Annotated in this window: 50 protein-coding genes and 1 tRNA gene (2 of these 51 running past the window's edge); 31 read left to right on the top strand and 20 right to left on the bottom strand. The window is 68.4% G+C overall.

Annotation, left to right across the window (positions count from 1 at the left end):
* The 3 genes in view from metH to ABEA30_RS10805 are tightly spaced (each overlapping or abutting the next) and all read left to right on the top strand, a layout consistent with a single transcriptional unit that may run on beyond the window.
* Positions 1-3,176, top strand: the 3' portion of a protein-coding gene (metH, locus tag ABEA30_RS10815; protein WP_345582801.1) for a methionine synthase. 289 nt of this gene lie to the left of the window's left edge; only the last 3,176 of its 3,465 coding nucleotides appear in the window; the start codon falls outside the window, past its left edge; it ends in the stop codon at positions 3,174-3,176.
* Entirely contained in the window at positions 3,166-3,831 is a 666-nt protein-coding gene (locus tag ABEA30_RS10810; protein ID WP_345582691.1) for an HAD family hydrolase, read from the top strand. Before metH ends, ABEA30_RS10810 begins: the two co-directional genes overlap by 11 nt.
* Positions 3,828-4,796, top strand: a complete 969-nt coding sequence (locus ABEA30_RS10805) for a tRNA (adenine-N1)-methyltransferase (RefSeq protein ID WP_345582689.1) — start codon at positions 3,828-3,830, stop codon at positions 4,794-4,796. Before ABEA30_RS10810 ends, ABEA30_RS10805 begins: the two co-directional genes overlap by 4 nt.
* Here ABEA30_RS10805 and ABEA30_RS10800 read toward each other — a convergent pair.
* Positions 4,719-5,078, bottom strand: coding sequence for a DUF3054 domain-containing protein (locus ABEA30_RS10800; RefSeq protein WP_345582687.1), 360 nt, complete (start codon positions 5,076-5,078; stop codon positions 4,719-4,721). The genes ABEA30_RS10805 and ABEA30_RS10800 overlap by 78 nt on opposite strands.
* A gap of 24 nt (positions 5,079-5,102) precedes the next feature.
* Between ABEA30_RS10800 and prcB the strand changes: the two genes are divergently transcribed.
* From prcB to ABEA30_RS10770, 6 genes are all read left to right on the top strand, one after another.
* The gene (prcB, locus tag ABEA30_RS10795) at positions 5,103-5,882 is read left to right on the top strand and encodes a proteasome subunit beta (protein ID WP_345582685.1); all 780 of its coding nucleotides are present in this window, start codon (positions 5,103-5,105) and stop codon (positions 5,880-5,882) included.
* The gene (prcA, locus tag ABEA30_RS10790; protein ID WP_345582683.1) at positions 5,879-6,535 is read left to right on the top strand and encodes a proteasome subunit alpha; all 657 of its coding nucleotides are present in this window, start codon (positions 5,879-5,881) and stop codon (positions 6,533-6,535) included. The genes prcB and prcA overlap by 4 nt, the downstream gene beginning before the upstream one ends.
* Positions 6,528-7,601, top strand: a complete 1,074-nt coding sequence (locus ABEA30_RS10785; protein ID WP_386084522.1) for a prephenate dehydrogenase — start codon at positions 6,528-6,530, stop codon at positions 7,599-7,601. The genes prcA and ABEA30_RS10785 overlap by 8 nt, the downstream gene beginning before the upstream one ends.
* Positions 7,601-8,257, top strand: a complete 657-nt coding sequence (gene cmk, locus ABEA30_RS10780) for a (d)CMP kinase (protein WP_345582680.1) — start codon at positions 7,601-7,603, stop codon at positions 8,255-8,257. Before ABEA30_RS10785 ends, cmk begins: the two co-directional genes overlap by 1 nt.
* A gap of 43 nt (positions 8,258-8,300) precedes the next feature.
* Positions 8,301-9,632 carry a ribosome biogenesis GTPase Der gene (gene der, locus ABEA30_RS10775; RefSeq protein WP_345582678.1) on the top strand — a complete coding sequence of 444 codons (1,332 nt, stop codon included), beginning with the start codon at positions 8,301-8,303 and terminating at the stop codon, positions 9,630-9,632.
* Between the two features lie 94 nt (positions 9,633-9,726).
* Complete coding sequence (locus ABEA30_RS10770; RefSeq protein WP_345582676.1) at positions 9,727-11,478, top strand: SulP family inorganic anion transporter; 1,752 nt, start codon at positions 9,727-9,729, stop codon at positions 11,476-11,478.
* Here ABEA30_RS10770 and ABEA30_RS10765 read toward each other — a convergent pair.
* From ABEA30_RS10765 to sqr, 3 genes are read right to left on the bottom strand one after another with little or no spacing between them, the layout of a single operon-like run.
* On the bottom strand, positions 11,460-12,089 hold the full coding sequence (locus ABEA30_RS10765) for a DsrE/DsrF/DrsH-like family protein (protein ID WP_345582674.1): 630 nt from the start codon (positions 12,087-12,089) through the stop codon (positions 11,460-11,462). The two genes, ABEA30_RS10770 and ABEA30_RS10765, sit on opposite strands and share 19 nt — an antisense overlap.
* Before the next feature lie 13 nt (positions 12,090-12,102).
* The gene (locus ABEA30_RS10760) at positions 12,103-12,423 is read right to left on the bottom strand and encodes a TusE/DsrC/DsvC family sulfur relay protein (RefSeq protein ID WP_345582672.1); all 321 of its coding nucleotides are present in this window, start codon (positions 12,421-12,423) and stop codon (positions 12,103-12,105) included.
* Between the two features lie 11 nt (positions 12,424-12,434).
* On the bottom strand, positions 12,435-13,721 hold the full coding sequence (gene sqr, locus ABEA30_RS10755; RefSeq protein WP_345582671.1) for a type III sulfide quinone reductase, selenoprotein subtype: 1,287 nt from the start codon (positions 13,719-13,721) through the stop codon (positions 12,435-12,437).
* A 161-nt stretch (positions 13,722-13,882) separates the two neighbouring features.
* Between sqr and ABEA30_RS10750 the strand changes: the two genes are divergently transcribed.
* Positions 13,883-13,956 (top strand) — tRNA-Pro (locus ABEA30_RS10750).
* Between the two features lie 95 nt (positions 13,957-14,051).
* Here ABEA30_RS10750 and ABEA30_RS10745 read toward each other — a convergent pair.
* Entirely contained in the window at positions 14,052-14,540 is a 489-nt protein-coding gene (locus ABEA30_RS10745; RefSeq protein ID WP_345582669.1) for a VOC family protein, read from the bottom strand.
* A 147-nt stretch (positions 14,541-14,687) separates the two neighbouring features.
* Here ABEA30_RS10745 and ABEA30_RS10740 point away from each other — a divergent pair, with 147 nt between their 5' ends.
* Positions 14,688-15,416 (top strand): AraC family transcriptional regulator, encoded by a 729-nt coding sequence (locus tag ABEA30_RS10740; protein ID WP_345582667.1) that lies wholly within the window; start codon positions 14,688-14,690, stop codon positions 15,414-15,416.
* A gap of 124 nt (positions 15,417-15,540) precedes the next feature.
* Positions 15,541-16,035, top strand: coding sequence for an ASCH domain-containing protein (locus tag ABEA30_RS10735; protein WP_345582665.1), 495 nt, complete (start codon positions 15,541-15,543; stop codon positions 16,033-16,035).
* 117 nt (positions 16,036-16,152) lie between these two features.
* Here the strand turns inward: ABEA30_RS10735 and ABEA30_RS10730 are convergent, their stop codons facing one another.
* The gene (locus ABEA30_RS10730) at positions 16,153-16,884 is read right to left on the bottom strand and encodes a hypothetical protein (RefSeq protein WP_345582663.1); all 732 of its coding nucleotides are present in this window, start codon (positions 16,882-16,884) and stop codon (positions 16,153-16,155) included.
* A 287-nt stretch (positions 16,885-17,171) separates the two neighbouring features.
* Between ABEA30_RS10730 and ABEA30_RS10725 the strand changes: the two genes are divergently transcribed.
* Complete coding sequence (locus ABEA30_RS10725; protein WP_345582661.1) at positions 17,172-17,900, top strand: hypothetical protein; 729 nt, start codon at positions 17,172-17,174, stop codon at positions 17,898-17,900.
* 27 nt (positions 17,901-17,927) lie between these two features.
* Here ABEA30_RS10725 and ABEA30_RS10720 read toward each other — a convergent pair whose 3' ends face one another.
* From ABEA30_RS10720 to ABEA30_RS10710, 3 genes are all read right to left on the bottom strand, one after another.
* Positions 17,928-19,379, bottom strand: a complete 1,452-nt coding sequence (locus tag ABEA30_RS10720; RefSeq protein ID WP_345582659.1) for an L-fucose/L-arabinose isomerase family protein — start codon at positions 19,377-19,379, stop codon at positions 17,928-17,930.
* An 85-nt stretch (positions 19,380-19,464) separates the two neighbouring features.
* A complete protein-coding gene (locus ABEA30_RS10715) occupies positions 19,465-21,909 on the bottom strand; it encodes a hypothetical protein (RefSeq protein ID WP_345582657.1) in 2,445 nt (814 codons plus the stop codon).
* Positions 21,906-24,386: a glycoside hydrolase family 2 protein gene (locus ABEA30_RS10710; protein WP_345582655.1), complete on the bottom strand. Its 2,481-nt coding sequence runs from the start codon at positions 24,384-24,386 to the stop codon at positions 21,906-21,908. Before ABEA30_RS10710 ends, ABEA30_RS10715 begins: the two co-directional genes overlap by 4 nt.
* A 206-nt stretch (positions 24,387-24,592) precedes the next feature.
* Between ABEA30_RS10710 and ABEA30_RS10705 the strand changes: the two genes are divergently transcribed.
* The 6 genes from ABEA30_RS10705 (at position 24,593) to ABEA30_RS10680 (ending at position 32,800) form a co-directional block, all read left to right on the top strand.
* Complete coding sequence (locus ABEA30_RS10705; protein WP_345582653.1) at positions 24,593-25,684, top strand: LacI family DNA-binding transcriptional regulator; 1,092 nt, start codon at positions 24,593-24,595, stop codon at positions 25,682-25,684.
* 97 nt (positions 25,685-25,781) lie between these two features.
* On the top strand, positions 25,782-27,098 hold the full coding sequence (locus ABEA30_RS10700; protein WP_345582651.1) for an ABC transporter substrate-binding protein: 1,317 nt from the start codon (positions 25,782-25,784) through the stop codon (positions 27,096-27,098).
* A complete protein-coding gene (locus ABEA30_RS10695) occupies positions 27,095-28,039 on the top strand; it encodes a carbohydrate ABC transporter permease (RefSeq protein WP_345582649.1) in 945 nt (314 codons plus the stop codon). Before ABEA30_RS10700 ends, ABEA30_RS10695 begins: the two co-directional genes overlap by 4 nt.
* A gap of 104 nt (positions 28,040-28,143) precedes the next feature.
* Positions 28,144-28,926: a carbohydrate ABC transporter permease gene (locus ABEA30_RS10690; protein ID WP_345582647.1), complete on the top strand. Its 783-nt coding sequence runs from the start codon at positions 28,144-28,146 to the stop codon at positions 28,924-28,926.
* The gene (locus ABEA30_RS10685; protein ID WP_345582645.1) at positions 28,910-30,064 is read left to right on the top strand and encodes an SGNH/GDSL hydrolase family protein; all 1,155 of its coding nucleotides are present in this window, start codon (positions 28,910-28,912) and stop codon (positions 30,062-30,064) included. Before ABEA30_RS10690 ends, ABEA30_RS10685 begins: the two co-directional genes overlap by 17 nt.
* A 156-nt stretch (positions 30,065-30,220) precedes the next feature.
* Positions 30,221-32,800, top strand: a complete 2,580-nt coding sequence (locus ABEA30_RS10680) for a glycoside hydrolase family 5 protein (protein WP_345582643.1) — start codon at positions 30,221-30,223, stop codon at positions 32,798-32,800.
* 227 nt (positions 32,801-33,027) lie between these two features.
* Here the strand turns inward: ABEA30_RS10680 and ABEA30_RS10675 are convergent, their stop codons facing one another.
* Positions 33,028-33,528 (bottom strand): YciE/YciF ferroxidase family protein, encoded by a 501-nt coding sequence (locus ABEA30_RS10675; protein ID WP_345582641.1) that lies wholly within the window; start codon positions 33,526-33,528, stop codon positions 33,028-33,030.
* Positions 33,529-33,734: 206 nt separating this feature from the next.
* Between ABEA30_RS10675 and ABEA30_RS10670 the strand changes: the two genes are divergently transcribed.
* The gene (locus ABEA30_RS10670) at positions 33,735-34,301 is read left to right on the top strand and encodes an HNH endonuclease (protein WP_345582639.1); all 567 of its coding nucleotides are present in this window, start codon (positions 33,735-33,737) and stop codon (positions 34,299-34,301) included.
* On the opposite strand, the gene ABEA30_RS10665 is transcribed toward ABEA30_RS10670, so the two are convergent.
* Positions 34,295-34,801: an O-acetyl-ADP-ribose deacetylase gene (locus ABEA30_RS10665; RefSeq protein ID WP_345582637.1), complete on the bottom strand. Its 507-nt coding sequence runs from the start codon at positions 34,799-34,801 to the stop codon at positions 34,295-34,297. The two genes, ABEA30_RS10670 and ABEA30_RS10665, sit on opposite strands and share 7 nt — an antisense overlap.
* A 66-nt stretch (positions 34,802-34,867) precedes the next feature.
* Between ABEA30_RS10665 and ABEA30_RS10660 the strand changes: the two genes are divergently transcribed.
* Entirely contained in the window at positions 34,868-35,569 is a 702-nt protein-coding gene (locus tag ABEA30_RS10660) for an alpha/beta fold hydrolase (RefSeq protein WP_345582635.1), read from the top strand.
* A gap of 61 nt (positions 35,570-35,630) precedes the next feature.
* Here the strand turns inward: ABEA30_RS10660 and ABEA30_RS10655 are convergent, their stop codons facing one another.
* Both ABEA30_RS10655 and ABEA30_RS10650 read right to left on the bottom strand, forming a co-directional pair.
* A complete protein-coding gene (locus tag ABEA30_RS10655; protein ID WP_345582633.1) occupies positions 35,631-39,173 on the bottom strand; it encodes a family 20 glycosylhydrolase in 3,543 nt (1,180 codons plus the stop codon).
* Positions 39,174-39,367: 194 nt separating this feature from the next.
* Positions 39,368-41,377: a putative Ig domain-containing protein gene (locus ABEA30_RS10650; protein WP_345582631.1), complete on the bottom strand. Its 2,010-nt coding sequence runs from the start codon at positions 41,375-41,377 to the stop codon at positions 39,368-39,370.
* A gap of 325 nt (positions 41,378-41,702) precedes the next feature.
* On the opposite strand from ABEA30_RS10650, the gene ABEA30_RS10645 reads away from it, so the two are divergent.
* A complete protein-coding gene (locus tag ABEA30_RS10645) occupies positions 41,703-42,983 on the top strand; it encodes an O-acetylhomoserine aminocarboxypropyltransferase/cysteine synthase family protein (protein WP_345582629.1) in 1,281 nt (426 codons plus the stop codon).
* Here ABEA30_RS10645 and ABEA30_RS10640 read toward each other — a convergent pair.
* Positions 42,980-43,171 (bottom strand): hypothetical protein, encoded by a 192-nt coding sequence (locus ABEA30_RS10640; protein WP_345582627.1) that lies wholly within the window; start codon positions 43,169-43,171, stop codon positions 42,980-42,982. The two genes, ABEA30_RS10645 and ABEA30_RS10640, sit on opposite strands and share 4 nt — an antisense overlap.
* Before the next feature lie 126 nt (positions 43,172-43,297).
* On the opposite strand from ABEA30_RS10640, the gene metX reads away from it, so the two are divergent.
* Both metX and metW read left to right on the top strand, forming a co-directional pair.
* The gene (metX, locus tag ABEA30_RS10635; RefSeq protein ID WP_386084536.1) at positions 43,298-44,428 is read left to right on the top strand and encodes a homoserine O-acetyltransferase MetX; all 1,131 of its coding nucleotides are present in this window, start codon (positions 43,298-43,300) and stop codon (positions 44,426-44,428) included.
* A complete protein-coding gene (gene metW / locus ABEA30_RS10630) occupies positions 44,425-45,030 on the top strand; it encodes a methionine biosynthesis protein MetW (protein ID WP_345582625.1) in 606 nt (201 codons plus the stop codon). Before metX ends, metW begins: the two co-directional genes overlap by 4 nt.
* 3 nt (positions 45,031-45,033) lie before the next feature.
* Here the strand turns inward: metW and ABEA30_RS10625 are convergent, their stop codons facing one another.
* The gene (locus ABEA30_RS10625) at positions 45,034-45,924 is read right to left on the bottom strand and encodes a 5'-3' exonuclease (protein ID WP_345582623.1); all 891 of its coding nucleotides are present in this window, start codon (positions 45,922-45,924) and stop codon (positions 45,034-45,036) included.
* Between the two features lie 52 nt (positions 45,925-45,976).
* Between ABEA30_RS10625 and lnt the strand changes: the two genes are divergently transcribed.
* The 3 genes from lnt to ABEA30_RS10610 are packed head-to-tail and all read left to right on the top strand — an operon-like array spanning position 45,977 to position 48,844.
* Entirely contained in the window at positions 45,977-47,542 is a 1,566-nt protein-coding gene (lnt, locus tag ABEA30_RS10620) for an apolipoprotein N-acyltransferase (RefSeq protein WP_345582621.1), read from the top strand.
* The gene (locus ABEA30_RS10615) at positions 47,529-48,314 is read left to right on the top strand and encodes a polyprenol monophosphomannose synthase (protein WP_345582619.1); all 786 of its coding nucleotides are present in this window, start codon (positions 47,529-47,531) and stop codon (positions 48,312-48,314) included. The genes lnt and ABEA30_RS10615 overlap by 14 nt, the downstream gene beginning before the upstream one ends.
* A complete protein-coding gene (locus tag ABEA30_RS10610) occupies positions 48,314-48,844 on the top strand; it encodes an FxsA family protein (protein ID WP_345582617.1) in 531 nt (176 codons plus the stop codon). Before ABEA30_RS10615 ends, ABEA30_RS10610 begins: the two co-directional genes overlap by 1 nt.
* Positions 48,845-48,857: 13 nt before the next feature.
* On the opposite strand, the gene ABEA30_RS10605 is transcribed toward ABEA30_RS10610, so the two are convergent.
* Positions 48,858-49,199, bottom strand: a complete 342-nt coding sequence (locus tag ABEA30_RS10605; RefSeq protein WP_345582615.1) for an RNA polymerase-binding protein RbpA — start codon at positions 49,197-49,199, stop codon at positions 48,858-48,860.
* 51 nt (positions 49,200-49,250) lie between these two features.
* A complete protein-coding gene (locus ABEA30_RS10600; RefSeq protein WP_345582613.1) occupies positions 49,251-49,976 on the bottom strand; it encodes a glycerophosphodiester phosphodiesterase in 726 nt (241 codons plus the stop codon).
* A 154-nt stretch (positions 49,977-50,130) separates the two neighbouring features.
* Here ABEA30_RS10600 and pdxY point away from each other — a divergent pair, with 154 nt between their 5' ends.
* Positions 50,131-50,982: a pyridoxal kinase PdxY gene (gene pdxY / locus ABEA30_RS10595; protein WP_345582611.1), complete on the top strand. Its 852-nt coding sequence runs from the start codon at positions 50,131-50,133 to the stop codon at positions 50,980-50,982.
* A 7-nt stretch (positions 50,983-50,989) separates the two neighbouring features.
* On the opposite strand, the gene ABEA30_RS10590 is transcribed toward pdxY, so the two are convergent.
* Positions 50,990-52,525: a helix-turn-helix domain-containing protein gene (locus ABEA30_RS10590; protein WP_345582609.1), complete on the bottom strand. Its 1,536-nt coding sequence runs from the start codon at positions 52,523-52,525 to the stop codon at positions 50,990-50,992.
* A gap of 92 nt (positions 52,526-52,617) precedes the next feature.
* On the opposite strand from ABEA30_RS10590, the gene lpdA reads away from it, so the two are divergent.
* Positions 52,618-54,018, top strand: a complete 1,401-nt coding sequence (lpdA, locus tag ABEA30_RS10585; protein ID WP_345582607.1) for a dihydrolipoyl dehydrogenase — start codon at positions 52,618-52,620, stop codon at positions 54,016-54,018.
* Here lpdA and ABEA30_RS10580 read toward each other — a convergent pair.
* Both ABEA30_RS10580 and ABEA30_RS10575 read right to left on the bottom strand, forming a co-directional pair.
* Positions 54,008-54,898, bottom strand: coding sequence for an acyltransferase family protein (locus ABEA30_RS10580; RefSeq protein ID WP_345582605.1), 891 nt, complete (start codon positions 54,896-54,898; stop codon positions 54,008-54,010). The genes lpdA and ABEA30_RS10580 overlap by 11 nt on opposite strands.
* Before the next feature lie 68 nt (positions 54,899-54,966).
* Positions 54,967-55,413: a PTS sugar transporter subunit IIA gene (locus tag ABEA30_RS10575; protein WP_345582603.1), complete on the bottom strand. Its 447-nt coding sequence runs from the start codon at positions 55,411-55,413 to the stop codon at positions 54,967-54,969.
* Positions 55,414-55,591: 178 nt separating this feature from the next.
* On the opposite strand from ABEA30_RS10575, the gene ABEA30_RS10570 reads away from it, so the two are divergent.
* Positions 55,592-56,260, top strand: a complete 669-nt coding sequence (locus ABEA30_RS10570) for a TnsA-like heteromeric transposase endonuclease subunit (protein WP_345582601.1) — start codon at positions 55,592-55,594, stop codon at positions 56,258-56,260.
* A protein-coding gene (locus ABEA30_RS10565; RefSeq protein WP_312721201.1) for a Mu transposase C-terminal domain-containing protein crosses the window boundary here: on the top strand, positions 56,257-57,671 show its 5' portion. 652 nt of this gene lie beyond the right edge of the window; only the first 1,415 of its 2,067 coding nucleotides appear in the window; it begins with the start codon at positions 56,257-56,259; its stop codon lies beyond the right edge, outside the window. The genes ABEA30_RS10570 and ABEA30_RS10565 overlap by 4 nt, the downstream gene beginning before the upstream one ends.

The raw sequence follows: 57,671 nt of genomic DNA, 5'->3' as shown, positions 1-57,671 counted from the left end.
GCATCGCACGCGGCGTGGCCGACGAGTTCACCGACAAACCGCGCTTCGTGCTCGGCTCCGTCGGCCCCGGCACCAAGCTGCCGACGCTGGGGCACGTCCAGTTCGCCGCCGTCCGGGACGCGTACCAACGTCAGGTGGCCGCGATGATCCGGGGCGGCATCGACGGGGTGCAGATCGAGACCTGCCAGGACCTCCTCCAGGCCAAGGCCGCCGTCATCGGCGCGCAGCGCGCCGCCGAGGAGGCGGGCGTCGACCTGCCCATCCTGGTCAACGTCACCGTCGAGACCACCGGCACGATGCTGCTGGGCTCCGAGATCGGTGCCGCGCTCACCTCGCTCGAGGCGCTCGGCGTCGACTGCATCGGCCTCAACTGCGCCACCGGCCCCGCCGAGATGAGCGAGCACCTGCGCCACCTGGCCCGCAACGCCACCATCGCCGTCGGCACCATGCCCAACGCCGGCCTGCCTGAACTGACCGCCGACGGTGCCCGCTACCCACTGGGCCCTGACGGGCTGGCCGACGCCCTGGGCTCGTACCTCGACGAGTTCGGCCTGGCCGTCATCGGCGGCTGCTGCGGCACCACCCCCGAACACATCCGCCTCCTGGCGGAGCGGTACAGCGGCCGCGAGGTCGCCCCGCGCCAGCCCGAGCCGGAGAACTCGTCCAGCTCGCTCTACATCCAGGTGCCGTTCGAGCAGGACGCGAGTTACCTCAACATTGGCGAGCGCACCAACGCCAACGGCTCCAAGGCCTTCCGCGAGGCGATGCTGGCGGAGAACTGGGACGAGTGCGTGGAGATCGCCAAGGCCCAGGCCCGTGACGGCGCACACGTCCTCGACCTCTGCGTCGACTACGTGGGCCGCGACGGCGTGGCCGACATGAAGGAACTGGCCTCGCGCCTGTCCACCGCGGTCACGCTGCCCATCGTCCTCGACTCGACGGAGCCCGAGGTGTTGCAGGCCGGCCTCGAGCACCTGGCCGGCCGCGCCATCATCAACTCGGTCAACTACGAGGACGGCGACGGCCCGACGTCGCGCTTCGGGCGCATCATGCCGCTGGTGCGCGAGCACGGCGCCGCCGTCGTCGCCCTGACCATCGACGAGGAGGGCCAGGCCCGCACCGCCGAGTGGAAGGTGCGCGTCGCCTCGCGCCTGATCGAGGACCTCACGCAGAACTGGGGCATGGACGTGGGCGACATCCTCGTCGACTGCCTCACGTTCCCCATCGCCACCGGCCAGGAGGAGACCCGCCGCGACGGCATCGAGACCATCGAGGCCATCAGGGAGCTGAAGAAGCGCTACCCGCGGGTGCGCACCACGCTGGGCGTGTCGAACATCTCGTTCGGCCTCAACCCCGCGGCCCGCATCGTGCTCAACTCGGTGTTCCTGCACGAGTGCGTGCAGGCTGGGCTGGACTCGGCCATCGTGCACAGCGCCAAGATCCTGCCCATGGACCGCATCCCCGAGGAGCAGCGGCAGGTGGCGCTCGACATGGTCCACGACCGTCGCTCCGAGGGCTACGACCCGCTGTCGAAGTTCCTCGAACTGTTCGAGGGCGTGACCGCCGCGTCGGCGCGGGCCTCCCGCGCCGCGGAGCTCGCCGCGCTCCCGCTGGGTGAGCGGCTGCAGCGCCGGATCATCGACGGCGAGGCCAAGGGGCTGACCGCAGACCTCGACGAGGCCCTCAGGGACAAGCCGGCCCTCGACATCATCAACCAGGACCTGCTGGCGGGCATGAAGACCGTGGGCGAGCTGTTCGGTTCCGGGCAGATGCAGCTGCCGTTCGTGCTGCAGTCGGCCGAGACCATGAAGCAGGCCGTCGCCTACCTCGAACCCCACATGGAGAAGAGCGACGCGGGCTCCGGCAAGGGCACGCTCGTGCTGGCCACCGTCCGCGGCGACGTGCACGACATCGGCAAGAACCTCGTCGACATCATCGTCAGCAACAACGGCTACACCGTCATCAACATCGGCATCAAGCAGCCCATCCAGGCCATCATCGACGCGGCGGAGCAGCACGACGCCGACGCGATCGGCATGTCTGGGCTGCTGGTGAAGTCGACGCTGGTGATGAAGGACAACCTCGCCGAGCTCAACCGCCTCGGCCTCGCCGAGAAGTACCCGGTGCTGCTCGGCGGTGCCGCGCTCACCCGGACGTTCGTCGAGCACGACCTGGGCGACATGTTCGAGGGGCAGGTGCGCTACGCCAAGGACGCCTTCGAGGGCCTCGCCCTGATGGATGCCGTCATGGCCGTGAAGCAGGGCGTGCCCGGCGCCAGGCTGCCGGAGCCGCGCAAGCGCCGCTACGCCAAGGTCGAGGTCGAGGAGGAGCCCATCGAGCCCGGCACGCGCTCCGACGTGGCCCGCGGCGTCGACGTACCCACCCCGCCGTTCTGGGGCACCCGCGTCGTCAAGGGCATCGCGCTGGCTGACGTCGCCGCCTGGCTCGACCACCGCGCCACGTTCATGGGCCAGTGGGGCCTCAAGGGCAGCCGCGGCGGCCCGTCGTTCGAGGAGATCGTCGAGACCGAGGCCATGCCACGCCTGCGGATGTGGATGGACCGGATCAAGACGGAGAACCTCGCCAACTTCGGTGTGGTCTACGGCTACTTCCCGGTGCATTCGGAGGCCGAGACGCTCATCGTCGGTGACCCGGAGGATCCCCAGCGGGAACTCACCCGGTTCACGTTCCCGCGCCAGCGCCGCGACCGTCGACTCTGCCTGGCAGACTTCTTCCGCGACGCCGACGAGGCCGCCGAGCACGGCCCCGACGTGCTGGCCATGCAACTGGTCACGATGGGATCCGCCGTGGCCCAGGGCACCCAGAGGCTGTTCGAGGCCAACTCCTACCGCGACTACATGGAGTTGCACGGCCTGTCGGTCCAGCTGACGGAGGCGCTCGCCGAACACTGGCACGACCGCATCCGCCAGGACCTCGGCTTCGGCGCCACCACCGACATCGACGAGGCCATCCGCAAGCAGGCCTACCGCGGCTCGCGCTATTCGTTCGGCTACCCGGCCTGCCCCGACCTGGAGGACCGCCGCAAGCTGGTCGAGCTCCTGGAGCCGGGCCGCATCGGCGTGGAGCTCAGCGAGGAACTGCAGCTGCACCCCGAACAGTCGACCGACGCCATCATCCTGCACCACCCGGAGGCGAAGTACTTCAATGCTGGCTGAGCCCAAGGCCGTCCTCTGGGACTTCGACGGCACCCTCGTCAACACCGAACCCGTGTGGCAGGAGGTCGAGCGGCGCATGCTCGCCGAGCACGGGGTGACGTTCACCACCGAGCAGTGGGAGTCGATGACCGGCCAGGACGCCCGGCTCTCGGCCGCCATGATCGCCGAGGCCATCGGCTCCGACGACGTGGACGGCCTGCTGGAGAGGCTCCACGAGGGCGTGGCAGAACACCTCCGCAGCCGCGACCTGCCCTACCTCCCGGGCTCCCGCGAACTACTGCTCGAACTGGAGTCGCGAGGCGTCCCGTGCGCCATCGTCACCGCCAGCAGCGGCTACATCCTCGACGCCGCCCGTGACCGGCTGCCACGGCACGTGTCGTTCATCGTGACCTCCGACGACGTGACGCGCACCAAGCCGCACCCCGAGGGCTACCTGCTGGCGATGGAGCGGCTCGGCGTCACGCCGGCCGACGTCGTGATCCTCGAGGATTCGGTGCCCGGCACCATGTCGGGGCTCGCCTCGGGCGCCGTCGTCTACGCTGTTCCCTCTGTGCCACTCGAGCCACACCGTCGCATGCACATCGGCGTGGGGCTCGACGGCATCGGTTGGGATGAGCTCGCCAAGGTCTGGCGGGAGCGGAAGGAAGCGGCATGAACCTGTCCGGAGTGCACACCGGGCCCCTGCGGGAGGGCGAGCGCGTCACGCTCACCGACAACAAGGGGCGGCGCAAGTCGATCCTGCTGGAGGCGGGCAAGTCGTGGCACACCACCAAGGGAGCGGTGCACCACGACGACCTCATCGGCGGGCCCGATGGCGTGGTCATCACCTCCGTGGGCGGCATGCAGTACCTGGCCCTGCGCCCGCTGCTGCACGACTACATGGTCGCGATGCCCCGCGACGCTGCGGTGATCTACCCCAAGGAAGCCGCCCAGATCGTGATGTGGGGCGACATCTTCCCCGGCGCGCGCGTGCTGGAGGCCGGCGTCGGTTCGGGCGCCCTGTCGCTGGCGCTGCTCCGGGCGATCGGCCCCGAGGGCAGGCTGCAGTCCTACGAGCGCCGCCAGCAGTTCGCCGACGTGGCCCAGCGCAACGTCCGCAACTTCATCGGCGGCGAACACCCCGGCTGGGAGGTCACCGTCGGCGACCTCGTCGAGGTGATCAAGGACGACCAGATCGACCGCGCCATCCTCGACATGCTCGCCCCGTGGGAGTGCATCGACGCCGTGGGGGAGCGGCTCATCCCGGGCGGCGTGCTCGTGTGCTACGTCGCCACCGCCACCCAGCTGGGCCGCGTCGCCGACACGCTGCGCGCGCACGGCGGCTTCACGGAGCCCCAGCTGACGGAGACCACGATGCGTGACTGGCACGCCGAGGGCCTGGCGATCCGTCCCGGCCATGGCACGTCGAGCCACACCGGCTTCCTGGCGATCTCCCGACGACTGGCCCCGGGCCAGCAGGCACCGATGCGCAGCCGTCGGCCCGCCCCCGGTGCCTACGGGCCCGACTACACGGGCCCGCGGCCGGCGAACATCCCTGCGGACCTAGGCGGCGCTGGCTCGGTGGTGCCGGGCAAGCCGGTAGACGAGCCGCCAGCCGAAGAAGGCGGCCCCGAGGAATAGGGCGGCCACGGCGACGAAGGCCGCCGCGGCCGTGTCGCCGGAGGTGACCCGAAGCACCATGCCACCCAGGAGCGTCATGAGCCACACGATGAGCCCCTCGCGCCACCCGCGGCAGGGGACCCCGCTGAGGATCACGGCCGCCCAGCCGACCAGGCAGGCCGTGAGGAACGGCCAGGCCGTGGACAGGACCCCCACCGGGTCCAGCCCGTGCGACGCGCGTCCGATGACGGCGAAGACCAGTACGCAGACCAGATCGACGGTGATTGGCACGACTCGCTTCATGCCCGCCACTATAGAAGGGTGATGATGGACAGTCCCTCCTTCATGGAGTACCTGAGGCAGGTGGCGCCGGAAACGCTTCCGGCGGCCCGCGACGGGTCGGTGCCGGCAGTGCACGGCACCACGATCGTGGCGGCCCGGTATCGCGACGGAGTGGTGATGGCCGGCGATCGGCGCGCCACGATGGGCACCGCCATCGCGATGCGTGACATCGAGAAGGTCTTCGGTGCCGACGACCGGTCCATCATCGGCGTCGCCGGGGTGGCCGGGATCGCCGTCGAGCTCGTGCGCCTGTTCCAGGTGGAGCTGGAGCACTTCGAGAAGGTTGAGGGGACCCCGTTGAGCTTCGACGGCAAGGCGAACCGGCTGAGCTCCATGTTGCGGGCCAACCTGCCGCAGGCGCTGCAGGGCATGGTGGTGCTGCCGCTGTTCGTCGGGTGGGACGAACGGGCACACCGGGGCCGGATGTTCTCCTACGACGCGACGGGCGGCCGCTACGAGGAGGCCGAGTACTGCTCCGTCGGCTCCGGCGCGGCGTTCGCGCGGGGCGCGCTGAAGAAGCTCCACGACCCCGAGGCAGACGAGCGTTCCGCGGTGGCGGCGCTGCTGCAGTCGCTGTACGACGCGGCCGACGACGACTCCGCCACCTCCGGCCTCGACCTGACGCGCGGCATCTTCCCGCTGGTCATGCGCGCCTCGGTCGAGGGCGTCGCACGGTGGTCCGAGGAGGGCGTGCGGGAACTGGCCCACACCATCGTGGCGGCGCGGGCCACCCGCCCCGACGGCCCGAGGGGGTACGCGCTGTGAGCCTGCCGTTCTACGTCAGCCCCGAGCAGCAGATGCTCGACCGCGCCGAGTTCGCGCGCAAGGGCATCGCGCGGGGCAGAGCCGTCGTCGTGCTCCGCTACGCCGACGGCATCGCGATGGTCGCCGAGAACCACTCGACGACGCTGAACAAGGTCGCCGAGATCTACGACCGGATCGGGTTCGCCGCCGTCGGCCGCTACAACGAGTTCGAGACGCTGCGCATCGCCGGCATCCGGCACGCAGACCTGCGCGGCTACTCCTACGACCGCCGCGACGTGACCGGCCGCAGCCTTGCCGGCGCCTACTCCCAACTGCTGGGCGGCGCGTTCGCCTCCGCCGGAGAGAAGCCCTATGAGGTGGAACTCATCGTCGCCGAGCTGGGGGAGGAGCCCTCCGGCGACGTGCTCTACCGGATCGGCTACGACGGCGTGATCACCGACGAGCAGCACCTCGCGGTCATCGGCGGCGACGCCGAGCGGATCGCCGACGTGGTGCGGGGCGGGTTCGACGCCGGGGCGTCGCTGCACGACGCCGTCGCGCTGGCCGGCAACGCGCTGCGCTCGGAGCAGTTGGAGGTCGCGGTGCTGGAGCGCGGCACGCAGCGGCGCCGCACGTTCCGCCGCGTCGGCACGGATGAGGTGTCGCGTGGGTGAGTCCGTCCTGATCCTGGGCGCCGGCCTGGTGGGTTCGTCGCTCGGGCTGGCCCTGACGCGCGCGGGCTACGACGTGATCCTGTGGGACATCGTCGCGGCGCATTCGCTGGTGGCCGCGGGCCTCGGCGCCGGGCGCATCTCCGACGAGGCCACCGACGACCCCGACATCGTCGTGGTCGCCACCCCGCCAGAGGTCATCCCGTCGCTGGTGGCCGAGACCCTCGAGAAGTTCCCCGACGCGGTGATCACCGACGTCGGCTCCGTCAAGGCGCCCATCCTCGAGGCCGTCGTGCAGCTGGCCCCCGAACACCGCCGCTACGTCGGGTCCCACCCCATGGCCGGATCGCAGTTCACCGGCCCGCTGACCGCCTCGGGCGACCTCTTCAAGGACCGCACCTGGGTCGTCACGCCTCAGGACGGCAACCGGCCCCAGGACGTGGCGCGCATCGAGCGGCTCGCTGCCGACGTCGGGGCGCGCGTGGTCACCATGCCGGTCGACCTGCACGACGAGGCAGTGGCACAGGTCAGCCACGTGCCGCACCTGATGAGCATCCTCACCGCCAGCCACCTGCGCCAGGTGCCCACCGACAACCTGCGGCTGGCAGGCCAGGGCATCCGCGACGTCACGCGCATCGCCGGCTCCGACCCGGCACTGTGGCGCCAGATCATCGTGTCCAACGCCGACGCCGTGCGTCACGAGCTGGAGGAGGTCGCCACGGACCTCGCGCACCTCATCAGCGTGCTGGACCGGCCCGAGGAACTCGAGCACTTCCTCGCCATCGGGCGCACCGGTGCCCACTCCCTGCTGGGCAAGCACGGCCAGGACCCGCTGGACCTGCTGAAGGTCACCGTCGAGATCCCCGACGAGCCGCGGGCGTTGGGCCGCCTGTTCACCGACATCGGCGAGGTCGGCCTCAACGTGGAAGACTTCGAGATCACCCACGACCCGGTGCGCGAGGTCGGCTACCTGCAGGTCTCCGTGGAGAGCGAGGTGGCCGAGCAACTGCGCGCCACGCTGGTGGAACGCGGCTGGGGTGCGTGGTCGTCCAACCGAGGGAGCGCCTGATGTCTCTGCTGATCGCCATCGACGGGCCGAGCGGGTCCGGCAAGTCCACGACCGCGAAGCTGCTCGCCCGGCGGCTGGGGCTGGGCTACCTCGACACCGGAGCGATGTACCGCGCCGCCACCACCGAGTACCTGCGCCGCTACCCGGAGGGTGCCGGGGCCGACGCCGTGGCGCGGCTGGTGGAGGAGGCCGCGCTGGTGTGCGACACCACCCCGGAGTCGCCCGCATTCAGCATCAACGGCCACGACGTCACCGAGGAGATCCGTGAGCCGCGCATCTCGGCGGCGGTCTCGACGGTGGCCACCAACCTCGAGGTCCGGCGCCTGCTCACCGCGTTGATGCGCGGCATCATCGCCGACCACGGCAGGCGCATCGTCGTCGAGGGCCGCGACATCACCACCGTCGTGGCGCCCGATGCCGACGTGCGGGTGCTGCTGGTGGCGGATCCCTCCGCCCGGGTGGCCCGCCGGGCGGCCGAGGTCGAGGGCAGGGCCACCGCCGCGGAGGTCACCGACCAGGTGCTGCGCCGCGACCGCGACGACTCCACCGTGTCGAACTTCACCGAGGCCGCGGAGGGCGTCACCGTGATCGATTCGACGTTCCTGACCCCCGATGAGGTGGTCGACGCCATCATCGCGCTCGCACCCCGCGCCTGATTCGGTAGGCTGGGGCGCTGCCCACTCTTCTCAGGAGGCTCCCGTGACCGAGACCATCAAGCCCATCGTGGCCGTCGTCGGCCGACCCAACGTCGGCAAGTCGACCCTGGTCAACCGTATCCTCGGTCGACGCGAAGCCGTCGTGCAGGACCAGCCGGGCGTGACCAGGGACCGCGTCTCGTACGACGCGAACTGGAACGGGCGCGAGTTCGTGCTCGTCGACACCGGTGGCTGGATGTCGGATGCGCAGGGCATGGCGGCCGCCATCGCGGAGCAGGCGGAGCTCGCCATCTCGCTGGCCGATGCCGTCCTGTTCGTCGTGGACGCCACCGTCGGCACCACCGACGAGGACGAGGCGGTGGTGCGCGTGCTGCGCCGCTCGCAGAAGCCGGTGGTGCTGGCGGCCAACAAGGTCGACGACCAGCGCCACGAGATGATGGCCGCCACCATGTGGAACCTGGGCCTGGGGGAGCCGTTCCCCGTCTCGGCCCTCCACGGGCGTGGCTCGGGCGACCTCCTCGACGCCGTCCTGAACTCCATCCCGGAGGCGCCGAAGGAGACCTACGAGGAGGTCGGCGGGCCGCGCCGCGTCGCCATCGTGGGCAAGCCCAACGTCGGCAAGTCCTCACTGCTGAACAAGATGGCGGGCGAGACGCGCGTGGTGGTCTCCGACGTGTCCGGCACCACCGTCGACCCGGTCGACGAACTGGTGGAGATCGGCGGGCAGGTCTACCGCCTCATCGACACCGCCGGCATCCGCAAGCGCGTCAAGGAGGCCTCCGGCCACGAGTACTACGCCTCGCTGCGCACCCAGGCCGCGATCGAACGCGCCGAGGTGTGCATCATGGTCGTCGACGCCTCGGAGCCCGTCTCCGACCAGGACCTGCGGATCCTCAGCAACATCGAGGAGTCCGGGCGCGCGCTGGTCATCGCCTTCAACAAGTGGGACCTCACGGACGAGGAGCGCCGCTACTACCTGGATCGCGAGATCGACCGCGACCTGCAGGCCTGGAAGTGGGCACCCACCGTCAACATCTCCGCACTGACCGGCCGCAACGTCGACAAGCTCGGCAAGGCCATCGAGACCGCGGCGGCCGGCTGGGAGACCCGCATCTCGACGGGCAAGCTCAACGCTTTCCTCGGCAGGCTGAGCGCCGCCCACCCGCACCCGGTGCGCAGCGGCAAGCAGCCCCGCATCCTGTTCGGCACCCAGGCGCAGAACTGCCCGCCCACGTTCGCGCTGTTCACCAGCGGCAAGATGGACGACACCTACGTCCGCTACATCGAGCGCCGCCTGCGCGAGGACTTCGGTTTCGAGGGGTCGCCGGTGCACGTCCAGATCCGGGCCCGCGAGAAGCGCAAGGACCGCGCCTGAGCGTCGACCCGGCGCGCCGGCGGCCCGCAGTCGGACCTGCGGGCCGTGGGTCCCGGCCCTAGGAGTACGCTTCGCCGTTGGAGGCGATTACCACATGGGAAACCGGGACTTCCGGATCGAACCTCAGCGCCTGACGCCGAGGGAACAGATACGCCGCTACCGAGCGTTGGCGGGCGAACACATCATCAGCCTGAGGAACCTCTGGCCGGGGCCGGCGGACTACGGCGGGCTGAGGCAGTCCTGGCTGAAGGACCTCCTCGCCGGGATCACCGTCGGCGTCGTCGCACTGCCACTCGCCCTCGGCTTCGGCGTCGCGTCCGGTGCCGGGGCCGCGGCCGGCCTGGTCACCGCGATCGTGGCGGGCATCGTCGCTGCCATCTTCGGCGGCTCCCACCTGCAGGTCTCGGGCCCCACCGGGGCCATGACCGTGGTGTTGTTGCCCGTCATCGCCAAGCACGGCCTGGGCGTGATCCCGCTGCTGGCGATCATGGCCGGCATCATCGTCGTGGCGATGGCCGTCACCGCCGTCGGCAGGTCGGTCGAGCTGATCCCCTTCCCCGTCGTGGAGGGATTCACGATGGGCATCGGCGTGATCATCGCGCTGCAGCAGTTGCCATTGATCCTCGACGCCCCGCGGGGTGAGTCGGAATCGACGCTGATGGCCGGCTGGCAGACGATCCAGCAGGCCGACTGGGGGCATGCCTGGCAGCCGTTGGCGGTCGCCGCGGCCGTCGTCGCAATGCACGTCATCGGCCTGAGGCTGGTACCCCGCTGGCCGCTGGCACTGATCTCCATCGTCGTCGCGACCGTCGCGGTGGTACTGCTGCCCATCACCGTGGAGACCATCGGCGCTCTGCCGACGGGTCTACCCTCACCGCAGGTCCCGGACTTCACCATCGGCATGCTCCAGGACCTCGCCGGCCCGGCGCTGGCGATCGCGGCGCTGGCGGCGCTCGAGTCGCTGCTGTCGGCGCGGGTGGCAGACGGGATGCGGCCTGACCTGACCCCCTCGAACCCAGACCGCGAACTGATGGGGCAGGGCCTGGCCAACGTCGCGTCGGGACTCTTCGGCGGCCTCCCCGCCACGGGCGCCATCGCGCGCACCGCCGTCAACGTCCGCTCCGGGGCCCGGACCCGGCTGTCGTCGGTCACGCACTCGGTGGTGCTGTTGGCGGTGATGCTCCTGCTCGCCCCCATCGTCGGCACGGTCCCGATGGCCGCGTTGGGTGGCGTGCTGCTCGTGACCGCCGGCCGCATGATCAACCTGCGCCTCGGACGCACGATGCTCACCGTGACGAGGGCCGACCGCAACACGTTCCTGTTGACGTTCGGCGCCACCGTCCTGCTGGACCTCGTGGCGGCCGTGCTGCTCGGCCTCCTCATGGCGGGCGTGATGAGCCTGCGGCACATGGCCACCTACTCCGTCGTGGCACGGCAGAACCTGCCCACGGCCACCGTCGAGGGCGTCGTCGACTGGAGCCCGGAGCAGCGGCATCTGCGTGACGCCGTCGCCGTCTTCCGGGTCGACGGTGCGCTGTTCTACGGCAACGCCCAGCGGTTCATCGACGAGGTCAACGACATCGGCGGCGACGTGGCCGCGGTCATCATCCGCTGCCACCAGATGCGCATCCTCGACGCCTCGGGTGCCGTGGCGCTGGACACTGCGCTCAAGCGCCTGCGCCGCCGTCGCATCATCTACGTGATCCAGGGGATGAACAACAGCCAGCGGCGCACGTCGGTACTGATGGGGGCCACCGAGGAGCGGCACCACGTCAAGGAACTGTCAGAGGCCCTGACGTGGATCGACGACGAGCTGCGCACGGGCGTTCACACGAAGATGACCTGACCCCCTTCGCTCAGCTCGATGAAGTCGGCTGCGGAGATGACGTCCTCCACCCCCTCGTACAGGTCCGACATGGCCAGGCCGTTCATGTCGAAGCTGAGCTTGCAGCCCCAGAGGTGACCGCCTGCGGCCACGATGATGTCGAGGAACTCACGCACGCCCGGGATCTCCAGGTCGTCGAGTTGCCTGTTCATCATCCTGGTCGACAGGCGCGTCATGCCGGGGATGGCGCCCATGCCGGCCCACAGGGGCAGCGAGCGCGCCATGGGGAGGTGCATCGCGGTGTTGCCGAGCATGGTGAACTTGAGGTCGTCCATCGTGGCTTCGGTGACCAGGTCGAAGCCCCAGAAGGTGAAGAAGATGTGCGTCTCGATGCCTTCGCCCAGGGCGGCGTTGGCCATGATGAGGGCCGGGTAGGCCATGTCGAGGTTGCCCTTGGAGGCGATGAAGCACATCTTCCTGGGCCGGTTCGGGGCGTCCGTTCCGACGGCGGGTGCAGCGAAGTCTGCGGGCTTCGGACGTGCCCTACCCTCCGTCGCCACGGCGCCGTTGGTTGGGCGGGCCCTGGCGGGCCCGAAGTCGGGGATGATCGGGTGGTCGAGGATCTCGGTCATGTCCATGCCTTCCCTAGACGCAGCCCTTGGGCTTGGGCAGCCCGGCGATGTAGGACATCTTCTTGGCGGGTTTGCCGGGGAAGAGCCGGAACAGCTCCTTCATGTCGAAGCCGCCGACCACCGCGGTGCGGCGCAGGGTGGCGGTCTCCTGCCGCGCCGGGTAGTCGTCGCGGAGGAAGCGCAGCACCTTCCAGTGCTCGTCGGTGAGCTCGTCGAGGCCGGCGTACCCGGCGAGGGTGCGGGCGAGGTCGTCGTCCCATTGCTGGTAGTCGGTGAGGAAGCCTTCGTCGTTGACGTCGATGACGCGGCCTCCGTCGATGCGCGTGCGTGGCATGGGTGTCTCCTTCACTTCGAGGTGACCAGGGGCAGCCTGCGGCGTGCCCATTGTGTGAGGGTGAGCCCGGCGGAGTCGCCTTCGACGTTCTTGCCGAGCAGCATCATGTCGGTGGTGAACGGCAGGGGCCGTCCCTTGAGCAGCATCGTCCAGTAGACCCAGCGGAACGCGAGCTTGGCGAGGTGGTTGGCGCGCGACTCGCCGAGCAGCCGCATTGGCCCCACGACTGGGAGGGGGAACGTGCCGGTGTAGGGCTGGGTGCCGTAGTTGAAGTCGAGCAGCATGCCCTTGCGCCGTCCGGTCTCGATGAAGCAGTTCGCGTGCCCGTCGAATGAGTGGGGGAGCGGTTCCCCGCGCAGGTAGTGGGGCCAGTTCGCCATGAAGACGTCCAGGGAGAAGTGCGCCACCGAGCCGGCCTTCGACGTGGGCAGCGTGCCGCCGTCGCCGAGGACGAAGATGTCCGGGTGCGCGTCGGCGCGCATGGTGTGCTGGTCACACGGCACCAGGTTGAGTTCGTCGCCGAGGCCCGACCTGGCGATGTACTGCGGCCCGAGATTGAGCGGGATCGAGACCAGGAGGTCGTAGGGGATGCGGCGGTCGTCGTAGGAGACGAGTTCCTTCGCCTCCGGGTCGATGCGCTCGACGGCGAAGTCTGCCTCGAGGGTGATGTCACGGTCACGGAACATGGAGCCGAGTTCCCGTGAGGCGACGGGTTTGGTGAATGCGCCGTCGAGGGGCGTGACGTAGGTGAAGTCCACCTTGTGCCGCGTCCGGCGGTCTCTGAAGTAGCCGTCGGCGAGGAAGAGGAACTCCAGCGGCGCCACCGGGCACTTGATCGGCATGTCGGTGAGGTGGACCACCAGCCTGCCGCCCCGGAAGGCCCTGATCGCGTCGCGGAGCGCCACGGCGGACGGAAGGTCGTAGAAGTGGTGCACGTCAGGGCTGTCGGCACCGGGGGTGAGGTCGGGTCGCGGTTCGACGCCGGTGGCGATGATCAGCGCGTCCCAGGCGATGTCGCGGCCGTCGGTGAGCAGGACCTTCTGGTCCTCGACGGTGACCCTGTCGATCTCGCCGAGCACGAGGTCCACGTCGTGAGGCAGGTACCGGCGGCGCGGCTGAACGATCTTGTCGCGGGTGTAGCTGCCGAAGGGCAGGAACAGGTACCCGGGTTGGTAGTGGTGATCGTCGTCGCGGTCGATCACCGTGATGGCGAGTTCCTCGCGAGGGTGTGCGGCGCGCAGCTTGTTGGCGGCCATGGTGCCCGCGGTGCCCCCACCGAGGATGAGCAGTCTCTTCATTGAGACCTCCATGAGTAGGAATGACTCGATTCTATACCCCCGCCCGTATATCACGCAGGGGAATCGTGCGACGGCTGCGATGAGGTTCGTGGCCACGAGGCCTCGATGTGCGCACTTCGCGAAGAGGCGCTAAGCTATCCGAGTTGCCACACGGCAGCGGGCGGGCTGTAGCGCAGCTTGGTAGCGCACTTGACTGGGGGTCAAGGGGTCGCAGGTTCAAATCCTGTCAGCCCGACGTAAAAGCCCTGGTGAGAACAGGTTTCTCACCAGGGCTTCGTCTTACCCGAGATCCTTGTCCGTGGCCGCCCTGGGCCACAGCGGCGATTGTCCCTACGCCTCCTGGGAGGCGGCCCATTCAGCCACCCGGCGGGCGCTCTCCTCCTGAGAGATGTCTTCGACCCGGGTCATGATGGACCAGCGGACGCCGAAGGGGTCTCTGACGCTGGCGAAACGGTCACCTGAGACGAAGTCGGCGATCGGCTCGCGGATCGTCGCCCCGGCGGCCACTGCTGCGGCGACGACCGCATCGACATCGGGCACGTACAGGCCCAGTGAGTAACAGTCTTCCTCTCCGGGCGGTGGGGCGACCAGATCGAAGTCGGGCATCGGCTCACCGATCTGGAGCTGGCCGTGCCCGAAGTCCAGCCCCGCGTGCACCACCATCCCGCTCATCTCCGTGACGTCGGTGACGCGAGCACCGAACGTGTCCCGATAGAAGTCGACGGCCTTACGTGCGTTCGGGATCGCAAGGAACGGTGTGATGCTGGTCGCGCCCTTGGGCGTGCCGTGGTCTGTGTGTGTGCCATGTGCTGCTGCCATGCCCTTGACCGTACGAGCCTCGACACGACTGACGCTTGAAGATTTGCGCCAGGTCGCCTCGGTAGGGTTGGCGGGGTCATGGCAGATCCGGCAACGTCACGTGGGGTGCTGTACCCAGCAAGCCTGCCCACTCTTCATCGCGAGACCGTGACCGGCGATCTCGCGGTCTTCGTGCGCTGGTTCTGGGTTCCCGAGTGGAACATCGAGCCCGGACGGACCTCGCGCCAGCACGTGATCGGGTTCCCCGCGTGCAACCTCGTCGTCCAGGACGGCATGAGCGGAATCTCAGGGCCGACGACGCGTGCGTCGTACCGCGACCTGACCGGGAGCGGTTGGGCAGTGGGGGCACTGCTTCGCCCCGCTGCGGTACTCCCACTCGTGGAGGACGTCTCGTCGCTGCGCAATGCCCACCGGCCGATCGAGGCTCCCGAGCTCACGGCTGCCGTCTCCTCGGCGATGGACGCCCCTGGCGCAGGGCATGACCGTCGACGCGCAGCCATTGCCGTCTGCGCCCAATGGCTGAGGTCCAGATTGGGCAGCCCGAATGAAGAAGGCCTCCTCGCCAACAACATGGTCGAGGCTGCCGAGTCCAACCCCGAGGTGCGCAGCGTCACTGATCTTGCAGCGCACCTGAACATCTCGGTACGTAGTGCTCAGCGGCTCGCTTCAAGGTACGTCGGCGTGTCACCGGCGGTCCTGATCCGCCGGCGCAGGCTCCAAGAGGCGGCCGAGAAGCTCCGCCATGATCGCGGATTCGACCTGACCGAACTGGCGCACGAGTCGGGCTACGCCGACCACGCCCACCTGACGAGGGACTTCCGCGCCACTCTCGGCTTCACCCCCAGCAAGTACAGGAACTCCCTCTCCGCCGAGTGAAGCCCGCGACGTCCAGGTTGTGAGAGCCCGGCAGCAGCGCGGAGACGAGTCGTGCACCGGACGGGAGCTTGGCCCCATCTGTTGCTGGCAGCTTGCCCGGGACCGCCCCGTGAGAGGATGTGGAATGGACGTCAACCAGTTCTGGGAGCATGCGCGTGTGGGCGCCAACCTCAACCCGTTCCAGGAGTGGATGGGCCCTCAGGTCTGGGGCACCGTCACCCCACCGGCGTGGTCGTTCGGCGAGACGCCGGAGGAAGCAGACCAGCTGGCCGAGGACATCGTGACCGGCCGGAAGACCGGAACCAGCAGCCTGTTGTGGCAGTACGAACGCGACGACATCCCGCTGCCCGAGCCAAGCACCCTGGCCATCGTCCTCGACGGCTCTGACGAGCCGCGCGCGCTGATCCTGACGACGAAGGTGCGCGTGGTGCCGTTCAGCGCCGTCGACGAGCAGCACGCCTTGGCGGAGTCCGGATCGCTGGGGGAGTGGCTGCGCCGCCACGAGGCCCTCGCACGTGCGGTGGACGACGGGGCGCACCCCTTCGACCCATCGATGCCCTTCGTGCTCGAGACCTTGGAACTGCTGTACCCGCACCCTGCGCAGCGCCGCGCAGGCTAGCGGGTTCAGCGGCGTGAGACGTACTCGAAGTCGACGTCGAGGTCAGGGTCGATCGCATGGATGATGCCCTCGTAAACGGCTCGGCTTGGTCCCGCAGACGCCAGGTTCCCGAAGCGCTCAGGCCGTCGCCGCCCTCGTCCTCTCGTACTCCGCAGGGTCGAGGATGCGCCACATGCCTCCGCCGATGGCCAACACGCCGCGCGCCGGCAGCGGCACGTCACCGATGCGGGGAGGGTCGTTCAAGACGACGGGGTTGCCGAGGTCCAGTCCATCCAGCCGAGCCCGAGCCGAGTCGATGAGGAACATCCGCTGGGGCATCAGGGTCCCCGTGTGCCCGCTCGGCATGCGACCCCGCAGCTTCAGGTCGCCCATCCCCAACCTCTTCGCCAGCAGTTCCCGTGCCCTGATCAGCAAGCGCGGCCGCCACGACGACAGGGGGAGCTTGGCGCTCAGTGGATTCAGCAACCGAAGAGCCAGGGGTTCGTGCGCGGTCATCGTCCACTGGAGGGCGGGCTGATCCATGGTGGCGCTCAGGCTCCGCGGCCCGGTCCAGGTGACGTCGATGTGGGAGAAGCCAGTGAAGGTGCAGGCCGCTCCGTAGTACCTGGGACAGGCGGTATCGAGGCGGGGGCCGTCGACATGGATCGACCAGCGACCTTCGGGGTCGCGGTGCCAGATGGTGCGGTAGGAGCCGAAGTCGTTCTCAGGGAACACGCGGAGTGCGAGCACATGGCCGCTGTCGAACGGGAGCCCGAACACGCCCCAGCCCTTCACGTACTCGTGGCCCGCCCAGGGCGCTTGGCCCCGCACCTGCGGCAGGCCGGAGAGCTGCCGCGCCAGGTTCAGCATGGGGTCGCCTCCCTCCTGGAGATTCGAGTATGGCACCGGCGGTGGGGGAGCGATACATCAGGCCGAGACCAAGCGGGTGATCGTGGACGTGAGCGGCGTATTTACCAGTGCCTTCACCCGCATCGTCGGGCGACGGGTGCGCACGAATTTCGGTGCCGCCGAGGCAGGGCACCCCGTTGCGCTGGATCGTAGAATGAGCCATGAGGGCAACGTCGCCCCACCACAGGAGGCCCACGATGGCCAGGACTACACGTTCACCGGGTACGGAACCCGGGCACACCGAATCGGTGTCGACCACGCATGACGGCAACCGCACCGCCCCCTTGATGATCCCCATCCACAATCTGTCGTGGGGGCCCTTGTACAGGATCGGCGGCTATTCGGCGTTCGTCTTCGTCGCCCTCGTCCTGATCCCCGTCGTCCTCGTCTTCGCGGCGCCACTGCCCCCGACGGAGGGCCGCGAACTCCTCGAGTACATCGCCACCCACAAGGTGGTCTACCTCGTCGAGTTGGTCTCGTTCGTCGGATTGGCCGTGCCTGCGCTGCTGATGTTCGCAGCACTGTCCATGGCGCTGTCCACCATCAACAGGTCGCTGGCACTGGTGGGCGGCCTGCTCGGCGTCGCGTCGGAGACCATCGCGCTGGCCCTGGGCAGCAGCCCACAGTCGCTGCACGGCGGATTGGTGGTGCTCAGTGACGCCTACGCAACGGCCGGCACGGAGCAACAGGCCAGCCTCGTCGCAGCGGCGGAGGCGTTGATCGCAGCCACGAACGCCGTGTCCTGGGCTGGCATCCTGACGGCGGGGGCCATCCTCGTGCTCTCGTGCGTGATGTGGCAGGGGCGGTGGGGCAGGGCCCTGGCGGTGGTGGGGATCGCCACCGGCGCCATCGGCATCGTCAGCGAGGCCCTGCGCCCGGTCATCGGCTCCGGCTACCTGCTCTACGGCCTGTTGCTTCCGGTCTGGGTCGCCTGGGCGGGCTCGAGGCTCCTGCACCACCGCCGCCCAGCGGAGTGAAGCTCCCTCGAAGTGCGAGGGAGCACCTCACTCCGAGACGATCACGGCCTCGATGCCGAGCACGTCAGCCACCTTCGCGATGGTGCTGGCGTGATGCCCGATCCCCAACGCGTAGTGGTGGGTGGGGGCCTCCCGAACCCACCGCTTGAGGAAGGTGCGCACGTCGGGTTCGAACCTGCCCAGCGTGTTGGTGTTGCCCGTGGGTGGCACCGGCAGCCGCAGCGATTCACCCTCAGCGATCACGAACTTGAACCTGCCCTCCGAGGTGATCGTGTTGCCGAGCATCGTGATGGGCCCCTCCTTGATGTTGAACTCCACCGACGCGCCGGCGCCCGGCTTGCCGTGATACTTCTTCAACGATCGGATGGCGGGCCGGCCTTCCGCGATGTTGATGTGGTGGGGGCCGTCATGCCCGACCAGCACCGCGTCGCGTTCGAAGTCGATGGGATGGAACTCCGCGAAGCTGCCGCCGATGTCGAGGCGGTCCATGACCATCATGGCGACGCACGTCTTGACGTCGAACTCACCACACATCGGGAAGCCCTCCGCCTGCAGCAACGAGTTGCCGACGATGAGGTTCGTCATGACGGCGCGCGTCTCGGACCCCGGCAGGCCCTCGTAGTAGTACGCCAGTCCGTCCAGGTTCTTCTCGGCCACGAAGCCGTCGAGCGCGACGGCGGCCCGGGCCGCGGTGTGCAGATCCGTCGGGGTCAGCTTCATCGTGATCGGGTCCGAGACCGGGTCCGGCGTGTCGAAGAACGCCAGGATCTGCTCCTTCTTCGCCTCGACGAGCGTAGGATCCGGATCGGCCCAGTGCCGCATGATGTCCTCGGGCTCGCACAGGACGACGTGCGAGCCGAAGGCCGCCGTCAGCGCCGTCGGGTCGGTGTGCATGTCCAGCATCGCCTCGAGCACGTGGCCCATGAGCCCGATCCGGGCCGTCCTGAGCGAGTGGTACACCTTGGCGATCTGGCACCATTCGGCAATCTCGGCGTCGGCGACCGGGTCACCCTCCAGGGTCCCCAGAACCACCTCCGGGACTTTCCTGCCCATGCGCACCGCCACGGCCGCGAACTCGGGCACGGAGCAGAAGTCATCGTTGGCCAGCTGCATCCAGGTGGTGGCGTTGGCGTAGTCGAGGGCCGAGCGCGGCTGGAGGGCGACCATCACCACGGGAATGTCCAGCGCACGGATCAGCACGCCGAAGGTCGACGACGTGGCGTAGGTGACCATGTCCACCATGAGGAGGTCCAGGTCGGCGGCACGTACCCGGGGAAGGACGGCGTAGGCACCTTCCGCCTCATCCACCAGACCGAAGTCGACGACCTCCACGCCGTTTCGCTTCACCTTCTCGGCGAGCACGCCCGACTTGCGCACCATCTCGTCCCTGAGGCCATCGAACTGGTCCCAATAGACGTGGTGCCCCACGGAGAGGATTCCTACTCTTGCCTGCAGTGGTTTTCGACGCTCGATCAACATTCTTGTTCTCCTTTGAGTGTGGTGTGGGTTGTGGGTGGGCGGGCTGGCGCCCGCCTCGTGACGAGGCGTCACGGTGGTGACAGGGTCAGATCTCCTGCCACATGGCGGTGAGGGTGCCGGTGATGTGCTCGAGGACGACTTCGCGGTGGGGGACAGGATCCGTCCCACCGTGGAACGACTCCGGGCGGTGCGCCCCGTCGACGTCGATGCGCACGTCGCCCACCCGTGCGGGCAGCAGCAGGCGAACCGTCGCGTCGACCAGGCCGGTCACCCGGGTGCCCCGGCTCATGTGGGCCGGGAACGGAGCCACCTCCCGGCACCGGACGACGCCGGGGACGTGCTGAGTGATGAAGACCCTGCATTCCTTGTGGAATGACTTCGACAACTGGTGCACGCTGGAGCCGTCGGGGGCGATCCAGCACTCGGTGTGCTGCAGTAGGGGTGCGCCGAGTGGCGACTTGAGGCGCAGCCGGGTCGTGGTGTCGGGCAGGTATCCGCTGAACCAGAAGGCGCCGTCGTGGCGGTGGATGGTGTTGACCGCCCTGCCGGACGCGGGGGTGCGCAACTCGTGCGAGACCTCCCACCCGGCCAGCCCCAGCAGGCCGCGGGCCATCGAACCGGCGTCGGCGAACGTGGACCGGTCGTGGGGGACATGCGTGCGCACGCCCCTGTCATCGGCCGGGGAGTATTCGAAGGGCGCGGAGCCACGCACCCAGAGCACCCTGCCGCCTCCGACCGCGCGGTTGCTGGCGTAGCACCGAGAGGTGCCGTTGCGCGACACCGTCACCACCGAGTGGGCCGGACCGTTCGTAGGGGACACCTCGGTCACCGGGCCGCCGGAGAGGTGGGCCACGTGCCGGAGCACCTGCGGCATGGTGCCCACAGTGGGCGAATCCTCGGCGAGGTGGGATTCCACCGTGAGGTCACCGTCGAGGCCTTCGTCGGCTGTCTCCAGCCCCACGAGGAGACGACAATCCTCGCTGGCGGCGGCCAACGACCCGTACACCAGGACGGTCCCGCCGCCCTCGGCGTGCTGCTCGAGTGTGGCTGCGAGGGTGCTGCCCACTCCTGCCGCGGGAACCACGAGCACGCGTCCGGCGAGCGACCCCGCCCGCACGGCGGCAGGGGCATCGTCGGTGGAGATCACCGTGTTCAGCGGAAGCCCTGCGTTGATGGCGGAGGTGAGGTACCAATCCTCGAAGTGGGGCGTCGCGATGGTGTGGGGATCTTCGTTCATCGCCTCGTGGTACTCCCTGAACGGATAGACCCACACCAGTGGGCCCGGTGCGTCGGGCAGCGACTCGAGCGATTGGACGATGTGGGTGCCCACCTCGCGCGCGCACCGCTCGTCGAGCACGCCATGCGCGGTGTCGATGGTGAGGATGTTGACCTCCGACGGAGGCTGGACGCCGCCGTCGGCCCCCAGCCGCGACACCGCCAGGGGGAGGTGGATGTCGAAGGGTTCGCGACAGTAGAAGTCCCACCACGGCTGTTGCCAGAACCAGGGGTCGTTGGCGTAGAAGCGCATGCGATAGGTGTCACACCCGCGCGGCAACATCGCGATCCGCGACATGAAGCCCGACAGTTCGATGCCGAAGTCCTCGTTGAGGGGGCCCCACGGAGAGTTCGGCGGGGGAGAGTCGATGTAGCCGCCCTCGTACACCTCCAACGCGGGCACGGAGTCGGCACCGATGTCGATGCCGGCGGTGTGGTTGGTGCCGCGCACCTGGACCGGGAAGGAGAGACGGGCAGACAGGTCGCGCCAGAAGTCCAGCGCACGCCGCCGCAGTTCGCCTGTTCGTTCGGGGCGGAACCGCACTCCGTCGAAGGATTCGCCCAGCTCGGACCATGCATAGGAACTGAATCCGAAGCCGTTGGACAGCCAGAGGTAGTCGAAGCCGAGGCGACTGAGGTAGTCCTGGGCCTGGCGACCGAGGAACTCGCCGAAGCTGGTCGCCGGAGGGATGCCGTGGGGGTAAGCCGCGTACGCACGGTCATCGGCCTGCAACGTGGAGAAGTGGCGCACCATGGCGATGATCGGCCCGATGCCGACGTCCTCGCCGCGGGCCACCACCTCCGGATGGCGCTCGTACTTGAACGACGACGGGGCGAACTCCGGCCCCGGGTCGAAGGTGGCGCCCACCTGGGTCGGGATGCCCCGCGCGGCCCCCGCAGCGCGGATGGCGGAGACCACGCGTCCGAGGTCCCGGTAGCTCACCGGTTGCGTGGCGGCGCGGAAAGGTGCCGCCACCCGCTCGGGCTCCTTGTCCTCGCCATAGGGCTCAGCTGCCACGTTGTTGAAGCCGATGAAGCGCGCCCACTCGAACGTGTCGTCGAGTTGGCCGCGCCAGTCGAGGATCTCGCTGCCGTCGGAAGCCCACAGGAGCACCGAACAGCGCTCGGCCGCCGACAGGAGCGTGCGCCACTGGTCGAAGACGGTCTCGACGGTGGCGCGCACATCCGCGTCGGTGAAGGAGGGAAATGCCTTGAGGGACACTTCCAGGTTGGCACAGCGCAGCTTCGCGGTCACAGTCCCAGTCTCCCGGATGCAGTGGCCCGCGGCGCGACAAGGTCATTGGCGGTGCGGAGAACGGGCTGGGACGTCAGCGACGATGGCTCGATGCGGTGCGGGGAACTCACCCGGAACGACGCGGATTCCCCGGGCAGCAGCGTGAGCAGCGCACGGTCCACGGTGGCAGCGGGGTGCGCCTGATCCACCAGGAGGGTCAGGTCCTTGACCAACGACCGTGCCGTGACGGTGACGAGTTGCGAGCCGTCGTCATCGCGGACCGTCGCGTCCCAGGCGTCACCGGCCAACGCCAGGCCCGGGTCCTCGACGAAGTACCAGACCGCGCGCTCGCCCGTGGCCACGTCGGCCACTACCAGCTCCCGCGTCGGGTCATCAGGCGTGACGAGGGCCTCGGGCAAGGCGGTGACGCTCGCGGCGCGGGGCGCCACCACGACGTCCAACGAGACGCAATCCAGCTGCCGCCCGTCCGTGGTGAGTCGCCGGACCAGGATGTTGCAGCTCCAGTCGTCGTCGGTCTCGTTGTGCAGCACGAGGGCCGGCGCGTCACCGCGCGGCTGGAGAGTGGCCAGCCTGTCACTGAACGCGTCACGCAGCGCGAACCACAGTGGCTTGCGCACCCCCGCACCGTCGACGGCCGACCACGACACCACCGGCCAGCAGTCGTTGAGCTGCCAGACGATGGAGCCGGTGTTGAACGGGCTGAGCGACCTGAAGTGCTCGATGCCGAACCGGATGGCACGGGCCTGATTCAGCTGGGTGGCCCAGTGCCAGTCCTCGTAGCGTTCCGGGAGCGGAAGGTGTTCGCCCAGGCCGCGTTCCAACTTGAGGTTGCCTTCATCAGCCTTCTGGTGCGTGAGCATCTGGGGGCCGTGGGGGGAGCGCGGTTCGTCCCGCACCACAGACTCCAATGTGGACATGGCAGGGGGCCCCTGGAAGCCGAACTCCGACACGAACCTGGGCCGATGGTCGCGATAGGTGCTGTAGTCACGGCTGTTCCAGACATCCCAGATGTGCATGGTGCCGTTGATGTCGCTGTTGGGATGGAGGTATCGGTCGAACGAGAAGGGGCTGCCCTCCACGTAGGGCGTGCCCGGGGCCAGGTCCGCGACGAGTCGTGGGAACAACTCGGTGTAGTACCCCTCACCCCACGACGCGCCGTCGAGCGCGGCACGCCAGCCCCAGTCTGCCCAACCCCAGATGTTCTCGTTGCCCCCGTTCCACAGGGCGAGTGACGGATGCGGCGAGAGCCGTGAGATCGCTTCCGTGGCCTCGGCGCTGATCTCGTCCCACAGCTCGGGGTCCTCCGAATAGGCCGCACACGCAAGGGTGAAGTCCTGCCACACGAGGAGGCCGAGCTCGTCGCAGAGGTCGTAGAAGTCGTGGCTTTCGTAGATCCCTCCGCCCCAGACCCTGATGAGGTTCATGTTCGCATCGACGGCGTCGGTCAGCGCCGACCGGAGTGCGGCCCTGTCCACCTGGGGCAGGTAGCTGCTCGCCGGGATCCAGTTGGCCCCGCGGACGTGGATGGGCCGGCCGTTGACCGAGATCTCGAAGCGGTTTCCCACCTCGTCCGGCGAGGTGTCGACCGAGACGCTGCGGAAGCCGACGCGCCCCTTCCAGGTGTCGACCTCGTCTCCCTGGGGGCTGATCAGGCTCACGGTCGTTTCGTACAGGCGCTGGCCACCATGGGTGCGTGGCCACCAGGGCTCGGCCCCCTTCACCGGAAGGCTCAGCCGAGCGTCGGACGCCGCCGTGACCGATGCGGAGGCCAGGTCCTCCACCTCGACCCGGACGGTGTGCGGCTCGGTCGCGTCGGCGACCTCGACGTGCAAGTCCAGGAGTGCACCCTCGTCGGGGCTCCACGAGGTCAGGGGCCTGACCCCGCTCAGCCGGGCCGTCGACCTCGACTCGATCCTGATGGGCTGCCAGATCCCGGCAGTGACGATCTCCGGGCCCCAGTCCCAACCGAAGGAGTAGGCCGGCTTCCGGATGGAGTTGAAGGGATGCGGATTGGAGTGGGGCCGGACGCCGAGCACCGCCTCTCGCTCCTCGGCGTGCTGGAGCGCGGAGCGGAACCGGATGCTGAGCTCGTTCTCGCCCTCGCGCAGGAGGTGTGTGACATCGAAGCGGTAGGTGCGGTGATGGTTCGCAGTGGAACCCAGCTCGTGACCGTTGAGACGAAGGGTGGCGACGGTGTCCAGCCCCTCCGCCACCAGTTCGTGGATCTCGTGGTGGGGGAGCGCGTGCCAATGGAACGTCCGCGCGTACTCCCAGTCCGTGCGCCCGATCCACGTCAGCAGCCCCTCGTTCGACCCCTCGAAGGGATCGACGATGAGGCCCTGCGCCAGCAGGTCGAGGTGGACGACGCCAGGGACGACCGCGTCCAGGCCCTCTTGCAGGGCCGGTGTCAGTTCTTCGGGTACAGGGCCCGCGACGGCCCTGCAGGTCCAACGCCCATTGAGGTCCAACCGCCTCATGCGGGGGGCCGGGACACCGCGAGGTGTGGTGTGCACGTGAATAACTCCGTTGTCTGTGTGGTGTTCCTGAGGCCGGCCAGGCCCACGGGAGACGTCACGTGTCACACCGTAGCGCGAACTCATCGCTATGTAAAGCGCTTTAGTTGCCTCGCCACGATCCACGTCAAAGACGCGGTCAGTGCGCCGCGAACGGTAGCCTGAGCCCCATGTCACGCCCGCCCCAGGAACAGCCGTCGCGTCGGTTGACCATCGCCGAGATCGCCGCACGCGCCAAGGTCTCACCGTCCGCAGTCTCCTTCGCCCTGAACGGTCGCCCGGGCGTGTCGCCCGAGACGCGCGAGCGGATCCTGGCGGTCGTGCGTGAGGCCAACTGGCATCCGAACTACGCCGCCCAGGCCTTGTCGCGGGCGCGCGCGGGTGTGATCGGCGTGGTGACGCAGCGGGAGCCAGGGCAGCCGCTCTGGTCGGCCACCTTCGGCGGGTACTTCCTGGCCGGGGTGCAGGCAGAGATCGCGCAGCGTGGGGTGCTGCTCATCCTGCACACCGTCGAGAGCCTGGAGGACGAGGCAGCCCTCTACGAGCAGTGGCTGGGGGAGCGCCGGGTCGACGGCGTACTCGTCATCAACCCCCACGCCGACGACCCACGCCTCCCCGAACTGGAGCGTCTCGGGCTGCCCGCGGTCGTCGTCGGCGACACCCGGGAGTCCTCGGCGCTCAGCTGCGCATGGACCGACGACGAGGAGGCGGCCGGGTTGGCCGTGCAGCACCTCGCCGAGCTTGGCCACCAGCACGTGGCGCGGGTGAGCGGGAACCCTGAGCTGCTGCACTACGCCATTCGCGAGCGCGCCTTCATGGCAGCGGCACGGACGGCCCGCGTCCGCATGCACGCCGAGACGCTGTACGCCGGGCCGGACACCGTGAGCAGGGTGCGGGCACTGGTCGACGGGCCGAACCCGCTGACCGCCGTCATCGTGGAAGACCTGGACTTCGCCGTCCACCTCACGGGAGCGCTGGCTGGCGCCGGCATTTCGGTCCCCGAGGACGTGTCCGTCCTCGCTTGGGACGACGGCCCGAGCGCCACCCTCCTGACGCCCGCCCTGACCGTGCTCAGCCGAGACCTCACCAGGTACGGGCAGGTCGCCGCCCAGGAGTTGCTCCAGGTCATCGACACCGGCTCCCCACGCAGCATCCAGGGAACCTCGACGCGGCTGGTGGTACGGGAGAGCACCGGGCCGGCACCCGCGGACCGGGCGGCGCGAAACGGTAACGATTCGGTCACGAACTACGACGCTCGTTGACAACTAAAGCCCTTTAGTTGTCTACTTGCGATACCGGCCAGGTCCCAGGGAAGTCACTCTTCCATCACTCAATGTCGAGAAATCGAGAGGATCAATGATGCTCGCATCACTCCGCCGCCACGCCACGGCATTCGCCAGCGCGGGGCTGGCCGCCGCCCTCCTTGCCGGGTGCTCAGCCTCCGGCGCCCAGGAGCCAACCGCAGCACCCTCCGCAGAGGGAGAGACCACCTCCGCCCCCCAGCTGGGCGGTGACCTGACACTGGCCACGAGCAGCGACCTGGGCCCCAAGCTGTTCATCGATGACTTCACCGCAGAGACCGGTGTCAACGTCAAGGGCACCTACGCCGAGGCAGGCGCGCTGGGTGAGCAGATCCGGATCCAGGTCACCTCGGGTACCGCTCCAGACCTGTTCCGCTCAGCTCCGGGCTATGCAGCCCCGTCGTCCGTGCTCAACCTCGCCTCCGAGGGCGCCCTGCGCGACCTGTCCGACCAGCCCTGGGCCGAGCACGTCCCCGAGTCCTTCTCGCGGCTCCAGTCCGCCGACGGGAAGACGTACGCATTCCCCACCTACGGCCAGGCCATGCTGGCCTTCTACAACAAGGACGTGTTCGAGGAGGTGGGCGTCGAGCCGCCGACGACGTGGCCCGAGTTCATCGAAGTGCTGGACGAGTTGAAGGCCGCAGGCAAGGTGCCGATCGCGCTGGGCCTCGCGGACAACTACATCATGCAGTTCCTGCCGTTCGCCTTGGCGGGCACCCTCGTCGACGGCCTGGAACCGGACTTCTACGAGAAGATCGACGCCGGCGAGACGTCGTTCGTCGAGTCCGAGGGCTGGCGCAAGACCTTCGAACTGTTCTTCGGCCTCATCGAGGACGGCTACACCACTCCCAACCCGCTGGGCATGCCCGGTGATCCCGCCATGCAGTCCGTCGGTAACGGCGAGGCCGCCATCGTCGTGATGCCTTCCGCGGCCTCACCCGTTCTCGCAGGCCTCATGGCCGGGGGCGAGGAGCGGATGGGTTCCTTCGCAGTGCCGGCCACCGACGACGCGTCGGAAACCGTCGTGCCGTTCACGCCGGACTATCTGGTGGTCAACGCCGACGCGAAGAACCCCGACGCCGCCCTGGCCTTCCTGGAGTACATTTCCGAGCCGGAGCGCACCGCCCAGTGGGCAGAAGAGGTGGGTGCCATCCCGGCGCTCAGCAACGCGGAACCGGTCGACAACGAGCTCAACGAGACGATGCAGCCCTTCCTGGCCGACGGCCGGGTGGCGCCGTTCTCCAACCACGGCTGGCCCGGTGGACAGGTCTCCGGCGCCCTCATGGAAGTCGGGCAGCAGGTGGCCGAAGGATCCAAGTCCATCGACGACCTCCTCACCGCCATGGACGCGGCCTACCAGGAGGCCATGCGGTGAGCACCGCACTCGCCACGAGGGGGCCTGCGGCCACACCGCAGGCCCCCTCCGGGGCGAGCCGCCCACGGGCACGCCGCCGGCATCGGCTGGTGCCCCAGTGGTTCCTCATCCCCGCGCTCGTCCTCTACGTCATCGTGGTGGTCTATCCCTCGATCGCAGGAGGCCTCTACGCCTTCACCGATTGGCGCGGCGGCAACGCCGCGACATTCACCGGGATGGACAACTTCCGCAAGCTGCTGGCAGACCAGGCCGCCGTCGCATCGCTGCGCAACACACTGGTCATCGCAGTCACGCTGACCATCGTCCAGTCGGGCCTCGGCCTACTGCTGGCCCTGGCGCTGAACTCCGCCATCCGCGCCCGCAACCTGCTCCGCACCCTCTTCTTCGCGCCCATGATGATGCCCCCGGTGATCGTCGGACTGCTCTGGCAGTACGTCTACACGCCGGACGGACCGCTCGACACCGCCATGAACGCGTTGGGGCTGAGCGGCCTGGTCCAGAGCTGGCTGGGCAACTCGTCGGTGGCGTTGTGGTCGGTCATCGCGAGCGTCATCTGGCACCATGTGGGCATGTCGATGGTGATCTTCCTCGCCGGCCTGCAGGGAATCCCCGACGAACTCTACGAGGCGGCCTCCATCGACGGGGCCACGAAGCTTCGCCAGTTCTTCGCCATCACGTGGCCCCTGCTGGGTCAGGCCATCACCATCGCCACCGCACTCACGATGACGTCGTCCCTGAAGCTCTTCGACCAGGTCTTCATCATGACCGGCGGTGGGCCGGGCGTCTCCACGCAGACGCTCTCGCTGATCATGTACCGGGAAGCCTTCGTTTACGGCGAGTACGGCTACGGCTCCGCCATCGCGCTCGTCCTCACGATGATCGTCGCGTTCATCGTCTTCATCCAGATGTCCATCACCCGCCGAGGGGAGGTCGACGCATGAGTGTCCCCACGCTTGCTGCGCACGACGAGGCACCGTCGGCCCGACCGCCGCGCCGGCGCCGAAGGCTTCGCCGCGGTTTCGGTGGGCCAGTTCTCGAGATCGCGATGATTCCCATCACGATCGCCTACCTGTTCCCGCTGTACATCATGATCTCCATGTCGTTCAAGACGAGCAGCGAGATCGCCGGCTCCACGGTGGCGCCGCCGTCGTCGTTGTATCTCGGCAACTATGAGACCGCGTGGGTGACGGCGGACCTGGGGCGCGCGATGCTCAACAGCCTCCTCGTCACGGCCGTCAGCATCACCGCGGCGGTGCTCATCGGGGCCATGGCCGCGTACGCGATCGTGCGCGGCAACCGGCGGACCAGCACCGTCAAACTCATGGCCTTCCTCCTGGGGCTGATGGTCCCCGGCCAGCTGGGCATGGTGCCGCTCTACCTGCTGATGCGTGACGCCGGGCTCCTGCAGACCCACGCGTCGCTCATCATCTACTACGTCGGCAGCCTCATGCCCATGACGGTGTTCCTCTACACGGGCTTCCTGAAGACCCAGTCACCCACCTTCGAGGAGGCCGCCAAGATCGACGGCGCCGGATGGTGGAAGTCGTTCATCCACGTGGTGTTCCCGCTGCTGCGCCCGGTGACCGGGACGGTGATCATCATCAACACCATCAACACCTGGAATGACTTCCTGACTCCGCTGCTCTACCTGGCCGGCACGCCCAACCGCACGCTACCGGTGGCCGTGTTCTCGTTCCAGGGGGAGTTCGCCAGTGAATGGGGCCTCATCTTCGCAGGCATGATGATCGCGGCGCTTCCGGTGCTCATCGTCTACTTCTTCCTGCAGAGGCACGTCATCCAGGGGTTCGCAGGTGGACTCAAGGGGTGAGCCAACCCGGCTGGCACTGCAGCCAGTGGTGCCGACCCCGCACCTGCCGGTCAGGGTCGCGGCGCCGGACAACCTGAGCCCCGCAGGATCGATCAGCACCCGGTTGCGTCACGTCCTCCAGCGTGGCGTCTCCGGGGTCCGGCTCGTCTACGCCAACTGGTCCAACCAGGGTGGGCGCGACGTCCCGGGGCCCGATGCGATCACCATCAGCGCAAGGCTCGAGGCGGCCTCGACACATGTCGTGACCTTCGGAGGCTCCGCGCGGGTGAGGCTCAGGCCGGGGGAGACCTGCATCTCGGACAGGGTGGAGTTCTCCGCCGGCCGAGGCTCCTCCTTCCACAGCGTCACCTCCGTGGTGGCCGAGCCCGGCGGGCTGATCCCGCTGGGCCCGCAACCGAACGCCGTCGACGGCGAGGTCGTCGAGTCACCCACCCAGACCGATTCGGGGCACGGGTACGGCCCGTGGCAGATCCTGGCCGAGGCGGACACTGGCGCTCCGATGGTTCCGACGCTGCTGGTGACCGGCGACTCGAACGCGGTCGGCTTCGGCGACACCCGGGGCACGGCCTGCCACTACGGATGGGTTCGACGCGCCCTTGAGAGCCGGTTCCCGACCGTGAACCTCGCCGTGAGCGGGGCCACGGCACGGGGGGCCCTCGACAGTTCCTCGCGCATCCGACGCGACGCCCTCCTGCGCTGGGTGAGCCCCACGTGGGCCATCGCCGCGCTGGGCACCAACGACCTGCAGCAGGGTGGGCCCACACTGGTCGAGATGCAGGAGGTCCTGCAGCGGCACTGGAGCGACCTGGGCGGCCTCGGTGTCCAAGTCGTCGGCTGCACCATTCCGCCGGTCACGGTCTCCGTGGACGGGTGGCGGACAGCCAACGGTCAGCAGCCAACCCCCGGCGCCGCAGAACGCGACGCCCTCAACGCATGGATCCGCTCGCGCCCGGCCCCACTGGCCGCGACCCTGGACCTGGCCGCTGCCCTCTGTGACCCGGCGTCGCCCCAGCGGTGGCGTCCGGGGCTCACCGACGACGGCCTCCACCCCAACCGGCGGGGGCACGCGACGGTGGCACGGGCGGTGCTCAGCAGCCAGGCGATGGCGGATCTCGGCCGCCGGGCCGCCGGGATTTAACGTTTCAAAATTCCGGGGCGGATCCGTTGACTCTGATCCGACGGAGTGCCTATTCTCACCTAAAGCGCTTTAGCAACGTCGCGGCGCACGAAAAGGAGCAGCACAGTGGATACCCAACCAGTCACGAGACGCAGCCTTCTCCTGGGCACAGGGGCCGTGGTCGCAACCTCGGTCGCCACCTCCATGGTGGCGGGCGGGATGTTCCCGTCCGAGGCCGCCGCCAGCCCCACCACCTGGGTGGACGTGATCGGCCACTTCGAGTCCAGGCACGAACCGTGGGCCATGCACCTCGGCAACGAGTACGGCGCCGCGGTGGGGGAGTTCGCCCTCGACTCCAGCCGCGCGGCAGTGGGGGAGCAGTCGGGCCGTCTGACGGGCGACTTCTCGTCGGCGGGGCGCTACGTCGCGCTCCGCAAGAACCTCGACCGGCTGGCGGTCACCCGAGTGACGTTCAAGGTGAGGGCGGAGGGGGTCTCACGCGTCCAGGTGCGTCTCGTGAGCGCCACGCAGGGCCAGCGCAACGCCCAGGTCAACGTCCTGCCGGCGGCCCCGGGCTGGCAGAGCGTTGAGCTGACGCAGTTCAACAACATCGGGGGAATGCAGGATGTCATCAGGCTCGAGCTGCAGGTGTGGAAGGACCACATGGTCCTCGGCGCGGCCAAGGCCACGGCGTGGTTCGACGACGTGCGCGTGGAGCACACCGTCGACCCGGTGGTCCCGTCGTCGTTGGAGACCACGGGCCTCCCGCTGGTGCTCATCGGCGAGCCGGACCTGGTGCCGCTGGTCGTGCGCGCGCGGTACTCGGACAACTCCGTCAAGGACGTCACGCAGCACTCGACCCTGTCGTCGGGCAATGAGTCCGTCCTGCGGATCAATGAATACGGCTACCTCACTCCCGTTGCTCCGGGGTCGACCTCCATCACCGTCGACCACATGGGCGTCAGCCACGAGTTCGAGATCGAGGTCCGGGCACCGCAGGAACTGGTACCGCTGCGTCTGGCCGACGGAAGGCTCTGGGAGGGGGACAAGCAGTTCGGCTTCACCGGTTTCAACTACGACCTCGTGATGCTCCGCTTCCCCCGGACCGCAGACTGGACGGGGCTCGACGCTGACATCGCGCTGATGGCCCACTGGGGCCTGCGCGCCGTCCGCGTGCCGATCAACCTCGGCATGGTGCAGCCGGCCCGCGGCGTTTTCCCGGACGACGAGGCGTGGACGGGCGAAATCACGTCCCGAGCCATGAATCCCCAGTGGCTCGCCATGCTCGACCACTTCGTGGCCCAGGCCGGCAAGCACGGCATCCGCCTGGTGTTGGACTGGCACCGGTTCCCCGTCGATCCCTACGACTACTGGTCCGGCGGCAACAACCACGACGCGGGGACGGGCAGGCCCGGCACTGCCTTCAGCTACCTCGCTCCCTCGCCCACCGAGCGGGGGACCCTGAACCTGTCCGACCCGGAGCACCTGGCCACGCTGCTCGACACCCACCGCTGGATCGCCTCCCACTACAAGGGCAACCCCAACATCATGGGCATCGAGATCCCGCACAACGAGCCACACGACGCCTACATGTCAGTGCAGGCGAACTGGCGGCGGATCGCGGAACTCTGCGCGCTCACCATCAAGCAGGCCGACCCGAGCCGGCTCGTGTTCGCGATGGTGGGCGCCTACGGTCATGACGTGTCCACGTCCGTGGCCACCTGGCAACTGCCCAATCTCATCGACGGCAACGCGCCGCACCACTACATGCCCAACGCACCGCTGCCGTTGAGGCCGGACGCGCAGAGCCGCCAGTCACCGTGGCTCGCCCGCGACGTCGACGACGTGTTCTCCCATGCGATCGCTTCGCTGTTCGCCCCCTACTCGACCTCCCGGGTCCCGGTGTACAGCGGGGAGGGCGGCAGCTACGGCTGGGACTCCTTCCTCCCCGACATGGAGCAGGCTGCCGCCGGGGACCTGATGATCGAGGCGGCGCTGGTGCAGTACTACGCGGCAGGTGCCATCGGGAAGATGCACTGGGCCCTCTGGCACAACGCGCGCGACTTCGTCCCATTCCGGGAGTCCTTCGACAAGCACTTCCGCAGGTTCTCACCCGTGTATGCCGCCGGTCCCGTGGACTGGGGGGCAGCAACGCTGGCGCTGGTCCAGAATCCGGCGGCAGTGCCCATCGCCAACGGGCACAACTTCTCCGTAGTGCCGTTCGTGAAGATGGCGCTCGACCTCAACGTCGGCCCCTTCCACCTGTTGACCGACGACGAGGTCATCGACCGCTTCCTGACCATGGTGCCCACGGGGCTCGAACAGGTGGAGGGCCTCACCGCGGCCTTCGACTACGACGCCGTCGTGGTCGACCGCCGCAATCTCGACGAGCGGGTCAGGGCGGTGCTGGCGGGCAGCAACTTCCCGATCCCGGTGCTGTGGGTCGACGACATGGCGAAGCTCGACCGCGGCCAGTTGGCGGACTTCCTCTCCCAGGCGGGCGTGCCCCTCGACAGGCGGACATCTCCCGACCATCAACTGGTCGTCGGGCCGGAACACCTCATCGTGTACCGGCGTGCGTCCCAGAACCCCGGTCGCCACAAGGTGCATCCCCGCATCGACCGCCCGGCGGCGTTCCGCCTCGTCGCGGAGGACGGTCGCCAGGTCTTCTCTGGGACCTCCGCCCAACTCCTTTCGCAGGGCATCGAGGTTCCCCTCGAGAAGTGGCGCAGCGCGATCTTCCGCATCGACGGATAGGCCCCGCCAGTACGCACTGCATTCACCATCCGTTCATTTCGGGACTGCATGCTGACCGCAGGACAGGGGCTGTGGCTGGCGGCGACGCAGAACGGCCTCTTCCTCGCCGATGGTGACCGGGTGAGGGTCAGCTGGGCCTCCGGCGGCCCCGAGACGTGTGACGTGCACGGGCCTGCCTGGCATGAGGGACGGCCCCGGGTTCCACAACCCGGGGCCGTCGCTCGGCGTCAGTTGCTGCCGCTCTTGGCGCGGGCGTTCGCCTCGGCCTCTGCAAGCTTGGTGAGCAGTTCGTCGGTCCGCGACTCCTCCTCGAGGGTTTCGCCCAAGAGGTTGGCGCCGTCGTTCAGGCCGAGCATCTTCGCCCAGATCCGTAGGGTGCCGTAGCGGGCGATCTCGTAGTGCTCCACCGCCTGCGCCGACGCGATCAGGCCTGCGTCCAGGGCGGGGCTGCCCTTGAAGCCCTCGACCACTTCATCGCCCTCGGCGAGCAGCCCATCGATGGCCTCGCACCGCTTCGACGTGGGCTGGCGGTCGATCATCGAGAACACCTTCTCGAGGCGGACGATCTGCTGCTCGGTCTCCTTCTGGTGCTGCAGGAACGCCTCGACCAGCTTGTCCGAGACGGCCTCGTCCGCCAGCTTGGGCAGGGTCTTTGCGATGTGGCGCTCCGCGTAGTACATGTCGCGCAGCGTGTCGAAGAACAGGTTGTCCAGGGTCTTTTCAGCCATTGCGGGAACCTTTCACTCGGGAGGACTTCTCCTTCCCACCGACGCTAATGGCGTGCGGCGGTTCGTACCTCACCCCGATGGGCGCACCGTCGCAGGTGACCGGCGGGTGAACTTCAGGCGACACGACGGGTGATCGCGCGCCACGATACGGCGAGGCGGGCCACCGGCTGCTACCTTGAACCAGGAACTCGCTGGAGAGGCCGTCCATGGGACTTCGACTCAGGCACCAACCGCACCGACACATCGCCGCCGACGAACTGGACGAACACTTCCGCACCGCATTCGTGGTGGGGCTCGACTACGACGTCAAGGGCGAGGTCGAATGGACCTCGGCCGTCATCGGCATCCTCGAGGACACCTACTCACCGTTCAAGGTGCACCCCACCAAACGCGTCCGCTCGGCCGGCGGCACCGTCGACATGTCGTGGCCGATCATCGTGCGGCTCAACTACTGGATCGACATCCCGTGGCGCAAGAAGCCAGAGCTGCACCAGCGGGCGACACGGCTGGAGATCCTGCGCCGCGATGGCTGGACCTGCGCCTACTGCGGCGGGCCGGCGCTGACGGTCGACCACGTGCAGCCCGTCTCCAGGGGCGGCGGCTGGACCTGGGGGAACCTCGTGGCGGCCTGTGCGCGCTGCAACGGCGCCAAGGGCAACCGCACCCCTGACGAGGCTCAGATGCGGCTGCTCTGGGACCCGAGCGCCTCGATGCTGGAGTACTCCGGCGTGCAGGCCGAGGTCTGGCGGATCCTCGAGTCGGGCAACTACTGAGCCTGTCCCACTGCGCTTCTGATCAGCTCGAAGGTGGCCTGGTCGAACGCCACCAGCCGGGCCTCCTGGACGGTGGTGTCCGCTGCGGCGATCGTCTCGACCGCCGCAGCGATCGCGTCCTCCTTGGGCCATCCGTAGATCCCCGCGCTGATCAGCGGGAAGGCCACCGTGCGGGCGCCCAATTCGTCGGCCACTTCGAGCGAGCGCCGGTAGCACGACGTCAGCAGGCTGCGGTCACGCTCACCTGCCGAGTAGTTGGGGCCGACTGTGTGGATCACCCACCGGGCGGGCATGCTCCCGGCCGTCGTCCAGCCGGCGTCGCCGGTGGCGAGCCCGTCGGGAAAGCGCCGGATGCAGTCCGCGAGTACCTCGGGCCCACCGGCCCGGTGGATCGCGCCGTCGACCCCGCCGCCCCCACGCATGCGGTTGTTCGCGGCATTGACCACCGCGTCGACGTCCTGCCGGGTGATGTCGCCCCGGACGACCTTGAGCTCAACCATGTGCCCCATGCTGCCAGCCCCCTAGGCTGAGCGGTGCAGGTCCCCGAACTCTGGTTGGAGCGCAGCATGGACATCATCCTCATCCCCGGACTCTGGCTCGACGGCGGCTCATGGGAGCGCGTCACCCCCCACCTACTCAAGGCCGGCCACCGTGTGACCGCGCTCACCCCACCCGGCCACGACGGTGGGGACCCCCGGCACGTCACGTACGGCGACCTGGTGGCCGCCATCGTCACCGAGATCGACAACGCCGGCGGCCCTGCGCTGATGGTGGGGCATTCCGCAGCGTGCGCTGCGGCCTGGGCCGCCACCGACCGCAGACCGGGCCGGGTGTGCAGCGTGATGCTGGTGGGAGGGTTCCCCATCCCCGACGGCATGGCCCTGCTCGACGGCTTCGAGGCCACCGACGACGGCGTCCTCCCGTTCCCGGGCTGGCAACCCTTCGACGGGCCGGACGTCGCCGACCTCTCCGACGGCGACCGGGCCTGGCTCGAGGGCCACATGTCCCCGGCGCCTGCCGACTATGCGCTCGGCACGCAGTCGCTGGGCAACCCCGAACGCTACGGCGTGCGGGTGGTGATGGTGTGCCCGGAGTACGGCCAGGCCGAAGTCCAGCAGTGGGTGACGCAGGGCTTCCACCCGGTCGCGGAACTGCCGCGGATCAAGGAGGTGGCCTACGTCGACCTTGCTTCGGGCCACTGGCCTCAGGCCAGTCAGCCCGAGCGACTGGCCGCCGTCATCCTCACCGAGGCCGGCGGGGGCCGCTAGGACAACGCAGAGCCCCCGGCCGCGAGCGGATCGCGACCGGGGGCTCAGGTCGTTCGGGGGATCACCGCAGCGACGGCGAACCCAGCATCACGATGTTGTTGAACACCCATTCGTTGCTCTGGCTGAAGGCGTAGCCGCCAGTGCTCTTCGGGGTGGCTGTGTAGACCGTCACGTACGTGTACGAGCGGCAGCCGTTGCGGCCGGTGGCGGCGGTGTCGCACTCGGTCTTCCACTTGCGGCCGTCGGAGGCGGCGGTCCACTCGGCTGTGTGGCCGAGGGGGTTGGCCGCCCACGCCTCGCGGGTCATGTAGGGCAGGTAGGTGAGGTTGTTGAACGCCCACCCGCTCTTGCGCACGAACTCGCCCTCCTCGATCACCACGACGGTGGCCCAGATCTCGGTGCGGCAGCGTTCGGTCTGCGAGTAGGCCTCGCAGGCCGTGTTCCACTGACGCCCGTTGATCGTGTGCAGCCCGGGCTTGGTGTACGGCGCGGTGGGCATGAACTTTCCGGCCGGCGGCGTGGTCACGGGCTTGGTCGGCTTCGTCGGCGTGGGCTTCGTCGGGGTGGGCGACGGATTGGCCTTCGGCGTCACGGTGATCGTGAACGCCACGGTGGTGCTGAGGCCCTGCGCGTCGGTCACCTCGACCGACACCGGGTACTGCCCGGTGTCGGCCGTGGTCGTGCCGCTGATGACGCCGGAGGCGTCGATCGACAAGCCCGCCGGCAGACCGGTCGCCTCGAAGGTCAGCGACGACGCGTCGGCCGCCGCGACACGGATCGAGGCTGCCTTGCCCTGCTCGAGGCTCACATCGCCTGCGACCGCCACGGGCGGAGTGGTGTCGTCCCCGACCAGGTCGACGGAGAACTCACCCAGCGTGGTCCACGGGTGGCTCGCGTTCTGCGCAGACTTGGCGACCAGCAGGATGTACTGCGCCTTGACCGTCTGGGTGAACGGGATCCACTGCGGCGACTGTCCAGCCGGCAGGTTGCCCTCAGCGACCTTCGTCCATCCGGCTGGCACAGCGCCCGGGGTGCCAGCGGTGTTCGTGGCAACCGCACGGTCACTGGTGACGTAGAGCTCGAAGCCCTTGATTTGACCGTTCACCGCACCCGACGACACGCCCTGACGCGGTGTGAGCGTGACGGCGCAGATCTCAGACTCTGCGGCGAGGCCGACGACGATCTGGTGCGGGTGGGCCGGCTCTGAGCCGTTCCACTGAGTGTGCCAGAACGTGTTGGGATTGCCGTCGATCACGTTGGTCGCAGGCGCGCGCTCCTGCAAGTCGTCCTGCTCGCTCGAGACCCGCACGACCTCCGAGGGGGCCGTGACGTTGGCAGTGCAGGAGAAGGTCAGTGGCACGCTGGTGGTGCGCTCGCGCGCCGCTCCCGAGGCATCGGTCCACGACGTCACGAATTCCAACACCTGGGCGCCCGCGGGCCCGGCATTCGGGGTGATGCGGAAGGTGAGGTTCTCGCCCGCCTGCCCAGCGAGGCTGCCGACCTCCGCTGCTCCGACGTCGACCAGCCAGCCCTCAGGCACGACGGGGGAGACGACGACGTTGCTGACGGCAACGTCTTCGAGGTTGCGGACGGTCACGGGCACGCGGACGGTTACGCCAGCGAGCAGGCGCCCCAGGGAGCCGGCCGTGGTGGCCACGCCGTCGCCGACCATGGCGAAGGCGGTTCCCGCCGCCACGTTCGGGTCCTGCTGCGCCACCGCGGCGCCTGCGACTACGAGCGGCATGTTCGAGATGGCGTTGGAGAGGGTATAGCCACCCTCGACCTGGCGGATCCACCACTTCTGCAGGTTCCCAGCCTCACGCGGGGTCGAGGTGCAGGCCGTCACGATCGGCTTCTGGCCGAAGGTGTTGGGCGCGCTCAGGTTGAGCGAGTCTCCTGCGGCCATGGCCAGGCACTGATCTCCCTGGGCAATCTTGTAGTAGCCGTCCGACGTGGTGCTGAAGCTCCACGTCGCCTCCGTGTCCGTCATGGCGACGACACCGTCGGTCACGGTGAGGTGCATGCCGTCGGACCGGATCGTGTAGTCACCAGGGATCAGCGGCGCGTAGTCGATGGCGAGGGTGTCTGGACCGTTGCCGAGCTGCTGTCCGAGTTGGTTGAAGGCGGCGTAGGTGGTGGTGGGGCGCAGCTTGCTCCACGTCGCCTGCGCCAGGAAGCGCAGAGTGTCATGGATCTGTGCGAACAGCGCGTTCTCGGTGGTGCCGGGGCCGTTGTCAGGCCACAGCACCATCTTGCCGCCGAGGATCTTCCCGGGCGTGGTGGTGTCGTCGATGGCGGCGCCGTAGTAGGTGTGCGGCGTCCAGTTCTCGTTCCAGCGTGCCTCCGCAGTGCCCCAAGCGCCGTTTCGGGTGAAGTAGAGACGATTGTCCGTGTTGACCACGTCGTTGCCGTCGGACAGGGTCTTCTGCATGGTGCGGCCCTGCCGGTACCAGTACTCGACCATGATGTCGCTGTCGAGCTTCTCGATGTTGTCCTGGGCGGGGATGCCGTCGTTCCAGATGCGCAGGTTTGCCCCCTGGGTCTTCACGTGCGCGTTGACCTCGTTGATGAACCAGACGAACAGGTCGTGCTCAGTTGCGTTGGCACCGAACTTCTCGCGCGCGGCCGCGATGATCTGTGGATAGTTGTCGAAGGACCCGGCGCCGAGCAGGTACTCGTCCGCGCCCATGTGGTACCAGTCGAGGTCGAACTTCTCGATGTATTCGGAGGCAAGGTTCTTGACGACCTCGAGCGCCTCAGGCTTCGAGATGTCGAGCTGGGTGGGCTGGCGCTCGCCCGTGGCGTTGACCAACTGCAGGTGGGGCAGGTTCTGCAGCCAGGGACCCATGTGGCCGGGGGAGTTGACCTCGGGCACCAGTTCGATGTGGTGGCGCGCGGCGAACTCGGCCAGGTGGGCGGCCTGTTCATTGGTGTAGTAGGACCAGAAGGTGGCCTCGGGGTACGCCTCAGACTCGACCTTCAGCTCGATCCAGAGCTCGTTCATCTTGTAGTAGGCCATCTCCTTGATGACCTGTTCGAACTTCTCCATCGAGATGTTGACGATGCACGCGCAGATGCCGACGGAGCGGATCGGATAGGCGGGTACGTCCACGCTGTTCCCGGCGGGGATGGTGGCCGTCGTGCCGGCGAGCACGGCCCACTGCACAGCGGTCTGGCCGCCGTAGAACAGGCCGGCCTCCGTCGCGGCGGTGACCTCGATGCCCTCGCCCACCTCGATGGCATAACCCTCCTCACCGAGCACCGCGCTGCGGGTGGCGTCGAGCGTCAGCGTGACGTCGCCCGGGCGCTGCGTCCCGGCTGCGACCTGCACGCTGGTCTCCAGGGCGGCGCCCAGGTCGGCGGCGAGGGTCGCAGCCTCAGCCTCGGTGCCAGCGCCGGCGAGCACGCGGGTGTCGGTCTCGAACTGGAAGCCACCGGTGCCGGCGGTCCAGTTCGACAGGCCCGGGATGCTGGCCGGGGCACCGTTGGTCGCGGTCCGGATGGTCTCGGCCGCCACGGCCGGCGGGGAGGGCATGGTCACCGCCATGCCCGCCATGAGGGCCGTGGCAGCGAAGATTCCGAGGAACGGTCTGCGATTCGTCATTGAACGACATCTCTCTTCATGAATGCGAACCGGCTGGGTACACCGGCCGTCGACTGCCCATGGTCCCTTTCCGTGCCGTCCACGTCAACGAACCCGCCCCAAGGCGGCGCACATGACGAACTGGACTGCTCATTTGCGAGACGGTCCCCGGAGGCCTGCGCCTCCGGGGACCGTCTCGGTTCACCAATGTCGGGTCACCTCCAGCTGGGGTCTCCGAACATCACGATGTTGTTGAACACCCAGCGGTTGGCCTGGGAGAAGGCATACCCGCCGCCCGCCTTGGGAGTGGCCGCGTACACCGTCGTCCAGGTGTAGGAACGACACGCCCCACGACCCGTGGCCGCCGTGTCGCACTCGGTGCGCCACTGACGACCCGCCGACGTGAACGTCCCGTTCGTGGTGGCACCCAGGTCACCCAACGGATTGCCCTTCCACGCAGCACGCGTCATGTACGGCAGATAGGTCAGGTTGTTGAACGCCCACCCGGACTTCCGCACGAACCCACCATCCTCGATCACCACGATCGTGGCCCAGATGTCGGTGCGGCACCGCTCCGTCTGCGAGTAGTCATCGCAGGTGGTCATCCAGTCACGCCCGTTGAGCAGGTGCTTGCCGGCGAGGGTGTACGGGGCCGTGCGCACGAACTTGTCCGGTGCGGTGGGCGTCGGGCTCGTGGAGGGCGTCTTCTTGGCCACCGTGAGCACGAAGGAAACGTTCGCGGCGTTGCCCTCCGCATCGGTGACGCTCACCTTCACGGTGAACGCCCCGTCGACGGTGGGGGTGCCGGAGATGACGCCCGTGGTGGCATTGATCGTCACGCCTGTGGGTAGGCCCGTGGCGGAGAACGTCAACGGCAACGAGTCGTCCGTGGCCCGCACGGCCACCGACACCGCGCTGCCCACCGTGCTGGAAACGTTGGCGATGGGCTGGATGACCGGCCCGGCGGTGTCCGGGACCTCGAGCACTTCCAGCGTGGCGGATGCGGAGTTCGTCCCGTCGGTCACGTCGATCGTGACGGTGCCGGGCTGCTGTCCGCCGGGCACGACCAGCGTCGTGAAGACCAGTCCCTGGCCGTCCACGGCCAGGCTGGCCACGAGTTCGCCGCCGACTTCGACCACGGCGGTCTCCTCCGGCTCGAAACCGCCACCGCTCACCTGGATGGCATCACCGGGCATCGCCGTCGCGGGGCTCACGACCACGCGCGGCGTGAGCGGCACGTCGGACAGCTCCGGCGACTCTCCGGTGAGGGTGCCGATGGCCCGGAGCTCGGCCGCATGGGCCCATGGCTGGCCCTCCGGGTAGTTGCTGGCGCCGTTGGCGTTGTCCGGCACCGCGCTGAGGGACACGAGCTTGAGGTAACGCGTGGTGACCGTCTCCTCGAAGGTGATCGTCTTGGCCGCGGTGTCGGCGCTCGAGAAGGTGCCTGCCTGAATCAGGCTGTGGGCCGCGTCGCCGGGCTCGGCGAACGTCGTGGCCTGCAGTTCCTCAGCCGTGCGGGTGCCGTAGCTGCCCGTGGCCGCGTAGAGCTCGTAGGACACGATCTGCCCGTTGCACGCCGTCTCGTTGTTCGGGAAGTTGCAGCTGCTGTACACGCGCGGCTGGTACACGAAGGAGTCGACGGCCTTCACCGAGCCGAGGTCCAGCACGATGAAGTGGGGGTGCGGCTTGTTCTCCGCGGCCCATTCGGTGTGCCAGAACGTGGCTGGATCGCCGTCGATGGCGGCGGCGACATAGCCGCTGCCAGGATTGTCGAGCGCCTCAGCGGGCTCGGCCGAATCCCACGCCACCACGCCGGCGATGTCCAACGGACCCTGGGGGAGCGTCAGCGCGATGCCCGTGGCGAGGGAGGCATGGCCACCGTCGGCGGCCGTGAGCCCTGCCATGAGCGTGAGATCCGCCCCGCTCATCGGGGCCCGGAGCGTCACGGTCTTGGTGGTCTCGCCGGGCAGCACCCACTGCCGGGTGGGGGAGACCTGCCAGCCGGCAGAGACGTCGACGTGCAGCATGGTGAGCGACGTCACGCCATCGACGGCGAAGGTCAGGGTGACGTCGGTTCCGCCGACGACCGCCTCGGGCGGGCTGGTCACGGCGATGGAGAGGGGTGGGTCTTCCGCGGCGGCACGTGGCGTGGCGACGCCTCCCGCTAGGCCCAGCACGAGGGCAACTGCGGCGAGGATCCCGAGGAACGGTCTGCGTTTCGTCATTGAAAACGTCCTTCACTACGGCGGTTTACCGACCGGTTGGCACCGGCTTGAGCCCATGCTGCTCCTCGGCAACCCCTGCGGCGGTGGTTTTCCGCAAATGATGTGGACAATGTTCCCGACCAACGGCGTGTGCGGCGGTCGGGAGCGCGTGTGGAGGCGGCGCCCGCACTGCATTCGCTCATCCAGAGTGAGCGATATCAGCCGCGTGGGGCCGCGCGCGCCCCGTCACCGCCGTGTCCGCTGTTCGCGTAATGGAACCCCTTCACGCGTCCGCGGCCGGGCACTAAGTTCTCGTGCACAGCCCGACACGCCTGAAGGAACGCCCATGAGCTACCGCCCGGAGACCCTCGCCGTACACGCCGGCCAGGAGACGCCAGATCCCACCACCAACTCCCGCGCCGTCCCGATCTACCAGACGACCAGCTTCGTGTTCGACGACGCCGAGCACGCGGCGGACCTGTTCGCGCTGCGCAAGCCGGGCAACATCTACTCGCGCCTCATGAACCCCACCAGCGACGTGCTCGAGACCCGACTCACGGCGCTCGAGGGCGGCGTGGGCGCGCTGGTGACCGCCTCCGGCGCATCCGCCGTGGCCTACTCCGTGCTGAACCTCACCTACTCGGGCGACAACATCGTCGCCCTGTCCACCCTCTACGGCGGCACCTACGCCCTCTTCGCGCACACGTTGGCCCAGTTCGGCATCGAGGCCCGCTTCGTCGACCCCGGCAAGCCGGAGGAACTGGCGCAGCACGTGGACGCCAAGACCAAGCTGGTCTTCGGCGAGACCGTGGGCAACCCCGCCCTCAACGTCATCGACCTCGACGCGTGGTCGGCAGCGGCACACGAACTGGGCCTGCCCTTCATCGTCGACAACACCGTCCCGACGCCGCACCTGACCCGCGCGTTCGACCATGGCGTCGACGTCGTCGTGCACTCGCTCACCAAGTACCTGGGCGGCCACGGCAACTCGCTGGGCGGCGTCATCGTCGACTCCGGCAACTTCGACTGGAACGCGCATGCGGAGCGTTTCCCCGGCCTGACCAGCCCCGACGCGGCCTACCACGGCGTCGTGTGGACCGAAGCCGCAGGCAACCTCGCCTACATCATCCGCGCCCGCACCGTCCTCATCCGCAACACCGGCGCCACGATCTCACCGTTCAACTCGTTCCTGATCCTGCAGGGCGTCGAGACGCTCCACCTGCGCATGGAGCGCCACAGCGAGAACGCGCTGAGCGTCGCCCGCTTCCTCGAGGACCATCCGAAGGTCGAGTGGGTCAACTACCCGGGCCTGGAGTCGAGCCCCACGCACGAGATCGCCAAGCGCATCCTGAAGGGCGGGTTCGGCGGCCTGGTCTCGTTCGGCATCGCCGGCGGCCGCGAGGCGGGCCAGAAGTTCGTCGAATCGCTGCAGCTGTTCAGCCACCTGGCCAACATCGGCGACGCGAAGTCGCTGGTGATCCACAACGCCTCGACCACCCACTCGCAGCTCAGCGACGAGGAACTCGTCTCCGCCGGCGTGCCCGCCGAGATGGTGCGCCTGTCGGTCGGCATCGAGCACATCGACGACATCGTCGCCGACATCACCCAGGCGCTCGACCAGATCTAGGGGCCCTCGTTGCCCACCTGTTCACGCGGTGAGGTCTCCTGGTGGATCCTCGTCTCCTCGACACGATCCTCCGGGATGGCCTTGTCCGCGGTGTGCGCATGCTCCTCGTCGGTTTCGCGGACCTCGTCACGCTTCGGGTCGGCCAGGGGTGCGGATTCCGACGCGGGGTCGGGGCGCTGTTCGGACATCGGTGCTCCTCACTTCGGGTGTCGTGCCACATTAGCCCCTGCCGGGTGCGCCGGGAAGGGTCCGGGGCGCCCACCGTCGGTGACCGGTCCTCGCAGTCTCGCGCCGGTTCCTGCAAGAATGGCCGGGTGACTTCCCCAGGCAGCGTCGGAGTGGTCGAGACGTCCACGGCCCGCATCTTCGACGACGGGTTCACCACGCGCAGCGGCACCACGCTGCCGTTCGTCGATGTCGCCTACGAGACCTACGGCACGCTCAACCACGGGCGCAGCAACGCCGTCTACATCTGCCACGCGTTGACCGGCGACGCCCACGCGGCCGGGTTCCACGAGGGCGACACGAGGCCCGGCTGGTGGGACAACCTCATCGGCCCCGGCAAGGCGATCGACACCGACCAGTGGTTCGTCGTGTGCTCCAACGTCCTGGGCGGCTGCCAGGGCACCACGGGACCGGCCTCGGTGAACCCCGCCACGGGGGAGCCCTACGGGCTCGACTTCCCGCTCCTCGACATGTCCGACTTCGTCGCGGTGCACAGGGGCCTCGCGCGGCACCTCGGCATCGAGCGGTTCGCGGCGGTCGTGGGCGGTTCGCTGGGCGGCATGCAGGTGCTGCAGTGGTCGCTCGACCACCCGGAGGACCTGTCGCGGGCCATGATCTTCGCCGCCTCCTCGCGGCTCACCGCGCAGAACATCGCCTTCTCCGCCGTCGGACGGCAGGCCATCATGCGTGACCCCGACTTCCACGACGGCCGCTTCCTCAGCCACGGCACCGTTCCCGGCAAGGGCCTGTCCGTGGCGCGGATGCTGGCCCACATCACCTACCTGTCGGAGGAGGCGTTCCAGGAGAAGTTCGGCCGCAGCGCCCAGGGCGGCGAGCTCTCCCCGAACTTCGGCATCGACTTCGCCGTCGAGAGCTACCTGGAGTACCAGGGCGAGCGGTTCCTCAGCAGGTTCGACGCGCTCAGTTACCTGTACCTCACCCGGGTGATGGACTATTTCGACGCGTTCGCGGACCCGGGGTCGCTCGACAGCCTGAAGGCTGATCCCGTGAAGTTCCTCTTGGTCAGCTTCACCAGCGACTGGCGCTTCTCCACCGAGCACACCCGCCGCATCGTGCGGCACCTCGAGGGCGCCCGCATCCCCACCTCGTTCAGGGAGATCGAGTCGGCGTGGGGCCACGACTCCTTCCTGCTGGAACTGCCCGACTATCACGCGACCGTCAAGGCCTTCCTCGACCGCGCAGCGGAGGAGATCGCATGACCTCCAGCCTGTTCCGGCCGGACCTCGCCGTCATCTCTTCGCTCATCCCGGAGGGCAGCCGGGTGCTCGACCTCGGCTGCGGCCACGGCGACCTCCTGGCGATGCTGCAGGCCAAGGGCTGCACCGGAACCGGGGTGGACGTCGCGCCGGACCGCGTCCTCGCGTGCCTGCGCCGCGGTGTCGACGTCATCGAACTCGACCTCGACACCCAGCTGGGGGAGTTCGCCGCGGATTCCTACGACTTCGTCGTCCTTTCCCGCACGCTGCAGACCGTGCACAAGCCGCGCGCGGTCCTCTCGGAGATGCGCCGGATCGCGCTGCACTCGATCGTGTCGATGCCGAACTTCGCCCACTGGCGCAACCGGCTGCGCCTGCTCCGCGGCCGGATGCCGATGTCCAAGGACCTGCCGTTCAAGTGGTACGACACGCCCAACCTGCACCACACGTCGCTGCCTGACCTCGAACCGCTGTTCAGCAAGCTCGACATGGTCATCGACCGGCGCATCCCATTGGACGCCGACGGGCACCCGCACAAGCTGGGCAACCTCGCGGCCAACTGGGCGGCCAGCTCGTCGTTGTACCTCCTGCACGCGGGCCGTTAGGCGTCAGGCCAGCACGGCCAGCAGCCGTTCCATCGAGCCGCCCAGGCCGAGTTCCTCGCTGAGCCGCTTGGCGCCGTCCGCGTCCACCGCGCCGCGTTCGAGCCCCGGCAGTTGCAGGGAGTCGACACAGGTGACCACCTCGCGGGCGCGCGCGAGGTAGTCGACGTCGGCCAGCAGCTTGCTGCGCATCGACGGCGACATCCCCGAATCCGATGCGACGGCGGCTTCCACCATGGCCTCGAGGCTGGGGTAGGTGGTCACCAGCGACGCCGCGCTCTTGTCGCCGATGCCCTTGACGCCCGGCAGGCCGTCGGAGGGGTCCCCGCGGAGCACTGCAAAGTCGACATATCGATCAGCGGTGAGGCCGTACTTGGCCGCGAGCACCTCAGGGGTGACCAGCTCGTGCTTGGCCACGCCGCGCGCCACGTACACGACGGAGGTGGCGTCGTCCACGAGTTGGAACAGGTCGCGGTCGCCAGTGACGACCAGGCTCACGCCGTCGTGGCGACGGGCCAGGCTGGCCAGCACGTCGTCGGCCTCGTGGTCCTTGGCGCCGATGATCGGGATGCCGAGCAGTTCCAGCGCCGCGCGGATCATCGGCACCTGCACGGTGAGGTCGTCGTCGACCTGTTCGATCTCGGCGCCTGCGACCTCGACGACCCGGTGGGCCTTGTACGAGGGGATGAGGTCGACTCGCCACTGCGGGCGCCAGTCGACGTCCCAGGCGCACGCGATGTCGTCGGGGGAGTACTGCTGCATCAGCCTCGCGATGAAGTCGAGCGTGCCGCGCACCGCGTTGACAGGGCGGCCGTCGGGGGAGCGGAACGTGGCGGGGACGCCGAAGAATGCCCGGAAGTACAGGTAGGAGGTGTCGAAGACCATCTGCGTGCTCACCGGCCCATCGTGGCACACCGGGGCACCGGCGCAGCGAGGGTAAGCTTCCCGCGTGATCTCACCCCCCCCGCTGCCCCTCGGCCGGTCGCTCCTGCTGGCCGGGTGCACCGGCCTGCTCATCGGTGCCGGGCAGGCGCCCATGGGAGTGTGGCCCGCGACGGTGACCGGGCTGGCGCTGTTCACCTGGCTGGTCGCCGGGCGGCGCCCCGGTTCGGCCTTCGCACACGGCGTCCTGGTCGGTTTGGCGATGAACGCGCTCACGGTGTCCTGGGTGTCGGTGCTCGGCGCGTGGGTCGGCGTCGCGCTGGTGGTGTTCCTGTCGCTGTGGTGGGGGCTGCTGGCATTGGTCGTCTCGCGGCTCGTGCGGCTGCGGTTCTGGCCGCTGCTGGTCCCGGCGGCCTGGGTCGCCATGGAGTTCGCCTCGGGCCGGATCCCGTTCGGCGGCTTCTCCTGGACCCGGCTGGGCTTCACGGTCATCGACCAGCCCATGTCGGGGTGGCTCGGCTTCGTCGGCGTGACGGGGGCCTCCTACCTGGTGGCGCTCGTGGCCAACGCCCTGCTCTTCGCGCTCCTCGACCGGAGGCGGCGCGTCCGGGTGCTCGCGGGCACGGTGGCCATCTTCGTGGTGGGCGGACTGCTCAACCTGGCCCCCCACGCGGAGCCGGAGACCAAGATGACCATCGCGGTGGTCCAGCCCAACGTCAACCGTGAGGAACACGGGACCGCCTCGTATGCCCGGTCGGTGACGAACAACGCCCTCAGCGAGACCGTGTTCGCGCTGGCGGAGGCCCGCACGAACGGCGGGCCCGCGCCAGACTTCGTCCTGTGGCCGGAGAACGCCACGGACGTCGACCCCATCGACGACCCCGTGACCCGCCGGATGGTGGAGGTGGCCGCGCTGCTGGCCGAGGTGCCGATCTTCGTCGGCGCCGTCATGAACGGCCCGGAGCCCGACACGCGGCAGACCTCCAGCCTGTGGTGGGACCCGCTGGACGGGCCCGGCGACATCTACCACAAGCGTGACCTCGTCCCGTTCGGCGAGTGGATCCCGTTCCGCGACGTGCTGCTGCCCAGGCTGCCCATCCTGAAGCAGATCGGCCGCCAATCCGTGCCGGGGGAGGGGCCCGGCGTCGTCGCCGCCCCCATCGCCGAGAACCCCCACCTGTTGGTGGGCACCATCATCTGCTTCGAACTGGCCTATGACGACACCAGCTACGACGCGGTGCGCGGCGGCGGGGAGGTCATCGTGTCGCAGTCGAACACCAACACCTATGGCGGCACGTTCCAACCCGCCCAGCAACTGGTCATCAACCGTGTCAGGGCGATGGAGACCGGACGCGAGATCGTCGTGTCGACGCTCAACGCCCTGACCGGCCTGGTCGACACCCGTGGCCGCGTCCACGGGCTCACCCAGGAGTTCGACGCTGCCCACCGCATCGTCGAGGTGCCCCTGCGCTTCAACGTCAGCCTGCCGGTCAGGATCGGGTCGGCCCCGGCCTGGGCAGCACTCGCCATCACGCTCGGCGCATTGGCCTACGCCCTCCTCCGCCGTGAGCCGGGGGCCGGTAGCATTGCCCGGAACAACTCACCCCAAGGACAGCCACATGACCAGCACTGACGCCCTCGACCGCGTGCTCGTGATCATCCCGACCTACAACGAGTCGCAGAACATCGAGAGCATCACCAACCGGCTGCGCAGGGCCGTGCCCGAAGCGCACATCCTCATCGCCGACGACAACTCGCCGGACGGCACCGGTGACATCGCAGACCGGATGGCGGAGGCCGACGAGCACGTGCACGTGATGCACCGCACCGGCAAGCAGGGCCTCGGTGCCGCCTACCTGGCGGGCTTCGACTGGGGTCTGGAGCACGGCTACGGCGTGCTGGTCTCGCACGATGCGGACGGCTCCCACCAGCCCGAGGAACTGCCGCGTCTGCTGCAGGCCATCGACGACGGTGCCGACATGGTGAAGGGGTCCCGCTGGGTCCGCGGCGGCTCCATCGTGAACTGGCCCGCCTCACGTGTGCTGATCTCGAAGGGCGGCTCGCTCTGGACCCGGCTCATGCTGGGCATCCCGGTCAAGGACGCCACCGGCGGCTTCAACGCCTACCGCGCCAGCACGCTGCGCGGCATGAACCTCGACGAGGTGGCCTCCGCCGGCTACTGCTTCCAGATCGACCTCGTGTGGCGGGCCATCAAGCACGGCTTCAAGGTCGTCGAGGTGCCCATCGAGTTCGTCGAACGCGAGTTCGGCGATTCGAAGATGAGCCGCAGCATCGTCATCGAGGCGCTGATCCGCACCACCCTGTGGGGCATCGAGCACCGGCTCGGGCAGCTGGGTCGGCTCGTCTCCGGCCTGCTCGGCCGCGGGCGTCCCAAGGAACGTTGATGGCGCCCCGTCGTGGCGCGGTGGCGCTGGGGATCACCGCCGCCCTGCTGCTGGTGCTCGTCGTGGCCGAGATCGCGGCCATCGTCTGGGTGGCGGGCCACATCGGCTGGTGGACCCTGGTGCTGATCGGCGCCACCACGGTGTTGGGCTTCTACCTGATGCAGCGCGAGTGGCGCAAGGCGTGGAGCGCGTTGTCGGAGGCGATCCGCTCCGGCCAGCTGCCGACCGGCCAGATGGCCGACGCCAGCCTGGTGCTGGCCGGGGGCATCCTGCTGACCGTGCCGGGGCTGCTCACCGACGTGCTCGGCCTGTTGCTGCTCCTGCCGTTCACCCGCCCGTTCGTCCGATCCGGGCTGAGCTGGTGGGCGGGGCGCGTGCTGAAGCCTTCGTCGGTGCACGGCGGCCCCACGGTGATCAGGGGCACCACGGTCCCTGACCCGACCATGGACACCCTCATTCCCGGGATCGCCGTGGAAAAGGACGAGGCCGCCGACGGAAACGTGATCCGTGGCGACCTCGACGATCAGTAGTGACGGGTAGTTCTCAGTAGAGCCTGTCGGACTCGCGCAGCTTGGTGAGCTGCTCCTCGAGGATGTCCTCCAGCTCAGGGATCGAGCGTCGTTCCCGAAGCATGTCCCAGTGGGTACGCACCGGCTTCTCGACCTTCTCCTCGCCCACGACACCGTCGGAGCGCACGGCCATGAGGCCACACTGCTTGCACTCCCACTCCGTGGGGAGTTCAGCCTCTGCCGCGAAGGTCACTTCGAAGTGGTGCCCCTTGGGACAGTCGAATGCAAGGTTCTGACGCTCTGCGAACTCGATGCCCTGCTCGTCCTCGAAAGTCTTCGAGCCGAGACCGACTCCGCGCAATGCGCGATCAGCCATCTTCCCTCCTTCGTCTGCCAATACCAACGAACCGGGAACCGCAAAGGTTCCTCATCGAGTAGACCACATCCCCCGTGCACGGAGGACGTCTTTGAGGAAGTCGGGGCGGTCGGTGACGATGCCGTCGACGCCCCAGTCGATCAGTCGGTGCATCGTGGTGGGGTCGTCGACGGTCCAGACGTGGATCCTGCGGCCGGCGGCGTGGATCCGTTCGATGTTCTTCGGCGTCACGATGTCGACGGTCACGGGGCCGACGGGGTGCTCCAACGGCACCTGGTAGACATCGCCCCCCGAGGAGATGACGCCCATCGTCAACGCTGCGACCCCCGTCGGGGAGACGGCGGTGGGAACCTGCGGGAGGAGACTGCGGAACCGGCGGATGCGGGTGCGGGCGAAGGAGCCGACGCAGACCCGCCTCTCGGCCCCGTGTTTCACGATGGCGTCGACGAGGGGCTGGACCGCGGTGACCGACTTGATGTCGATGTTGAAGTTGATGTCCGGGAAGGTCTCGAAGAGCTCGTCGAGCGTGGGAATGGGTTCGCGGTCACCCACGCGGAGGCTGCTGAGTTCGTCCAGGGACAGGTCCCGCAGCGAACCCGCCACGTCCGTGACGCGGTCGAGGGTCACGTCATGGAACGCCACCAAGTGTCCGTCGCGGGTGGTGTGGACGTCGGTCTCCAGATAGCGGAAGCCGAGCGCGACGGCGTTGGCGAAGGCGCGGATGGTGTTCTCGATGCCCAAATTGGCGGTCAGGAACGACCCGCCTCGGTGAGCCATTGCCACGAACTCGGGAGAAAGGTAATCGGGGTATACCTCCGCCATAGACGCTCATCGTATGGGGTGGGCTGGTGTTTCGCCACCGGCTGAACGACACGAGCCCCCGGGCGACACCAAATAGTTACAGAGACGGGGGTGGTGCCAAAATGGCGGGGTGACCACAGTCCTCTCGATCCAGTCCGCCGTCGCCTACGGCCATGCCGGCAATTCGTCGGCGGTGTTCCCGCTCCAGCGCCTCGGCGTCGACGTGTGGCCGGTCTACACGGTCAACTTCTCCAACCACACCGGTTACGGCGCGTGGCGCGGCCCGCTCATCCCGGCCACCGACGTGTGGGACGTGGTGCAGGGCATCAATGACAGGGGAGTGATGGGGCAGGTCGACGCCCTGCTGTGCGGCTACCTCGGCGCCCCCGAAGTGGGTCACGTCATCCTGGACTCGGGCCGGCTGATCAAGGAGCAGAATCCCGAGGCGATCTTCTGCGCCGACCCGGTGATGGGCGACGTCGACCGCGGCTTCTACGCGCGTCCCGGCATCCCGGAGTTCTGGCGTGACCACGTGGTCAGCCAGGTCGACATCATGACGCCCAACCTGTTCGAGCTCGAATTCCTCACCGGCCGCGAGACGTCGTCCATCGGCGATGTCCTGGCCGCGGCGGAGGAGCTGCGCGCCAAGGGGCCCCGCGTCGTGGTGGTGACGTCGGTGGTGGGCCCGGACGACCTCGACGACGTGATGCGGATGGTCGTCGTCGACGACGCCGGGGCCTGGGAGGTGACCACCCCCGTCATCGACCGGAAGTTCACCGGCTCGGGAGACCTGACGACGGCGGTGTTCCTCGCGAAGTGGCTCGAGACCAAGGACTCGGCCGACGCGCTGGGCCAGACGGCCTCTGTCGTCTACTCGGTGCTGGAGGCCACCGCGTCGGCCGATCACCAGGAACTGCGTCTGGTCGCCGCGCAGAACGACCTGGTCGATCCGCGCTTCGTGTTCACCGCCACCTGGCTCTGAACCGGGTTCAGGCCTGGGCCGGCTCGCCCCAGAAGGTGTTGATGTTGGCGCCCAGCTTGTTCAGCCGCTGAGGCAGGTCCTCGTAGCCGCGGTTGATGACATAGACGTCCATCAGCGTGGTGGTGCCGCGGGCTGCGAGCGCCGCCAGCAGCAGACAGACCGCAGGGCGCAGCGCGGGCGGGGACTCGATGCGGCGGCCGCGCCACCGGGTGGGACCGATGATCAGCAGTCGGTGCGCGTCCATCAGCTGGATGTTGGCGCCGAACTCCGAGAGCTTCTTCAGGTGGATGGCGCGGTTGTCGTAGACCCAGTCGTAGATGACGCTCTGGCCGGTGGCGGTGGCGCAGATCACGGCGAAGAACGGCAGGTTGTCGATGTTGAGGCCGGGGAACGGCATCGGGTGGATCTTGTCCAGGGGAGCCCTGAGCTCCGACGGCACGACGGTCACGTCGACGAGCCGCGTCTTGCCGTTGCGGCTGCGGTACTCCTCGGACAGGCGCATCTCCTGGCCCATCTCGTCGAGGACGGCGAACTCCACCTCGAGGAACTCGATGGGGCAGCGGCGCACCGTGATCTCGGAGCGGGTGACGATGCCGGCGGTGAGCAGGCTCATCGCCTCGATCGGGTCCTCCGAGATGTGGTACTCGACGTCGGCCTCGATGCGGTCGACGCCGGTGATCGTCAGCGTGGTGGTGCCCACGCCGTCGATCTGCACACCCAGCAGCTGCAGGTAGAAGCAGAGGTCCTGGACCATGTAGTTGCCCGACGCGTTGCGCAGGGTGGTGACGCCCGGGGTGCGGGCGGCGGCCATGATGGCGTTCTCGGTGACGGTGTCTCCGCGCTCGATGAGCGTGATGGAGCGGTGCTCCACGCTGCGGTCACCGACGGTGGCGTGGTAGTGCCCCTCGGTGGCGTCGACGGTCAACCCCATGCGGCTCAGCGCCGACATGTGGGGGTGCACGGTGCGGGCGCCCAGGTCGCAGCCACCGGAGAACGGCAGGCGAAACTGGTCGAACTCGTGCATCAGGGGCCCGAGCAGCATCAGGATCGAACGGGTGCGCCGCGCGGCGCGCGAGTCGATGGTCTGCGGGGTGAGGTGTGCGGGGCGCTTGATCTCGAGGTCGTTGTCGCCGATCCACGTGAGGCTCACGCCGATCGAGGTGAGCACCTCGGAGATGCGGTCCACCTCCTCGATGCGGGCGATGCCGCGCAGCACCGTGCGGCCGTGGTTGAGGAGGCTGGCGCACAGGATGGCCATGGCGGCGTTCTTGGACGTGCGCACGTCGATCTCGCCCGACAGCTTGCGGCCGCCCTCGATCTCGAAGTTCACCGTGCCCTCGGTCACCGTCTGGATCAGCGGCATCTCCAAGGCCTCCGCGAGGCGGCCGATCATGCTGAGGGAGAGGTTCTGCTGCCCGTTCTCGATCCGGTGCACCGCGCTCTGGACGGTGCCCAGTTCGTCGGCCAGCCGCTGCTGCGACCAGCCCCGCGACGACCTTGCGTCGCGGATCATCCGGCCGATGGACTCACTCGTTGCACTCATCGGAACAGGTTATCTCATGGATGAGATAATTCTGCCATTGGACGGATGGTTGCCGAACACGGGGGACCACAAAGAGCACTAGAGTGGGCCGCATGAGCTCTGAATTTGACGTCGTTGTCCTCGGCGCCGGACCAGGTGGCTACGTCGCCGCCATCCGGGCCGCCCAGCTCGGCCTGAAGGTCGGCATCATCGAGAAGCGCTACTGGGGCGGTGTGTGCCTCAACGTCGGGTGCATCCCCACGAAGTCCCTGCTGCGCAACGCGGAGCTGGCCCACATCTTCAACCATGAGGCCGACACCTACGGCATCGAGGGCGAAGTCACGTTCAACTACGGCAAGGCGTTCTCCCGCAGCCGGGCCGTGTCGGAACGGATGACCAAGGGCATCCACTTCCTGATGAAGAAGAACAAGATCCAGGAGATCGACGGCTGGGGCACGTTCGTCGACGCCAACACGATCGAGGTGGAGAAGGACGGCGGTGAGAAGCAGACCGTCACCTTCAAGGACTGCATCATCGCGGCCGGCGCGGTGACCCGCATGCTGCCCGGCACTCAGCGCTCGGCGAACGTGGTGACCTATGAGGAGCAGATCCTGGCGGATTCGGTGCCCGGGTCGATCATCATCGGCGGCTCCGGCGCCATCGGCACCGAGTTCGCCTACGTGCTGAGCCAGTTCGGGGTCGACGTCACCATCGTCGAGTACCTCGACCGGATGGTGCCCACGGAGGACGCGGAGATCTCGGCGGAGCTCGCCAAGGCCTACAAGAAGCTCGGCATCAAGGTGCTCACCTCCACCAAGGTCGAGGGCATCGAGGACACCGGCTCGGGCGTCCGCGTGACCGTGAGCCCCGCGCAGGGCGGGGACCAGCAGGTGCTGGAGGCGGATCGCTTCCTCTCCGCGATCGGCTTCGCCCCGCGCACCGAGGGCTACGGCCTCAAGAAGACCGGCGTCGAGCTCACCGAACGCGGCGCGATCGCCATCGACGACTTCATGGCCACCAACGTGCCCCACATCTATGCCATCGGCGACTGCACCGCCAAGATGATGCTGGCGCACACCGCTGAGGCGCAGGGCATCGTCGCGGCGGAGAAGATCGCGGGGGAGCACCCGCATCCGATCAACTACGACATGATTCCGCGCGCCACCTACTGCCAGCCGCAGATCGCCTCGTTCGGCTACTCGGAGCAGCAGGCCAAGGACAAGGGCTTCGACGTCAAGGTGGCAAAGTTCCCGTTCGCGGCCAACGGCAAGGCCTGGGGCCTGGGCGATGCCACCGGCTTCGTGAAGATCGTCGCCGACGCCACCTACGGCGAGATCCTGGGCGCCCACATGATCGGCCCCGACGTGACCGAGCTCCTGCCCGAGCTGACCCTGGCGCAGGCCTACGACCTGACCGCTGAGGAAGTCGCGCACAACATCCACGCGCACCCGACGCTGTCCGAGGCCCTCAAGGAGGCCGCGCACGGCATCGCGGGTCAGATGATCAACTTCTGACCAGCGGAACGTCGACGAAGGGCGCCCGCTCCGCCACGCGCGGGGCGGGCGTCGCCATTTCCCGACGGCGGGGGAGCGCGAAGAGGACGCCGGTCCACCGTCGCAGGAGCAGCAAGGCGGAGGGCAGACCAAGTCCGCCGGCGAGCGCCAGCGCATAGAGGGCCGTGGTGCCGAGGTGGAGGTAGGAACCGAGTTCGGCGGCCAGGTGCACCCCGGTGAAGTGGGCGGTGTAGAACACGATGCTGTGTCTGCCCAGCACTTCGATGAGGGGGAGTCGGGGGAGTCTGGTGGCGAGCCAGACCGCGACGACGACCAGGGCGATGGTGCCGGGGAGGGTTTCGGCGGCCGGGCTGCCATCGAAGAGTCTCCCGTCAGCCGCGACGTGCGCGGCCAGCAGCGCTGTGCCAGCGGCTGGCCACCAGGCCCCCAGCTTGGTGACGAGCTGGGCGTGGCGGCTCACCGCGCAGCCGACGAAGAAGAACACGCCGAAGTAGAACAGCCGCTCGACCGGCAGGTACTCGACGGGGCTGAGGAGCGAAGCGCCGGCGAAGATCATGGCCACGATGACAGGCGGGACGTGCCGCGTGACGGCACCGAATGCGTACAGCGCCAGAAGCACCACGAGGAACCAGAGGTGGAAGGGACCTGCCACCCAATGCTCGGCCTCGGCAACGGACTCCGGCCGCCGTGTGACGAGCGCTGTGAGGAGTGCCCAGACGACGTAGGGCCAGGCGATGTGCCGCAGTTTGCCGTCGATGTACCCAGCGATCGGTTTGGCGAGGCTGCGGTCGAGCAACATGCCCGACAGGAACATCAGCACCGGCATGCGCACTGGGCTGAGCCAGACGAACCAGTCGTTGACCTCCGCGGGGAATTGCACTCCGACAAGGGAGGGGATGGTGGTGGCGTGGTAGCGGCGGGGCGGGGTCAGCGGAGCTGACCGGACGATCAGTCGACGGTGAAGAGCGGGTCCCCGGCAGCGACGTCGGTGCCCACGCTGGGGGCCTCCACCGAATCCGGCGCGTGGTCCATCACTGCGATGACCACCGTCGTCGAGACACCGGGCTGAGTTATGTCATCCGGGTTCCAGGCGACGATGGGCGTGCCGGCGGTCACGGCGTCGCCCTTGGCCGCAAGCACCTCGAAGCCCTCACCCTGGAGCTGAACGGTGTTGATGCCGACGTGGACGAGGATGCCGAGGGCGTCGCCCACCAGGAGGATGAACGCGTGGGGATCCACCTTGAGGAGGCGACCGTCCGCCGGGGCCACGACCTGTGCGCGGCCCGCCTGGGGTTGGATGCCGACACCCGGCCCGACGATCTGCTGGCTGAACACCGGGTCATCGACATCGCTCATGGCGATCACACGGCCGGCACACGGCGCCAGAATCTGCATGGAAGCTCCTCAGCTCGGTGGGGTCATCGTCTCACGCACGCCACCGGGGCTGCTGGGAATCCCCGTTCCTCACGATTGTCCGATAAGCAACATTATGTCACGATGCCGACCCTGAACCACTCCCCGGCAGCGGCGCCTGTGTCTGATCCCACCAAACCAGGCCACTCTCCCACCAAAGATGGGTTACTATAGTTGTGTCCACGAGCCGCCCGCACGCTCGGTGCCGTCGTGGAAGGGCAAGAACGTCTACGAGGGCGACTACTGGGCCGCGACCACCAGAGGGTTCGTGCACCACGAATCCTTCCTAGAGCGCGAGTACGTCATGGTGGCTGACTTCGATTTGTCGATCCTCGCCTTCTCGTGGCAGCCGTTCGTTCTGAAGTGGCCCAAGGGCACCAAGGGGCATCGCGGCCATGTCCCCGACTACTTCTGCCGTCTCGGCAACGGCGACGGCCTCGTGGTTGACGTGAAGCACCCAGACAGGGTTGAGGCCAATGCTCAGCAGTTCGCGATGACACGGGAGGTGTGTGAGCAGGTGGGTTGGAAGTACGAGGTCTTCACCGGACTGCCCGAGCCTCGCCTGAGCAACATCACCTTCCTGTGCGGGTTCCGTCAGGACCGCTACTCCCCTGGTGCCGAGAACGTGGCCGCGCTCATGGATGCGTTCACCCCCGGGACCTCCCTGGAGGCAGGTGTCCGTCGCGCTGTGCGCGCTACCGGACGGCCTCGGCCCGTTGTCCACGGCAACGTCCTTCACCTGCTCTGGCACGGCGTCTTGGCCGTCGATCTCGATGGCCCTCTCGACCTGTCCTCCCTCGTGGCTGTGGCGACGGCGGTGGCCGCATGAAGTCAGTCCGCCTCTTCGACTACATCGCCTACGACGGCGACTCCTATCAAGTCATCGCTCAGGACGGTGCCCGGCTGGCGCTGAAGTCCCTGACGACCAACCGGGTCCGTCATGTCGGCGTGGCCGACCTCCTTGCCGATGACTCCTATGAACCGGACAGCCCGGACCGGCTTCCGGTCTTGGACGACGTGGCCGTGCTGGAGACGCTGGACGGCCAGACGCGCGAGGACACGCTCTGGCTGTACGGCCACGTCCACGAGATCGTCAACGGCACCCCTCCCCTGGCTCTGTTGAACGGCGAGGAGATCACGCCCAGGGCGCAGTATGCCCCCGAAGCCCCGTTGCTGGAGAAGATCGCTGCCAAGGCCGAGGAGTTGTCCTCCACGGATCGTCCGTTGTCGGCCCGGGCGCTGCGACGCCACGTGAGCGCCTATCGCAAGCGTGGGGTCGTGGCGCTCGTTGATGGCCGCAAGGTCAGAAGGGCCGCTCCGGGACGTGACCAAGACCCGCGACTGGTCGAAATGATCCGGGAGGAACTTTCGGCGCAGCAGGACATCAGCACAGGGAGGAAGACCCGGGTGATCACCCGGGTCCTGACACGGGCCGAGGCGTTCAACGCGGCCCAGAAGGAGGCAGAAGCGAACGGCCTCGCCCGCGACCAGGAACCCATCGAGTTGCCGTCGCGGACCACGATGTACCGGCTCGTGGATGCCCAAGTAGGGACCCGCCACTCGTTCGGGGACGCCACTCTCCGCCGCACGCAGGCCAACCGCCCCGACCGCACCTACGGTCGAAGGACACCACTGCGCCCGGGAGAACTGGTGGAGATCGACTCGACCAAGTTGGACCTGATGGTGGTCTTCCCGGACGGGACCACGGGCCGACCCGAACTCACGACGATGATCGACGTGGCGACAGCAACCCCCACCGCCGCGATTCTCTTCCCTGAATCCACCAAGGGCATCGACGTTGCCGCCCTTGTGCTGGCCCGTTCGCTGACGCCCTTGCCCATGCAGCCGGGTTGGAACGAGGAACTTGCCCTCTCGCGTTCAGTGCTGCCCGCCGACATGATCGAGCCGGACGAGACGCTGCGAGCCGCCATCGCTGCCCGGCCCCTCATCTACCCCGAGACCATCACCATCGACCGGGGCAAGGTCTACACGGGCTCGGTCTTCCAACTGGCGTGCGAGCGGCTCCAGATCAGCGTTATCCCCGCACCCCCGGGCACCCCCACGGCCAAGCCGCACGTGGAGAGGCAGTTCGGCGCGGTGCACGATGGCTTGATCCAGTACCTGCGTGGGTACGTGGGCCGCAGCGTGAACCGCCGTGGTGAGGACCCGAGCGCCGAGGCGTACTGGACTCTCTCCCAGTTGCAGAGCATCCTCGACTCCTGGCTGGTGCAGCACTGGCA

The sequence above is a fragment of the Tessaracoccus lubricantis genome (assembly GCF_039544535.1).
Taxonomy (GTDB): Bacteria; Actinomycetota; Actinomycetes; order Propionibacteriales; family Propionibacteriaceae; genus Arachnia; species Arachnia lubricantis.
This window is presented reverse-complemented; position numbering and strand designations above follow the sequence as displayed.

Coding starts and splice junctions, on each gene's coding strand:
- ABEA30_RS10810 (WP_345582691.1), top strand. CDS start 3,166: ATGCTGGCTGAGCCCAAGGCCGTCCTCTGGGACTTCGACGGCACCCTC.
- ABEA30_RS10805 (WP_345582689.1), top strand. CDS start 3,828: ATGAACCTGTCCGGAGTGCACACCGGGCCCCTGCGGGAGGGCGAGCGC.
- ABEA30_RS10800 (WP_345582687.1), bottom strand. CDS start 5,078: ATGAAGCGAGTCGTGCCAATCACCGTCGATCTGGTCTGCGTACTGGTC.
- prcB (WP_345582685.1), top strand. CDS start 5,103: ATGGACAGTCCCTCCTTCATGGAGTACCTGAGGCAGGTGGCGCCGGAA.
- cmk (WP_345582680.1), top strand. CDS start 7,601: ATGTCTCTGCTGATCGCCATCGACGGGCCGAGCGGGTCCGGCAAGTCC.
- ABEA30_RS10770 (WP_345582676.1), top strand. CDS start 9,727: ATGGGAAACCGGGACTTCCGGATCGAACCTCAGCGCCTGACGCCGAGG.
- ABEA30_RS10765 (WP_345582674.1), bottom strand. CDS start 12,089: ATGACCGAGATCCTCGACCACCCGATCATCCCCGACTTCGGGCCCGCC.
- ABEA30_RS10760 (WP_345582672.1), bottom strand. CDS start 12,423: ATGCCACGCACGCGCATCGACGGAGGCCGCGTCATCGACGTCAACGAC.
- sqr (WP_345582671.1), bottom strand. CDS start 13,721: ATGAAGAGACTGCTCATCCTCGGTGGGGGCACCGCGGGCACCATGGCC.
- ABEA30_RS10745 (WP_345582669.1), bottom strand. CDS start 14,540: ATGGCAGCAGCACATGGCACACACACAGACCACGGCACGCCCAAGGGC.
- ABEA30_RS10735 (WP_345582665.1), top strand. CDS start 15,541: ATGGACGTCAACCAGTTCTGGGAGCATGCGCGTGTGGGCGCCAACCTC.
- ABEA30_RS10730 (WP_345582663.1), bottom strand. CDS start 16,884: ATGCTGAACCTGGCGCGGCAGCTCTCCGGCCTGCCGCAGGTGCGGGGC.
- ABEA30_RS10720 (WP_345582659.1), bottom strand. CDS start 19,379: ATGTTGATCGAGCGTCGAAAACCACTGCAGGCAAGAGTAGGAATCCTC.
- ABEA30_RS10710 (WP_345582655.1), bottom strand. CDS start 24,386: ATGAGGCGGTTGGACCTCAATGGGCGTTGGACCTGCAGGGCCGTCGCG.
- ABEA30_RS10705 (WP_345582653.1), top strand. CDS start 24,593: ATGTCACGCCCGCCCCAGGAACAGCCGTCGCGTCGGTTGACCATCGCC.
- ABEA30_RS10700 (WP_345582651.1), top strand. CDS start 25,782: ATGCTCGCATCACTCCGCCGCCACGCCACGGCATTCGCCAGCGCGGGG.
- ABEA30_RS10690 (WP_345582647.1), top strand. CDS start 28,144: ATGATTCCCATCACGATCGCCTACCTGTTCCCGCTGTACATCATGATC.
- ABEA30_RS10675 (WP_345582641.1), bottom strand. CDS start 33,528: ATGGCTGAAAAGACCCTGGACAACCTGTTCTTCGACACGCTGCGCGAC.
- ABEA30_RS10670 (WP_345582639.1), top strand. CDS start 33,735: ATGGGACTTCGACTCAGGCACCAACCGCACCGACACATCGCCGCCGAC.
- ABEA30_RS10665 (WP_345582637.1), bottom strand. CDS start 34,801: ATGGTTGAGCTCAAGGTCGTCCGGGGCGACATCACCCGGCAGGACGTC.
- ABEA30_RS10660 (WP_345582635.1), top strand. CDS start 34,868: ATGGACATCATCCTCATCCCCGGACTCTGGCTCGACGGCGGCTCATGG.
- ABEA30_RS10655 (WP_345582633.1), bottom strand. CDS start 39,173: ATGACGAATCGCAGACCGTTCCTCGGAATCTTCGCTGCCACGGCCCTC.
- ABEA30_RS10650 (WP_345582631.1), bottom strand. CDS start 41,377: ATGACGAAACGCAGACCGTTCCTCGGGATCCTCGCCGCAGTTGCCCTC.
- ABEA30_RS10645 (WP_345582629.1), top strand. CDS start 41,703: ATGAGCTACCGCCCGGAGACCCTCGCCGTACACGCCGGCCAGGAGACG.
- ABEA30_RS10640 (WP_345582627.1), bottom strand. CDS start 43,171: ATGTCCGAACAGCGCCCCGACCCCGCGTCGGAATCCGCACCCCTGGCC.
- metW (WP_345582625.1), top strand. CDS start 44,425: ATGACCTCCAGCCTGTTCCGGCCGGACCTCGCCGTCATCTCTTCGCTC.
- ABEA30_RS10615 (WP_345582619.1), top strand. CDS start 47,529: ATGACCAGCACTGACGCCCTCGACCGCGTGCTCGTGATCATCCCGACC.
- ABEA30_RS10610 (WP_345582617.1), top strand. CDS start 48,314: ATGGCGCCCCGTCGTGGCGCGGTGGCGCTGGGGATCACCGCCGCCCTG.
- ABEA30_RS10605 (WP_345582615.1), bottom strand. CDS start 49,199: ATGGCTGATCGCGCATTGCGCGGAGTCGGTCTCGGCTCGAAGACTTTC.
- ABEA30_RS10600 (WP_345582613.1), bottom strand. CDS start 49,976: ATGGCTCACCGAGGCGGGTCGTTCCTGACCGCCAATTTGGGCATCGAG.
- ABEA30_RS10590 (WP_345582609.1), bottom strand. CDS start 52,525: ATGAGTGCAACGAGTGAGTCCATCGGCCGGATGATCCGCGACGCAAGG.
- lpdA (WP_345582607.1), top strand. CDS start 52,618: ATGAGCTCTGAATTTGACGTCGTTGTCCTCGGCGCCGGACCAGGTGGC.
- ABEA30_RS10575 (WP_345582603.1), bottom strand. CDS start 55,413: ATGCAGATTCTGGCGCCGTGTGCCGGCCGTGTGATCGCCATGAGCGAT.
- ABEA30_RS10570 (WP_345582601.1), top strand. CDS start 55,592: ATGGGTTACTATAGTTGTGTCCACGAGCCGCCCGCACGCTCGGTGCCG.